This window comes from Rothia sp. SD9660Na, assembly GCF_030064065.1.
Lineage (GTDB): Bacteria > Actinomycetota > Actinomycetes > Actinomycetales > Micrococcaceae > Rothia.
The window spans coordinates 1,892,664-1,949,105 of record NZ_CP125946.1 but is presented as its reverse complement, the minus strand read 5'-3'; the positions used below and the strand labels follow the sequence as shown (position 1 = coordinate 1,949,105).

Genomic DNA, 56,442 nt, shown 5'->3' with positions numbered 1-56,442 from the left:
CCCCTCATGACCCTGATGACCGACACCCCTGAACGCTTTGAACGAGCCCTGGAATCCCTCAAGGACGCCTGGACTATCGGAGGCGATTACACCCCCACCGACCTGATTCTGGATAGAATCAACGCTTAAAGCCCCCCCTCGACCCTGCAAGAAAAGAGAAGAACCGTGGGCCTATTTAGCCGCAAGAAAACTCAGGCACCTGCCCCCGCCACCGACGCTACCCAGCGCGATGTTCTGGCAACCGGCCTCGACGCCGAGCAGGCGTCCGCCCCCGCAACCGCTGAGCCTACCCCCGTCACCCAGTCGGCGCCTACCCGGCTGGGCGCAGGCGAGGGTCTCAAAGCGGTTGTGAAGCTCATGCGTGCCAAGGCAGAGGGTCAGGTGACCCTGAACCTGACCCAGAACGCCAACGACATGAAGTACACCCTCTACCAGCGTGGCCAGGAGGTTGAATCTGGTTTGGTCACACCCGGTAGCGAGTGGTTCCAGGCTGTGGCCGACCTCTACGTTGAGGAAGAAAAGAGCGAGCGCGGCGCCTGGAACCGCGCCCTGATCGTGGTTAACCCCGCTATCGGCAGCGATGCAGCTGTGCACGCTTCTTTCATGAACACCGCCACCAGTAAGACCCACAACCTCAACTACGCCCTCGACATGGGCGCTGCCCAGGCTCAGCAGGTTGCTAAAGTTGAGAAGGGCAAGGACGCCGCCACCGCCCCGGTTGCCGCAGGGCAGGGGGAAACCGCAGCCCAGGCTGAGGACCGCATGAGCCGGATCTCAGCCCGTTTGGCCCAGGAGAAGGCAGCGCAGGAGAAGGCTGACCAGAACGAAGCGGAGAAAGTAGAAAGCCCCGTTGAGGAAGTCTCGGGCACCGCTGAGGAAGCAGCTGTAGAACCTGCGCAGGAAGAAGCCCCCGCGGTAGAAACAGGTAACGCAGAAGAAGCCCCCGCAGCCGACGAGAACGAGGCCCACCAGCTGCCCACCCACCTGGACGACAGCGAATTCGAGACCGACGACCAGCCCCAGGCATCCGCTGCACCGGCTTCGGCCCGTAGCCTGCCCGCGTCCGCCCCGACTCTGGACGCCCCCATGACCAGCACCAGCGTGGACATCGCCCCCTCTTACGCTGAGCACAGCCAGCCCAAGCCCTCTGCCACCAAGAAGGCCAGCGGCAACCTGGTGCTGACTGAAGCCGAAGTGGTCTCCCGCTTCGCTCCGGCCTACGAGGCCCTGTTCGGGGCAGAAGGTACCGCCCGCGATGTCTCCACCGTGCTGATTCGTGTGCGTACCCTGGGCTCCTACTACGATGCCCTGACCCACGTGCGCCGCAACGGCTTCTGGGAGCAGGTGCGCACCTTCGACCTAATCCCCGAAGAGACCCTGGCGATTCTGCAGCTCAAGGCCGACTCCTACAAGGAAGGCCACGGCTCACCCCTGGCCGTCAACATCCGCTTCACCCCCGGCACCCCGGTCGAGGCCTCCTTCGACTACGCCGATGAAGAAGCCTTCGTGCGCTACCCCGAGCACCTGCCCGCTCAGCAATACGTTGAAGAGCTGCGCATGTTCCCCCGCACCGGCGAGAACATCCCGGCTCACATGAGCGAGGCCCTGGCCTCCTGGACCTTCTAGGCCCACTCACCCCTCATCTGACGCACCCGCCCCGAAAGAGCCCCGACCTTTTCGGGGCGGGCCACTACGAAAGAACCTTCCCCGCATGACCGCACCCACGCCCACTCTGACCTGGCTCCAGAAACTCCCCAAAGTTTGCCTGCACGACCACCTCGATGGTGGCCTGCTGCCCGAGACCCTCATCGAGCTAGCTGACCAGGTGGGCCACACCCTGCCCACAACCGACCCGCAGGAGCTGGGGGAGTGGTTCAAGCAAGCAGCGGACTCCCGCTCCCTGGCCCGCTACCTCGAAACCTTTGAGTACACCGTGGCCGTCATGCAAACCGCAGATAACCTGCGCCGGGTCGCCCGTGAGCACGTGCTGACTCTGGCTGCCGACGGCGTCATCTACGGCGAGGTACGCTGGGCTCCCGAACTGCACCAGCGCGGCGGGCTGACCATGGCCCAGGCCGTTGAAGCGGTCGCTGACGGGCTCATGGACGGCATGGAGCAGGTAGCTCGGGCCGGCGGACGCATCCTGGTCAACCAGATCCTGTGCGCCATGCGCCACCACAACAACTCCCTGGAGGTCGTTAAAACCGCCCTGGCCTACCGGGCCCTGGGTGTGGTTGGCTTCGACCTAGCCGGACCCGAGGATGGCCACCCCACCTCGGCCCACGCCGAAGCCCTGAACCTTGCCGCCGAGCACTTCCTGCCCGTCACCCTCCACGCCGGTGAGGCCTTCGGTCTGGCCTCTATCCGCGAAGCCCTGGTCGCCGGCCGGGCCCTGCGACTGGGCCACGGCGTCCGTATCACCGAAGACATCACAGCCCGCACCCTGGCAGAGATCGATCCCGACGGCTCCCTGATGCCCGGGGCGGACCCCAGTCAGACCGTCCTGCAGCTGGGCGAGGTCGCCGAAGCCGTCAAAAACCGCCGTATCGTGCTTGAAACCTGCCCATGCTCCAACCTGCAGACCGACGCAGCCGAAAAAGCCAGCAATGTGGGGCAGAAAAAAGACTTTGAACCGGCCCTCAGTCACGAAGAGCACCCGGCGGCCCTGCTTCTACAGGCCGGGTTCGCGGTTACCATCAACCCCGATAATCGCCTAATGAGCGCCACCAGCATGACCCGGGAATTCGCCGAACTCGCCACCCACCAGGGCTTTGGACTACCCGAATTCTTTGAGGTCACCTACAACGCCATCAACGGAGCCTTCTGCTCCTTCGACGAAAAACAGGCCCTGCTCACCAGCATCCAGAGCGCCTACGGGCAGCTGACCCTCGAAGAACAGGGGCGGGCAGACACCGACCAGGATGAGCAGCGCGGCGCATGACCCGGCCCAGACAAGAGCACTCCGCCCCAGCACCAGAACCCGGTGACCTCGGGGGTAGCTTCGAGCACTTGATGGGGCTCATGCAGACCCTCCGCAGCCCCGACGGCTGTGCCTGGACGTCCGTCCAAACCCACGCGTCCATCATGCACTACCTCATCGAAGAAACTTACGAGGTTGCCGAAGCCGTTGAAGCCCCCGGCGGAGTCAACCTGCCTCTGCTGCGCGAAGAACTGGGGGATGTGCTGCTCAACGTCATCTTCCACGCCATCATGGCTGCCGAAACCCCCGCCGCGCAGAGCGGCTTCACCATGCAGGACGTCATCAATGGGCTCGCCGCCAAACTGGTGCGTCGCAACCCACATGTCTTCGCTGCCACCGGCCAAGGCAGCGAAAAGCTCAGCGCTGCCGATATCTTTGAGACCTGGGACCAGCTCAAAAAAGCCGAAAAACCCGAACGCACCGGCCCCTTCGATGGTCTCCCGCCGGCCCTGCCCGCGCTCGCCCTCGCCGCCAAGGTCGCGGAGAGAGCCGAGATCTCCGGGGCTGACCTTACAGGTGCGGGCTCCGGTGGGCAGCTCCCAGCCTTCGCTAACGAGCAGGAGCTAGGCGCCTACCTCTACGAGCTGGCAGCCTCTACCCGCACCGCCGGGCTTGATGCGGAACGGGCCCTGCGGACGTATGTGCAAGGGCTGATTCGCGACTGACGCGGTGGGGTAGCGGTGCTCTTCTGCCCGCCGACCCTCTCATTCCTCGCCTGGCGACTCGTCATGATTCACGCCCCGCCTAACGGCGGATTCCACTCGCTACATCCCGCCAGCGGCCTGCCAGAGCACCGCCACCCCACCAGCACCGCCATAAGGTAGTTGTGACCCGTTGGTCAGAATCCCACAAAACCTCAGAAGTGCTGAAGAAAACCGTTGGAAATGTTGAATTCCTGTGTGCTTATGTGGGTTTTTTGGTAGACTGGGGGTATAAACGCGCACGGGCTAAAATACCCGATCAGCAACCGGCTGTAGCGCTATATAGCCATTTTCATTTCTCATCCTTCAAGGAGCATTTTCATGGCTTTGATTACCGCAGTTCACGCTCGTCAGATTCTTGACTCACGCGGCAACCCCACCGTTGAGGTTGAGGTTCTGCTCGAAGACGGCGCTTTTGGCCGTGCAGCAGTTCCCTCAGGCGCATCCACCGGTGAGTGGGAAGCCGTAGAGCGCCGCGACGGCGACAAGGCTGTTTACCTGGGCAAGGGCGTTCTCGGCGCTGTCTCTGCAGTGATTGAAGAAATCGCTGAAGAGGTTATCGGCATCGACGCAACCGACCAGCGCGCTGTTGACGCAGCCATGATCGCCCTGGACGGCACCAACAACAAGGGCAAGCTCGGCGCAAACGCTATCCTCGGCGTTTCCATGGCCGTTGCTAAGGCAGCAGCCGAGTCTTCAGACCTGCCCCTCTACAAGTACCTGGGCGGCCCCAACGCTCACGTTCTGCCCGTTCCCATGATGAACATCCTCAACGGTGGTTCACACGCTGACTCCAACGTTGATATCCAGGAATTCATGATTGCCCCCATCGGCTTCGACACCTTCTCCGCTGCCCTGCAGGCTGGCGTTGAGGTGTACCACGCGCTCAAGGGTGTTCTGCACGACCGTGGCCTGTCCACCGGTCTGGGCGATGAGGGTGGCTTCGCTCCCAACCTCGACTCCAACGCTGCAGCTCTTGACCTGATCATCGAGGCTATCGAGAAGGCCGGCTACAAGCCCGGTGAAGAAATCGCCCTGGCTCTGGACGTCGCTTCTTCCGAGTTCTACAACGACGGTGCCTACGACTTCGAAGGCCAGAAGAAGTCCGCAGCTGAAATGTCTGCCTACTACGCTGACCTGGTTGCTAAGTACCCCCTCGTTTCCATCGAGGACCCCCTGGACGAGAACGACTGGGACGGCTACAAGACCCTCACCGCTGAAATTGGTGACAAGGTTCAGATCGTTGGCGACGACCTCTTCGTGACCAACCCCGAGCGTCTGGCTCAGGGCATCGAGGGTGGCGCTGCTAACGCCCTGCTGGTTAAGGTCAACCAGATTGGTTCACTGACCGAGACCTTCGACGCTATGAGCATGGCTCAGCGCAACGAGTACCGTTGCATGGTTTCACACCGTTCAGGTGAGACCGAGGACGTCACCATCGCTGACCTGGCTGTTGCTACCAACGCTGGCCAGATCAAGACCGGTGCTCCCGCCCGCTCCGAGCGCGTCGCTAAGTACAACCAGCTGCTGCGCATCGAAGAAGAACTCGGCGATCAGGCTGTTTACGCAGGCAAGGGTGCTTTCCCCCGCTTCGCAAAGTAGTCTGCCCCTCTCTAAAGGTAAGAGAGTAAGGACGCCCGTGCCCCGGCCAGGTTGCCCCTGGCCGGGGCACTGCCCTTTAAGGACGAGGGTGGAACCGTTCAGCGGGTGCCCAGTTCAGACGGTAAAATAGGAAAATCACGGACGAGAGGGCAGGAACAGCACATTATGGCACGCACACCGGGTAAGAAACCCAACCCCATCGCAGCCTTTTTCGGATTCGGCCTGGGCAAGCCGGCGTCCGCCCCCTCTCGGGAGAAGCAGGCCAAACCCCGCCGTGCCCGGGCAGCTAAGCCCCTGCGGACTGAGACTACCGCAGAAACCTCCGCACAGGAGCTGGCTACCCCGGTAGCCGCCCACTCCTTTAGCGGGCACTTCATCACCTTTGCCATCGTGCTGGTGATCATTGCTCTGTCGGTCTATAACCCCCTGACCTCCTTTATCCGTCAGAACAACGAAATCAACGACGCCAAAGCCAGCATCGCTGCCCTGCAAGCCGAGCAGGACTCACTAAACGCCCAGGTCAGCTGGTGGCAGGACGACAACTACGTCAAACAACAGGCTAAAAGCCGTCTCTTCTACGTACAGCCGGGGGAGACCCCCTACCTGGTCGTGGGATTGGACTCCACCAGCGAACTAGCGGATGACACCAGCGCATCGGCTAAAACCGCCCCCGAAGACTCCTGGACCACCAAACTTTGGGGCTCTCTGCAACTAGCTGCTGAAGACACCTCCGCCAGCAGCCCCGCCCCTGAGAGCTCAAGCAGCCCGAACACCAGCACCTCAGCTCCCCCGAGTGCAGAGCCCACCGCTACCGCCACCACCCGCTAGCGCCGGTAGACTAGAAAAACCAGCACCACCCTCTAAGGACACCATGACTACACCCGCAAGCACCGAGCACCAGCCCCAGGGTTTCGGCGTCACCGCCGAAACCCTCACCCCCACCGAGCTAGATCTGAAAGTGCTCTCAGCCCAGCTAGGGCGTACCGTGCGCGATGTTGTCGAAATCCCGGCTCGCTGCGTCTGTGGCAACCCCCTGGTAGCCGCCACCGCCCCGCGCCTGGCCAACGGCTCACCCTTCCCCACCACCTTCTACCTGGCCCACCCCGTCATCACCGCCGCAGCTTCCCGCCTTGAAGCAGAAGGCGCCATGTACGAGATGACCGATGAGGTCACCGACGACGAGGGCAAGGCAACCGCCTACCGGGGCGCCCACGAGAACTACCTGGCAGAGCGCGAACGCATTCGCGTCAAAGCCGGTCTAGAAGAAGTACCCGAAATTGAGGGTGTTTCAGCCGGTGGTATGCCCACCCGCGTCAAGTGCCTGCATGCCGTGCTCGGCCACACCCTAGCCGTTGGTCGCGGTATCAACCCCTACGGGGATGCAACCCTCGACCTCATCGCTGAGTGGTGGACCCCCGAAACCTGCCACTGCGACCCCACCTGGCGCGACTAGCCGCCCACCAGCCTCCGCCCCACCCTACCTAACCTGCCCCTACGAGTTACCGGGAGTAACCATGCGCGTTGGCGCTATCGACTGCGGAACCAACTCAATTCGCCTGCTCATCGCCGAGACTGAAACCACCGAAGAGGGCTTTGTGCTCACCGATCTTGAGCGTCGTATGAAAATTGTGCGCCTGGGTAAGGGCGTGGACGCCACTGGCTGGCTGGCCAAAGAATCCTTGGAACGCACCTTCGCCGCGGCCCGCGAATATGCCGACCTGCTGCGCGAATACGGGGTAGAGCAGGTGCGCTTTGCCGCCACCAGCGCCACCCGCGACGCGGGCAACCGCCAAATCTTTATCGACGGAATCCGCGAGATTCTTGGGGTAGAACCCGAGGTCATTACCGGCCGGGAAGAGGCCGAGCTGTCTTTTGCCGGGGCTGTCTCGTCAGTGGGCAATACCGAGGAGATGACTCTGGTGATTGACCTGGGCGGCGGCTCCACCGAGTTCGTGCTGGGAAACAAGGACGGCCTGGTGGCAGCTCGCTCGGTTGATATCGGCTGCGTGCGCATGACCGAACGCCATATCAGCTCTGACCCTGCTAACGTCACCCAGGTCGCCCGCGTCATTGCAGATACTGACCGGGCCATTGCAACCGCCAGCGCCTCTGTCGATCTGTCTGCTGCCCGCCGCGTCGTGGGTGTGGCCGGAACCGTCACCACCGTGGCTGCCCACGCGATGGGTCTTGACTCCTACGACCCCGAAAAAATTGACCGGGCCGAGATCGCGATCAAGGACATCTCCCGCACCGCAGCCGACATGGTAGCGATGGCCAGCGCCGACCGCGCCACCCTGCCCTACATGCACGAGGGTCGGGTGGACGTCATTCCGGCAGGCTCCGTCGTCTGGGCCCGCATCGTTGAGCGCATCAGCGCCCTGACCGGGGGAGCGGTCACCAGCGCTATCGCCTCAGAAAAAGATATTCTCGACGGCCTGGCCCTCTCGGTAGCCGAACGCGCCAGCCGCTAGGAGCCGCCCATGGCCTTTCGGCGACTCCCCACCGGCACCGCCCTGCTCACCAGCGGCCTGGCTCTAGCCACCGCTCTGGCGCTCAGTGCCCTCCCTGCCCGAGCCACCACGGCGAGCCCCTCGGCTAGCACCAGCGCCAGCCCCACAGCAAGTGCGTCAGCCAGCGCCAGCCCCAGTGCCCTGGCCTCGGTGCCCACCATCGCAGCCCCCAAGGGCGACTCTATCCGTGCCCGCCAGTACTGGCTGACTCAGTACGGATTTACCGACCTGTGGAAACAGACCACGGGTAAGGGGGTGACAGTGGCTGTGATTGATACTGGTGTGGACGGCACCCACCAGGACCTGGCTGGTAACGTAGACAGCGGCTACGACGCCTCGACCGGAACCACCAAGAACAAGGGCTGGAAGGGCCTGGGCGTTGAACCCGAACACGGCACCCTGGTCGCCTCAGTGATTGCAGGCCACGGCCACGATGATGGCACCACTCCCGCTAATTCCGGTGAACCCGGGGAGTCCGCAGGCATGATCGGGGTAGCACCCGATGCCACCATTTTGCCCATTTCCCTAGAACTCGGCACCACCAGCGCCACTATTCGCTCGGTCGACGAGCAGATTCCGGACGCCGTGCGCTACGCCGTCGATAACGGGGCCGATATCATCAACCTGTCTGTGGGCTCCGATAAAACCAGCTGGCCCGAATCCTGGGACTCAGCATTTGCCTACGCCGAAGAAAAGGGCGTCATTATCATCGCCTCTGCCGGCAACCGCGGTGCCGGGCTCACCCAGGTGGGCGCCCCCGCCACCATGCCCGGGGTGCTCACCGTTGGCGGCGTTGATAAGAACAAGCAGGACTCCTGGTCCTCATCCTCCCAAGGTATCTCTATCGCTGTCTCTGCCCCCAGTGAGTCCATGATCGGCGCTATCCCCAACAATAAGTACGCCACCTGGTCGGGCACCTCAGCGGCTGCTCCCATCGTCGCCGGTCTTGCTGCCCTCATCATGGAGGAATACCCCGATCTAACCGGCAACCAGGTGATCCAGCGCATCATCGCTTCCAGCGACGATGCAGGGGCGGACGGACGCGACGTCCTCTACGGCTACGGCATCATCAACCCCAAGGCTGCCCTCGCCGAATCGACTCCAGATGATACCGATACCAACCCCCTGGGCTCCATGAGCGACTGGATTAACGTCCACCGCAAAACCACCGCTTCAGCTTCCCCCAGCGTCAGTGAAACCCCCGTCCACCAGGCCGGTGAAACCATCACCGAGGCAGCCGCCCCTGCACCCCTCCGCCCCGTTGAAGACTCCGGCATCTTGCCCTTCATCGTGCTGGCAGCCTTCACCCTGTGGGTCGGCATCATCACCTTCGGCTCCATTCACCAGCTGACCAATATCGTGAAGCGTAGCCGTCGCCGCTAGCCTCACCGGAGGCTCATCTAGCCTTCATCAAATCTTCACCCCGGATTGAAAGACTAGTCACCAGCAGAATGAGAAACGCTCACAGCAAATACCCCGTCCAAAACTATGCTTAACCCCCGCAAAAGTGGCAATATAAGCATGGAGACTTTTTGCCGGAACACCGGCACTACACCAACAGGAAGTTAACTCGCATGGCATTCAACAAGATTGCACAGGACCGCCCCCGCGTCCTTATCGTCGGCGGCGGCTACGTCGGCTTCACCGTCGCAAAGAAGATCCAGAAGGTTATCAAGGAGTCCGGCGGCGTCGTCACCGTTGTCGACCCCAACCCCTACATGACCTACCAGCCCTTCCTCCCCGAAGTTGCAGCAGGCTCCATGGAAGGCCGTAACGCCACCGTACCCCTGCGCCAGCACCTGCGCGACTCAGAAATCATCGGCGGCCGCGTCGTAGCCATCAACCATGCTACCAAGACCGCAACCATCGAACCCATCAACGCCGGTGCAACCTTCGAACTGACCTACGACGAAATCGTCCTGGGCGCAGGCGCCGTCACCCGTGCCTTCCCCATCCCCGGCCTGGCCGAGGTTGCCATCGGTATGAAGACCGTTGAAGAAGCAGTCTCTGTTCGCAACTGGGTTCTCGAACGCATCGAAATTGCTTCCCTGACCACCGACGAGGACGAGCGCCGTCGCGCCCTCACCTTCGTCATCGTCGGCGGCGGTTTCGCGGGTGTTGAAACCATCTCCGAACTTGAAGACATGGCCCGCGAAGCCATCAACCGCAACGACCGTCTGCGCATCTCAGACCTGCGCTTCGTTATGGTCGAAGCAGCCCCCCGCATCATGCCCGAGGTCCCCGCAGACCGCGCCGAAAAGGTCGTCGCTGAACTGCGCGCCCGCGGCATCGAGGTCCTGCTCAACACCTCACTCTCCGACGCCACCGATGGTCACCTGCAGCTCATCAACATGGGCGACAAGTCACCCGCAGGTGAACTCGACACCGACACCCTGATCTGGACTGCCGGCGTAGCAGCGTCCCCCATGCTCAAGGACACCGACTTCCCCATCGACGAGCGCGGCCGCGTCCGTGTGCAGGCTGACCTGCGCGTTGCCGGCGATGATGGCATCATCGAGGACGCCTGGGCAGCAGGCGACAACGCAGCTGTACCCGACCTCTCCGGTGGCGGCGTCGGTGGCTTCTGCGTACCTAACGCCCAGCATGCCTCCCGTCAGGCCCTCAAGCTGGCAGAAAACCTGCTGGCCAAGCGCCGCGGCGAAGCTCTGACCGACTACTACCACGAGACCATCGGTGTCGTTGCCGGTCTGGGCCTGTGGAAGGGTGTAGCTAACTTTAAGGGCAAGACCATTGGTGGCCCCCTGGCCTGGCTCATGCACCGCGGCTACCACGGCACCGCTATCCCCACCACCGAGCGTACCGCACGCGTCATGGCCACCTGGGCACTCAACCAGATCTTCGGCCGCGACACCTCATCGATTCGTCACCAGCGTTCACCCCGCCGTGCCTTCCAGCAGGCTACCGGCACCGCACCCGAGAAGACCAAGGCAAAGCTCTAGGAACTTTTCTGGTATAAATGTATAAGCGATAGCGCTCGCTGGGTAAGGACCGGCGGGCGCCCGCTCAAGGCCCTATAGCCCAATTGGCAGAGGCAGAGGACTTAAAATCCTTGTGTTCCGGGTTCGAGTCCCGGTGGGGCTACACAAAAGAGAGTACGTCAAGCGCAAAGCGCAGGCGTACTCTCTCTTTTTTTGTTGCCTGGGTGAATTGGACGCCCCCTGGCTAATTGTGTTTGGACTGAAGGCTTGTGCACGATAAGCCCGGCAGTTGAAGGTGGCGTCAGTTTTGACCTTGCAGCTGGGGGTCCCTTTGCATACTTAATGATAGGTTTTGTGCTCAAGTCGGTGAGCCTACTGGTTGCTATATGGGGGATGTGGTCCATGCTGAATCGCATTAAGAATGGTCAGCTGTACACCGAAGAGACATCACAACGTGCGGTTGTCGTTGCCTATGCAGTACTCGGCTGGCTGGTTGGAAACGGCATCGAAGGCATGGGTAATAATTTCCTTGCGCACCGTCTTGGCCTGAACGACCAGTGGAGCGGTGGTCTACTCACCAATACTTCAGTCATGGTTCTTGTCTTCCTGCTGCTTGCGATGCTGTACGTCCTGCAGGGGTCGATTCGTCAGGCAATTGAGCTTCAGGAAGAGGTTGATGACCTTGTCTGAACCGGTTGAACAGAGCGGCAAATACATCCACTGTAATTTGGGTGTTTTACTTGATCAGCGTTCTATGACATTGCTTGAGTTGTCAGACCGAGTTGGGGTGACAGTTGCTAATCTTTCTAAACTCAAAAACAATCGTGCGAAAGCTATACGGTTTAGTACGCTCCTTGCCATATGCGAGGTTCTGGAATGCACACCGGGTGATCTTCTGAGTATCGGGCGGTAGTAGCTGTGGCTCCTAAGGTTTTCGATAGAGTAGAGGCTATGAAGACACCTCATCTCTACGCTGTTGACCTCGATGGTACCCTGCTGACTGACCACAAAACATATAAGCACGAGCAGCTGGACCGCGTTCTGACCCTGCTAGCTGAACAGGGCTCCTCCCTGGCGGTAGCAACGGGTAATCAGATGCCCAAAATTGAGCAGTATCTGGCCGGGCACGAGCACCACGAGAACCTCTACTACATCGCAGAGAACGGTGCCATTATTCATAACCAGGGAACCGACTTAGCCCTGTGGGGTTTTAGCCCCGAACTGGTAAACCAGGCTCTGGTGGCTCTCGAGAACTTCCCAACCCTGGGTATTATTTTGTCCTGCCGCCACCACTCGTTTGTTCCCAACGACCGCCTAGCAACCATCGCTGGGCGAGTGCACGAGCAAGTGATTAAGGCGGGTATTGATCTACCCGGGTGGGACCCGGAAAACCCAATCACCGCGATTCGTCCTTTCTACCCCAACGTAGAAGCCATCGACGACCCCACCACCATCACCGAAACTATCGTCAAGATCGCCCTGAACGCCGACCCCGATGAGGGAATCTACGAGACCATCGAAAAACTGCACGATGCTCTACCGGACGGAATCGCAGCGACCTCCAGCGGGTTCGGTGCTATCGACCTGATTATCGAGGGCAACCACAAGGGCCACGGCCTGGCCTGGCTAGCTGAGCACCTGGGGCTGGGCGCCGAACAGACCACGGCCTTTGGCGATTCGGGCAACGACCTTGAGATGTTTAGCTACGCCGGGCGCGCTATCGCCATGGAGCACTCCGACCCGGCCCTCGCCCCGGTCACAGACCTAACCATCGGCTCCAACAACGACGGGGCCGTCCTCGACTTCCTCGAAGCCGAACTCACCGCCTAGCCCCAGCCGCTCACGCCCTGAGAAAAACGGCCAGAAATACCGGCCAAGATTCGGTAGGGTAGAAGACAAGACATTTACCACGACTACTTATTACCACTAGGAGACAACAGCCGTGGCAGGTAACCCCCTGATTAACAACATGACTAAGCCCGCTGGCGACCCCCGCTTCGGGCAGTTCGGTGCTGGCGGCACCACTACCGCCAACCCCTATGGCCAGCAGGCCCAGAGCCCCTACGGCACCTACCAGCAGGGTAGCTACACCCAGCAGGCTCCCTATGGCTACGAGAACCAGCAGGTATCGGCTGGCCAGCTCAACGACATGTACAACGCCGGTACCGCTGGCCCGGTTGATACCAACCGCATCACTATCAACGACATCATCATGAAGACCGGCCTGAACCTGGGCCTGGTTGTTGTGGGTGCTGTTATTTCCTGGTACATGCCCATCCTCATGTTCGTCGGTTTCATCGGCGGCCTGGTGCTGGGCTTCGTCAACGCCCTGAAGAAGAAGGTCTCACCTGCCCTGGTCATGACCTACTCGGTCATGGAAGGCCTGCTGGTTGGCGGTATCTCTCGCATGTTTGAGGCTTCCTACCCCGGTATCGTGCTTCAGGCAGTCATGGCAACTGTCATCGTATTTGCAACCATTCTGGCGCTCTACAGCTCCGGAAAGGTGCGGGCAACCCCTAAGATGACCCGCTTCTTTATGATTGCGACGATTTCCTACGCCGTCTTCTGCCTCATCAACCTCGTAGCCTCCCTTTTCTTCGGCTTCAATGCTCGCGGTGTTGAGGTTATGGGCATCCCCCTGGGCCTGATTATCGGTCTCTTTGCCGTGTTGCTGGCTACCTACTCTCTGCTGCTCGACTTCACCCACGCTTCTGAAACGGTAAAGATGGGCGCCCCCGAGCGGGAATCCTGGCGCATTGCCTTCGGCCTGATCGTGTCACTGGTCTGGCTCTACATTGAGATCCTGCGTGTTCTCTACTACGTTCGCGCTATGGCCGACGACTAAACCTAGACTCTGTCTAGAGCGCTAGAGATAGAAACCTCGCCCGGGGCAGAAGCAGCTGTGCTTCTGCCCCGGGCGAGTTTGGTCACGCTTGTGCCCGGGATGCGGGCGGGTACGGGGCAGATAGTAAGGAAACGTGGGAAGATAGAAAGTATGAGTGTCACTATTCCTGAACCCCCTGCCCGGCAGAGTGAATCTGACCGTCAGGTGCCCTTTGCCCTGCAGATTGCAGCAGCCTGGTCTTGGCGTCTGATGATTGTGGGCATCGCGGCCGCTGCCCTCTACTGGATGCTGGCTAAGATCTCCCTCATCGTCATTTCAATCATGATTGCGGCCCTGCTGGCCGGTCTCATGTCACCGGTTGTCTACTTCCTCCGTCGCAACCGAATCCACGCTGGTATCGCTACCGCAATCACTGAACTGGGTCTTATCGCCGGCGTCATTGGTCTGCTAGCGCTGGTAGGCCAGCAGCTAACCGCCGGTTTCTCCTCCCTGTCTGACCAGGTTGTCGAAGGCTGGAACCAGATTGTTGCCATGCTTAACAACCTGCCCATCGACCTGGGGGCGGATAAGATTGACCAGTACATCAGCCAGCTGGTCACCACCTTGCAGGATAATACGTCCAGTATTCTCAACGGCGTGGCCAGTGTAGGTTCTACCGCAGCCGATATCGGCACCGGCATGGTGATTGTGCTCTTTACCCTGATTTTCTTCCTCATGGAGGGTGAGAAGATCTGGCTCTTTATCGTCAAGCTCTTCCCCCGCAACGCCCGCCGCGCTGTAAACGGTGCTGGACGCCGCGGCTGGAAGTCCCTGGTCTCCTACGTGCGCGTTCAGGTCTTTGTGGCAGCGGTTGACGCCGTCGGTATCGGCCTCTCCGCCTTCTTCCTGGGCGTCCCCCTGGCCCTACCCCTGGGCGTCCTCGTCTTCCTGGGCTCCTTCATCCCGGTGGTGGGTGCACTGCTGACCGGCGTTATCGCCGTCCTGCTGGCCCTGGTCGCCAACGGCCTGGTCAACGCACTGATCATGCTGGCTATGGTGCTGGTGGTGCAGCAGATTGAATCCAACATCCTGCAACCCCTGGTCATGGGTAAGGCCGTAGCCCTACACCCCCTGGCCGTTGTCATTGTGGTGGTTGCCGGCTCCATGCTCTACGGTATCGTCGGTGCCCTCTTCGCTGTACCCGTCCTGGCAGTGGTCAACACTGTCATCAGGTACCTATCCGGCCGCGAGTGGGAACACGACCCCGATATCCGTGAAGAAGAATTCCTCTACCCGCACGAACAACGCCGACGCGAGAAAAAGGCTATCGCTGAGAAAGTCAAGGAACGCTTAGAGCGCATCAAGGAGGCCGAAAAGGCCGATGAAGACGCCCTCGAAGCCATCAACAACGGCGCCCAGAAATAAGACAAGACGAGGTAACGATGCAAGCACCCGCCCCGGTAGAGCTCCCCGTGAGCCTAAGCCAGATTGAAGATGCAGCCCGCCTGCTCGACGGCGTCATTGAACGCACTCCCGTAGCCCACTCCCGCGCCCTAAGCGAGCAGATTGGCTCCGAGGTCTTCCTCAAGTGTGAGAACCTGCAGCGCTCTGGATCCTTCAAGGTGCGCGGCGCCTACGTACGCATGGCTAAGCTCACCGAGGCTGAAAAGGCCGTGGGCGTGGTGGCAGCATCGGCAGGTAACCATGCTCAGGGCGTGGCCCTAGCTGCCTCCCGCCTGGGTATCGCGGCCCGTATCTACATGCCCCAGGGCGCTGCCCTGCCCAAGATTGCAGCGACCCGCAGCCACGGGGCCGAGGTCGTGCTACACGGCGTCAACGTGGACGACGCCCTAGCAGAAGCCAAGCGCTACGCCGAAGAAACCGGCGCTGTCTTTGTGCACCCCTTCGACAACGAAGATATTATCGCCGGCCAGGGCACCCTGGGCCTAGAAATCCTGGAACAGGTTCCGAACGCCGACACTATCTTGGTGGGCGTCGGCGGCGGCGGCCTGCTGGCTGGGCTCTCCATCGCGGTGCGCTCGCTGGAAGAAAAGCTGGGTAAAAAGATTCGCATCATCGGTGTGCAGGCCGAGCACGCGGCAGCCTACCCGCCCTCTCTCGCGGCAGACGCCCTGGTGCCCCTGAAAAAGGTCTCCACCATCGCCGACGGTATCGCGGTGGGCCGCCCCGGCCAGCTGCCCTTCACCATCATCAAGAACCTGGTGGACGACGTGCACACCGTCTCTGAAGACGAAATTGCCCGAGCCCTCATCTTCCTGATGGAACGCAACAAGCTGGTCGTTGAACCGGCTGGCTCGGTCTCTGTAGCGGCGCTGATGAGCGGCTCCCTCAAAGAAAAGTACGGCGACCTGGGCACCACGGTCTGCTTGCTCTCGGGCGGCAACATCGACCCCATGCTCATGCTCAAGGTGATTCAGCGAGGCCTGTCTGCTGCGGGGCGCTACATGACCATCAAGCTCATGCTCAACGACCGCCCCGGCGAGCTCACCACCATCTCCCGCATCATCTCGGAGCACGACGCCAACGTCACCGGTGTGGACCACACCCGCCTGGGCGGCGCCCTCTCCATGGGCGATGTCTCCATCACCATCGACATGGAAACCAAGGGCGTAGAGCACTGCCAGGAGGTCATCGCGGCCCTAGAAGCTGAGGGCTATAAGCCGATTGTGGTCTACTAAAGAGCAGATTGCTAAAGCACAGGATATTTGCCTTTGCCTGCGACCCTCTCACCGGTTCGCTGCGCTCACAAGTGATTCACGCCAGCCCCGAGAGCCAGCAGGCTGCCGGCAAATATCCCTGCGCCTGAATCCTGCCGTTGAAGGTAAACCGAAGCCCGGGCGTCCGCCCCCCCTACAGAAGGGGAAGGACGCCCGGGCTTCGGTCTATCTGCCTGCGGTCAGGTTTAGCCCTGGAAGGGCTTAGCTGAGACGATCTTGACGGGGATCTGCTTGCCGTTGGGGGCTTCGTAGGAGAGCTCGTCGCCTACCTTGTGGCCGTTGATAGCGGCACCCATGGGGGACTTCTCAGAGAAGACCTGCAGGTCGGTGCCGCCGACCAGGGTGTCGGCTACTTCGCGGGAGCCGAGCAGGAAGGTCATGGTCTTACCGGCGATGTTGGCTTCAACGACCATGCCAGGCTCAACCACGCCGTCGTCGGCTGCGGGCTTGTCTGAGACCTGGGCGGTTTCGAGCAGGTGCTGCAGCTGCTTGATGCGCCCTTCGTTCTTGCCTTGCTCTTCGCGGGCTGCGTGGTAGCCGCCGTTTTCCTTGAGGTCGCCTTCGTCGCGGGCTGCTGAGATTCGGTCGATGATTTCCTGGCGGTAGGGGCCTGAGAGGTGCTCAAGCTCAGCCTTGAGCTTGTCGTAGGCATCCTGAGTGAGCCATGCGCCTTCGTTTTCTGCCATGTGTTTACTCCTTGTAAGCAAGGCCCCGCAGCCGGTGCGGCTGGGGACCGCGGGTGCGGACGGAGCGGAATGCCCCGTGTAAAAGGTCAGTCGTGAGCCTAGTCTACCCATAGACGGGGTAAGCTCCCTAACTTTACCCCTAGAGAGAAAGGGAATTAGTCAACCTTCCAGCAGCTATCGACGGTAGCTGTGGTTGCTTCGCCCAGTACCCTGAACTGCACGGTCTGCACCGAAATGCCGTTGCCGTTTTCATCGGCGTAGGGGCCAATCGCGACTTCCTTCCAGCCGACGGGGGCACCTGCGGTGTTGAGTGCCTTGACCGCGCAGACCGCGGTATCTTCGGCCCGTTTGCTGACCTCAAAGGTTACTGAGACTTCGTCGGCACTGGTCAGGGTAAAGCCAACGTCGCGGCCGGCGGGCTCGCCGCTGGAGTCAGCCTGCACCCAGAACACAAAGGCGCCCCCCACAAGTACCGCTACCAGGGCCAGTGCATACCAGAACCACTGAGGCAGGGTCCGTCGCTGGCGGACGGTGCCGTAACGGGCAGATAGGTCAGGGGCGGTCATCAAGCCCACACCTTTCATACGGGGTAATAGAGAAAACGAGGAGCCCCACCAGGCCAGGTAGAATTGACCAGTGTCTTTGAATGCGGGTTCCTTCCTCATTTACGATACCCGAAAGATCACTTGAGCCACCTTCGCACTAATGGAGTTTTGCATGACCAGCACTGAATCACCCGCACCCGGCTTTGACCCATCCCTGCTAGCACCGCTAAAGGACGACTACACCGGCCTGCGTATTCTGGCGGTCCACGCCCACCCCGATGATGAGTCATCAAAGGGCGCCTCGACCATGGCAGCCTACGTGGCCCGCGGGGCCCGCGTCATGGTGGCATCAATGACCGGTGGCGAGCGCGGCGATATCCTCAACGAGGCAGTCAACAACAACCCCGCTGCCCACCGCGACCTGGCGGGCGTCCGCCGCTCCGAAATGAAGCAGGCAGCTGAGGTTCTCGGTATCGAGCACCGCTGGATCGGTTTCGTCGATTCGGGCCTGCCCGAGGGCGCCCCCCTGCCCCCGCTGCCCTACGGTTCCTTTGCCAGCCTGCCGCTTGAACAGGCATCCGCCCCGCTCGTGCGCCTGGTGCGTGACTTCAAGCCCCACGTCATCCTCACCTACGACGAAATCGGCGGCTACCCCCACCCCGACCACATCATGACCCACCGGGTCTCCGTAGAAGCTTTTGAGAAGGCAGGGGACGCGGACGCCTACCCCGGCACCGGCGAGCCCTGGCAGGTCTCAAAAATCTACTACGACCGCGCCTTCAACTTTGACCGAGTCGTGGCCTTCCACAGCTACCTCGAAGGTGCCGGCCTCGAATCCCCCTTCGCCCAGTGGGTTGCTATGTCGATGGAAGAAGACATTGAGGGGTACCGTCCGCCGGTCTCCCGCCATCAGACCACCACCCGCATCTCTTCAGCAGACTACTTCGAAAAGCGCGACGCGGCCTTGCTCGCCCACCGCTCCCAGGTAGCTCCCGACTCCCTTTTCTTCGCTGTTTCCCCCGAGGTCCAGCGTAAAATCTGGCCCTTCGAAGACTATGTACTGGCCCAAAGCCGCGTTGAGAGTGAACTGCCCGAAACCTGCTTCTCCACCGGCATCGACTACCACTCCTAAAGACAGGAAAGGCCCAGCCCCGCCGCGTACAATGGGGACTACATGCCCAGCTAGGCCAGCGCCCAGATAAAGCCCTGCACCCAAGACCAGAGGAAGCCGTGACCGTGTCAGCCCTGATCCCTCCATCACTTACGATCCTTGCATCCGAAGCGACCCCCACCGTCATTACAACGGTCAACCCCGACGGGTCCTTCCGCGGCTCACCCGGCATCGTGGGCTTTATCGTCACCTTCTGCCTGGCCGTGGCTATCGTGCTGCTGGGGCTTGATCTGACCCGGCGCGCTCGCCGTCTGCGCTACCGCAGCGAATACGCTATTGCCCGTGAGGCTGAGGAGCGGGCAGCCGCTGAAGCTGCGGCCCAGGGGAAAACCGAGGAGCCCGTTCACGCCACCGTGCGCGATGAGGCTGTTGTAGCTCAGGATCATCTGCGCCGCCCCCACTAGGTTCTTGAGGAAAGAGAAAATAAGGACGCCGCACCCGGCCGGGTGCGGCGTCCTTTAGTTTAAAGGTCACGGGGTGAGCTTATACAAAGATGCAGAACATCACGGCGATGTAGTGCTGGATAAAGCCGAGCACGGTAAAGACATGGAAGAGCTCGTGGAAGCCAAAGGTTTGCGGAGCCATGGCGGGGCGTTTGGTGCCGTAGAAGATGGCTCCGATGATGTAGCTGGCTCCGCCGGTGGCGATGAGTACGGTGGCGACGGGGGAGACCTGCCAGAAGTCACCTAGGTAGAAGACCGCCATCAGGCCCATCACAACGTAGATGGGGGTGTAGAGCCAGCGGGGGGCTCCTGTCCAGAAGACCCTGAAGAGGGTGACGGAGAGGGCACAGCCCCAGATGCTCCAGAGCAGGATGGCCTGCTGGGTGCCCTCAAGGAGGGTTAGGGCTACCGGGGTATAGGTGCCCGCGATGAGTAGGGTGATATTAGCGTGGTCGAGTCGCTTGAGGAGCATGCGAGCCCTGGCTGACCAGAAGCCGCGGTGGTAGATACCGGAGATGCCAAAGAGCAGGACGCCTGTGAGAGCAAATATGGCGCATCCGACGCCCACTAGGCCCCCGCCAGAGAGGACGATGAGTACGATGCCGGCGATAAAGGCTACGGGCGCAAAGCCTGCGTGAATCCAGCCGCGGAGTAGGGGCTTGCCGTTCTCGCGGTAGAAATCGATGATTTCGCGTTGCACGTCGGTCAGCCGGTCAAGTACGCCCTGGTGGGGTGCGGTTGATGAGCCGGAGGTCTGGGAGCGGTGAACACGTGAAGCCATATATTTAGTATGGCAGTTCAAAATAAGTGCGGTCTAGGGGGTAGCTAGAAGCTGAAATGACGGGCAGGGAGTCGGGGCGGGGCGTCCGCCCACTTGCGCAGAGGAGGGCAGGGGCCTGCCCGAGCTCGCCTTGCAGGTAGAATGAGCAGGGTAAAGACAAACCTGCCACCCTACAACCAGGAGCAGCACATGAAGCTACCGCAGCCACTGTACACGGTGTATGAGCGGTCCCTGATTTCTGCGATTCCAGCGGAGAAACTGCCCCAGCACATTGGTGTGCTGGTCGATGGTAACCGCCGCTGGGCTGCCCTGCTGGGGGAGAGCACCAAGCACGGTCACGAGGCAGGTGCTGCCCGTATCATTGAGTTCCTGGGCTGGTGCACGGAATTGAAGATTCCGATGGTGACCCTCTACATGCTGTCTACCGAGAACCTGAAGCGCAGTAGCGACGAGCTGAATGACCTGGTTGAGGTCATTGAGGGGTTCGTGGGGCGTCTGACCGCCAGCGGCCTGGCTCGGGTTCGCCCGGTGGGTCAGCTGGAATCCCTGCCAGCGAGTTTGCGCTCTGCCTTTGAGGTGGCTGTTGAAGAAACGGCGGCGGTCAGCGGGCTGCAGGTGAACATCGCTGTTGGGTACGGTGGGCGTCAGGAGATTACGGACGCCGTGCGCGGCCTGCTGCGTGAGGCGGCAGCCTCCGGCCGAAGTCTCGAAGAACTCGCTTCGAGTCTGACCAGCGACGATATTTCCCACCATCTGTACACCAGCGGTATGCCCGACCCGGACCTGCTGATTCGGACCTCGGGGGAGCAGCGCCTTTCGGGCTTTATGACCTGGCAGTCGGCCTACTCCGAGTTTTATTTCTGCGAGGCCCTGTGGCCTGACTTCCGCCGGGTTGATTTCTTGCGGGCCCTACGCGATTACGCCCAGCGGCAGCGCCGGTTTGGTTCCTAAGATTAGCCGGGGCGGCTATGCTCGAACAGATATATAGCCTAGCGGAAGAAGGGCTGGGCGGACGCTGGCAGTCGGCTCTTGCCGCCTTGCTCTTGGTCTGGGTGATGGGCTATTACCTGGTGGCTGCCGCCCGGTTGTGGGTTGTTGATGTGCGCGAGCACCGTCTGCCCGACCGTATTGTTCTACCGCTCTATGCCCTGGTGGGCCTACCCCTGTTTGGAGTTATCCTGCTGGTGGCCCCCGACCCCTTTGCTCAGGCGCGACAGACTGCCTACGGAGCTGCTGTCATGTTTGGCTTCTATGCCCTTATGCGTTTGGCCTCCCGCGGGGCCCTAGGCATGGGGGATGTGAAACTGGCCGGAGTTCTAGGTCTTTTGCTCGCCTATTTCTCGCCCCTGAATCTGCTCTGGGGTAACCTGCTCATTTTTCTGACCGGTGGCCTATATTCCCTCGCGCTTATACTTACCCGTCGGGCTACGGGCCGCACCCACATAGCTTTTGGTCCCTTTATGCTTCTTGGCACCACCCTCGCCCTGCTCTTTCCCGCAACCTAGCTGGCCTCGCGTGGCTGCTGCCTTCGAGCGTCCGCACCGGGTATCTGCCCACGAAAGGAAAATATGCCTACCCCACAATTTATTACCGACCTGCGAGCCAAAATTGGCTCTGATATACTCTGGCTTTCGGGCGCTACTGCCGTGATCCAGCGGGATAACGGAGATATTCTGCTGGTGCGTCGCAGCGATACCGGGGCCTGGACGCCGGTGACCGGAATCGTCGATCCCGGTGAGAACCCCGCCCTGACCTGCCTACGTGAGGCCGAAGAAGAGGCCGGCGTGGTGATTGAAGTCGTAGGCTTCGCCCAGCTGAAAGCCGACCCGCCCATGACCTTTGATAACGGGGACCGCTGCCAGTTCCTCGACCACACCTTCTATTGCCGCTACATCTCGGGGCAGGCCCGGGTCAACGACGAAGAATCCAGCCAGGTGCTCTGGGTGCCGGTAGATCAGCTAGCTAACTATTGCAGTGAGCGCATGCTCGATAGAATCGACGCCGCCCTGCACTGGCAGAACGGCGCCCGATTCGACCTAGAAGCGCGATAGCTAGGCTTCGGCTGAGAGCTTGCGCAGAAGCTCAACCAGCATGGTGCGCTCAACGGGGGTCAGTTTCTCGGCCCACACGGTTTCAAGCTGGTTCTGCCGGGCAAAGGTAGAGCTGACGAAGTCGGTGCCGGCGGGGGTGAGCTTAACAAGGGTGCCGCGCCCGTCCTCGGGGTCCTTAGCCTTGGTAATCAAGCCCTTGGTCTCTAGGGGCTTGCTGATGTTTGAGACAGCAGCCCTGGTCATGCCGGTGATATTGGCCAGGGAACTAGCCGAGGTTGCCCCGGAGTGCCAAAGGGCAAAAAGCACCCGATAGGCCGCCCAGGAGCTGCCGGCTGGGCGGTGCACTTTCGACTCAAAATCGTGGGTAATAGCCACGGATGCGCGGTTCAGCGACATGGCAAGTAGGGTTGCGTCAACATTGACGGGTATATCGTTCTGGTCGGCAAGATTCTCGCCAACCCGGTCAATAAAAGACCAGTAGGTGTGGCTGCGGGGCGATGGTTCCATTCCTTAAGCCTACTCACTGGGCGGCTGTGAGGGAAAAATAAGCCACCTATTACACGCTTAAAGCGTGTGAGCAGCGCCTTTCACCGGTCTAGTCTTGACCGACATGGCGCCGGGGGTCAGTCTCTAAGAAATCCCTGAGATAGCCGGTGCAGCGACGCTGCTGCAGAAGGAAGAAACATGCAGACCCACAACAAGGACGCTGTCATTATCGGTGCTGCTCGCACCCCCCCAGGGCAAGATTATGGGGCCCTTTTCTCGTGCCCCTTTCTTGCTGCCGGATTTCCGCTCGGGCAGGGTCTTCGGAGCTACCGGTGTGCTCGATGCTGTTGAGCGTGATGCCCTCACCGATGCCCAGAGCGGGGAGTCGATAGGGGTGCTGGCCGAGGGGTCTAACGCCCGCTTTAAGGTGCCCCGCCAGGAGCAGGACGCCATCGCGGCCGCTTCCCACCAGCGGGCCCAGGCCGCTGCGTCCGCCGGTCTTTTTGATGCCGAAATTGCCCCGGTTCAGGTGAAAGGACGCAAGGGGCAGGTCACCGAGGTCAGCGCCGACGAGGGCGTGCGCGAGGGAACCACGGTTGAGGTGCTCGCTCAACTGCCGCCCGCTTTTGAGCAGGGCGATACGATTACCGCAGGGAATGCCTCCCCGCTGTCTGACGGGGCAGCGGCCCTGGTGCTCTCAAGCCACGAATTCACTGAAGCAAACACCGCTGGCCCAGAGGACGTACTGCACTACCAGCCCTCCCGCGCTATCGCCGCCGCTCTCGACAAGGTCGGGCTCACCGCGGCCGACCTAGACCATGTGGAAATCAACGAGGCTTTTGCTGCTGTCTCTGCGGCCTCTGCCCGTGAACTTGGTCTTGACCTGCAGAAGGTCACCCCCCCCACGGTGGTGCTATTGCCCTGGGTGGTGGCGGAGGCCAGGGCGATGCCCTGATTCTTCGCGCAGACTAATCTCTCGTACTACGAGGTTAAAACAGGTGGGGCCCGCAGAACGGGCCCCACCTCTAGTTGTATGAGAACTGGTTTAGGTGAGCTGACGCCAGGCGCTGGCGTTACGCAGGTTAGAACGAGCCATTGCTACAGCTTCACCGGCCCCGCGATTGAGGGCAATTTTGGAGAGCGAAGTCGCAAACCCAACAATCTGTGAGGCTTCCACCTCGGGCGGCATAGAGAGTGCGTTGGGGTCGGTAATGACCTCAACGAGGGACGGGCCCCGGTGGGCTAGGGCATGAGAGAGCGCCTTTTCCAGTTTCTGGGGGTCGGTAACGCGCTCCGCCTCAAAGCCCATGGCGGTGGCGATGGCAGCGTAGTTGGTGTCGGGCACATCAACTCCGTAGTCCTCGAAGCCCTGAACTAGCTGCTCGAGCTTGACCATGCCGAGGGTGGAGTTGTTGTAGACCACTACGGTCAGGGGCAGGTTATACATACGGGCGGTCAGCAAGTCGCCCAGAAGCATGGAGAGACCACCGTCGCCCGATACCGAGATAACCTGGCGATCCGGGGCGGCAACCTGAGCGCCAATGGCGTGAGGGAGGGCGTTAGCCATGGATCCGTGTAGGAAGGAACCGAGTAGCTCACGCTTGCCGTTGGGAGTGATATAGCGGGCCGTCCACACGTTACACATGCCGGTATCTGCTGTGAAGATGGCATCGTCGGCGGCGAGCTCATCCAGGATCGCCGTGGCGTATTCGGGGTGGATAGGGCCCTTTTTGATGGCTTCTTGGTATAGGCACCCACGACCTTGGTCATGATTTTTTCGTTCTTCTTGAGCAGGCGCTCAAGGAAAGAACGGTTCTTCTTGCGCTTGATAAGGGGTAGGACAGCCCGCAGGGTCGCTGCAACATCAGCCTCAACCAGCAGGCTCACGTTAGTGCGGCGGCCCAGTACCTGAGCGGAGCGGTCAATCTGGATGGTGTCGGTATCGGGTAGGAACTGGTCGTAGGGAAAATCGGTGCCGAGCAGGAGCATCAGGTCTGCTTCTTTAAGGCCCTCAGCAGCCTCGCCGTAGCCCAGAAGCCCGGTCATGCCCACGTCGAAGGGGTTATCGTACTGGACGTACATTTTCCCGCGCATGGAATGGCCCACCGGTGCGGCGGCGGCATTGGCCAGGGCAACCAGCTCATCATGGGCTCCCTTAGCTCCGATACCTGCAAAGATGGCGACCTTGTCTGCGGCATTGATGCGGTCAGCGATTTCTTGCACGGTTGCCTGGTCCGGGGTCATGGTGCCGCGGCGCATATCGCCCCAGGCAGGTACGTAGTCCACGGCGTCCTCAGCGGCGATATCGCCGGGAATCGAGACAACCGCAACACCGCGGTTGGCAACCGCGTGGCGCATGGCGGAGTTCATGATGCGCAGTGTCTGAGCGGGGCTGATAGCCATTTCTGAGTAGCTGGAGCACTCGGCGAAGAGGCGGTCGGGGTGGGTTTCTTGGAAGTAGCTGGTGCCGATTTGTGCAGAGGGGATATGGGAAGCGATAGCTAGGACGGGCGCGCCCGAGCGGTGCGCGTCGTAGAGGCCATTGATGAGGTGGGTATTGCCGGGGCCGCAGGACCCTGCGCATACGGCGAGCTTGCCGGTGACCTGTGCTTCTGCTGCTGCGGCAAAAGCCGCGACCTCTTCGTGGCGTACGTGAATCCAGTCGATGCCGCCCTTGGTAGATCCACCGCTGGCACGGACTGCATCGACGATGGGGTTAAGGGAGTCTCCTACGACACCGTAGATACGTTCTACGCCGGCGTCTATGAGTTGCTGGATGAGTTGATCAGCGAGTTTCACGGGGCAACCTTTCAATAATCTGTACCCTTACTTTTCTTAGTCTACTCCTTTTGGTCTAGCTTTTGTTTATTCTTGGACTATCTATGTGGTCACGTGCCCCTGAGCGCTAGTTCACAAGAGAGGCACACAAAGGGCGGGCTTCCCGTAGAGGGAAGCCCGCCCTTGTAGGCTCGGACGACCAGAGCGTCCTTCGCTCGGTATGTTTAGAAGTTACCCAGCATCTTGGTGACGTCCAGGGCCTCGTCGAGCTGGGCCTCAGTGACCTCGCCGCGCTCAACATAACCCAGGGCGATGACGGCCTCGCGCACGGTGGTCTTGTTAGCCACCGAGTACTTGGCGATCTTGGCCGCTGCCTCGTAGCCAATCAGCTTGTTCATGGGGGTCACGGTTGAGGGGGAGGCCTCAGCCAGGAAGCGGGCACGCTCCACGTTGGCTTCCAGGCCGTCAATCATCTTGTCGGCCATCACGCGAGAGGTGTTGGCCAGCAGGCGGATGGACTGCAGCAAGTTGGCGGCCATGACCGGGATACCCACGTTCAGCTCGAAGGCACCGTTGGTGGAGGACAGGGCGATGGTGGTGTCGTTACCGATAACCTGGGCGCAGACCATAATGGCTGCTTCACAGATGACGGGGTTGACCTTACCGGGCATGATGGAGGAACCGGGCTGCAGGTCGGGAATGTGCAGCTCACCCAGGCCGGTGTTGGGGCCTGAGCCCATCCAGCGAATATCATTGTTGATCTTCATGAAGGAGTAGGCGATATTGCGCAGCTGGCCGGAGGCCTCGATCAGGCCGTCACGGTTGGCCTGGGCCTCAAAGTGGTTGCGGGCCTCGGTCAGGGGCAGGCCGGTTTCTTCAGCCAGCAGCTCAATGACGCGGGCGGAGAAGCCGTCGGGGGTGTTGATGCCGGTGCCCACGGCGGTGCCGCCCAGGGGAACCTCGGCGACGCGCGGTAGGGAAGCGTGGATACGCTCAACACCGTAGCGCACCTGGGCTGCGTAGCCGGAGAACTCCTGGCCCAGGGTCACGGGGGTGGCGTCCATCAGGTGGGTGCGGCCGGACTTGACGACGTCCTTGAACTCCACAGCCTTGCGCTCCAGGGAATCGGCCAGGTATTCCAGGGCAGGGACCAGGTCCTTGAGCAGGGCCTCGGTGGCAGCCACATGCACGGAGGTGGGGAAGACGTCGTTGGAGGACTGGGAGGCGTTCACGTGGTCGTTGGGGTGGACCTCGACGTCCTGACCCTCCAGGGCCTTGTTGGCCAGGGTTGCCAGCACCTCGTTGGTGTTCATGTTGGAGGAGGTGCCGGAGCCGGTCTGGAAGACGTCGATGGGGAAGTGCTCATCGTAGTCACCGGCGGCAACGAGGTCTGCTGCGTCGCGGATCGCCTGGGCACGGGTTGAGTCCAGGACGCCGAGCTCTTCGTTGGCGCTGGCGGCGGCCTTCTTGATGAGGGCGAGGGCGCGGATGTGGGCAGACTCCAGTGTCTGGCCTGAGATGGGGAAGTTTTCAACGGCACGCTGGGTCTGGGCGCGGTAGAGGGCGTCTACGGGTACGCGGACCTCACCCATGGTGTCGTGTTCAATGCGGTATTCAGTGTTTTCAGCCATACTGCCTAGTCTAATACGCCGCCGTGACGGCTGTCGCACCCGTCGTAAAAATGACGCAAGAGCAGGCTCTGCGCCGAATGTGGAGTACAGCCCGGCTGAAGATTCTAGATAGTAATCAGTGGTGAGGATGAGTAGACCAGGTCGGCCTTGCCGTCGGCCAGGTGGTAGAAGACGCCAATGACGGCCAGGGAGCCGTCCTCGATACCTTCACGGATAATCCCGGACTGCTCAGCAATACGGGCCGCAGTCTGACGGGTATGCTCCACCACCATATCGTTGATAGTGGCCCCCTCGGGCAGGGCCGGGGAAATCACCGACGGCAAAATACCCTCCACCAGGTTACGGATAAACCCGCCGGGCATTTCACCCTCCACCAGGGCCTTCTGGGTAGCCGTAATCGCGCCACAGGAGTCATGGCCCAACACCATAATCAGCGGGGTCTTGAGCTCACCGCTGGCGTATTCCAGGGAGCCGAGGACTGCGTCGTCCAGCACCTGCCCCGCCGTACGTACCACAAAGGCATCGCCTAGGCCGAGGTCGAAAATAATTTCTGCTGCCAGACGGGAGTCGCCACAACCGAAAATGGCGGCGAAGGGGTGCTGGCCAGCTACGAGTTCAGCACGACGGGCGGCGTCCTGATGGGGGTGGGAGCGGTTGCCCTCCACAAAGCGGGCATTGCCTTCAACAAGGCGTTCCCATGCCTGGACGGGGGTTTCGATAGCGGTCATAGCTGACGTCCTTTCGCAGTGGCTTAGGTCTAACCTAGCAACCTGCCAGCCCCAAGACCTGTGTAAGGTGAATTACATTTTTGAAAGGACGCCGGTGGGCGGCTTACTGGATTCCGCTTGAGGGGGTGGGGGAAGCGGTGGAAGAGGGAGCTGCCATGTAGGCGACAGTAGCCTCAGCCAGGGCCTGGAACTCAGCTGCCTCGGCTTCACCCTTGAGGATGACGGTGGTGCCGTCCACCTCGCCGATGTAGAAAGTGGTGACCTTGCTCTTGTCGTCAGCGTCCACGAGAGAGCGCACGTCCCAGTCCACGCCCCCGGCCTGCACCGTAGCTTCGGGTACAGCCTGCCCTACGGTCTGGGCAACCCAGGTGGGGTTGGTGTTGGTGGCCTGAATGAGCTCGATAAATTCGTTGGAGGGGGTGACTTGGCCGGTTGACCAGTAGTTGATGCCGTCCGCCTGACCGGTGTTCCAGCGGGCGTAGTTGTAGTGCCAGCCTTCCTGTTCGGCGGCTGCAACCGGGTAGCCTGCCTGGGCGCTGGCCTCGTAGGCAATCACAGGGAGGTCAACGGTGGGTCGGTAGGGGTTTTTGTTGGGCTGCGGCATCAGCCAGATCACCGGCAGCAGCAGGAGCACCATGACGATCATCGAAATCACCATATTGCGGGCGGGCGCATTGATGCGGGCAGCCTGCTTTTCGGTAATTTGTGGGACTACCTGCTCGGTGGCGTCCGGGGCCTGGGTTCCAGGTGCGGACGCCTGGGGCAGGGGCTGGTTGCTGGGGTTAGTCGATGAAGTCACGCCTTCTATTCTGGTCTAAAGGGGGCGCCCTATGCCACTTGCGAGCGAGAATTACCGGCGTCATCTGTGTCAAGTAGGGGCGCACCGGCCCGTAACACGGCGGGGAAGCGAGTAGTCTAGAGTGTGGAGGCTGAGCGCCCCGCGCAGGGAGCCAGCTGGCACTGTTAGAAGCTACTCGAAGGTGAGTCATGTCAAACGTAAGTAACGAAGATCGTAACCTGGCGCTGGAACTGGTGCGCGCAACCGAGGCTGCTGCTATTGCCTCGGGCCCGCTGGTGGGTGCAGGCGATAAGAATATGGCCGATGGTGCTGCTGTCGATGCCATGCGCGCTCGCCTCAAGACTGTTCACTTCAATGGCACCGTGGTGATTGGCGAGGGCGAGAAGGACGAGGCCCCCATGCTTTTCAACGGGGAGCAGGTGGGCGACGGCTCAGGCGCTAAGTTTGATGTTGCTGTTGACCCGATTGACGGTACCCGCCTGACCGCCCTGGGCATGGATAACGCGCTCTCAGTTATTGCGGTAGCTGAAGGCGGCACCATGTTTGACCCCTCCGCTGTCTTCTACATGGAGAAGCTGGTTACCGGTCCTGATGCGGCCGATATGGTTGATCTGCGCCTTCCCGTTAAGCAGAACCTGCACCTGGTGGCTAAGGCAAAGGGCACTAGCATCAGTCAGCTCACCGTCTGTGTGTTAGACCGCCCCCGTCACGCCAAGCTGGTTGAAGAGATCCGTGCTACCGGCGCCCGTACCCGCATGATTCTCGATGGCGATGTGGCTGGCGCTATCGCAGCCTGCCGCGAGGGCACCGGCGTGGATCTGATGATGGGCACCGGCGGCACCCCCGAAGGTATTGTGGCTGCCTGCGCTATCAAGGCCACCGGTGGTATTATCCAGGGCCGCCTGGCCCCCATCGATGACGCTGAACGCCAGAAGGCGCTGGACGCCGGTCACGACCTCGATGCAGTACTGACCACTGACGAACTGGTCACCACCGATAACTGTTTCTTCGCCGCAACCGGCATTACCGACGGTAAGCTGCTGCGCGGTGTGCGTTATGGCCGCGACACCGTCACGACCCAGTCCCTGGTCATGCGCTCTAAGTCAGGCACCGTGCGCCTGATCGAGGCCGAGCACAAGCTCTCCCGCTACTCGGCAATGATCGCCGGAACCATGAACCGTTAGAACTCTAGAGCAGATGTAGGTTCGAATACTAGAAGATTGAGCAGGTCTTCCCGAAAGCCGACTGGCTGGGGCTGGCATGAATTGGGCGAGCGCCCAGCGCGAGCCCAAGAAGGTTAGTCAGTGCAGGGAAGACCTGCTCAATCTTTTACTTACCGATACGCGCGCGAACCTTACCGACGGCGTCCTTGGCCTTGGGAAGCAGGGTGCCGGTGGCGAACTTTTTGCCCTGGGCTAGGGCTTCGCGTCCTGCGCGGATGCCCTGGTAGGCCTTGTAGCCAGCGGTTGAGACGGGTAGGTCCCAGGTGCCGGGGTAGGCTACCGAGGTGCCGCCGAAGGACTTCTTGAACTTGGTGAAGCCAGCCCATTCGTGGTTGGGGTCGTCGTTGGGGGCGATGCCGAAGAGGTCCATGTAGGTTAGGCCCTTTTCTTTGGCGTCCAGGATGATGGTGGAGAGCAGGGGGTTGCCGACCTTGAGTTTGCGGTGCTCATAGGAGGTAGCGGTGTGGGCGTAGACGCGGGTGTCGTCTGAATCGTAGATGAGGGAGGCGCCGATGGGCTCGCCGTCTACCTTGGCGATGAAGAGGGTGGCGGCGTCGGCGGGCATGAGGACCTGGGCGACGCGGGTGAGGTAGTCGTCCTGCTGGCGGTTGAAGCCTGCTCGACCGGCGGTTTCGTCGAGGTACTTGAGCAGAATTTTAATATCTGCGGGGTCCTGGGATTTTTCGAAGGTTACGCCTTTTTTGTGGATGTTGCGGTGCAGGTTGCGGTTGCTTGAGCCGATGTTTTTGAGTAGCTCTTCTTCGGTCAGCGTTAGGTCGATGATTTGGGTGTGGCCAGGCTGTACCTGGCGCGGTGAAAGGGTAAACCCGCGGGCTGCGAGGAAGGCTTCACCGCTCTGAGGTTCCCAGATGGCGCTATTGGTGGGCTCGACACGAATAAACCAGCACTTGTTCTCTGCTGCTACACGCTTCATATCGGCGATAGCTGCATCGAAAGCGGCAGCGCTGTCGGCTTCGGGCCCGTAGGGGGCGTAGAGGTAGCGACCGGTTGAGCCGCCTTCGAGGGTGGCCATGTAGCGCCAGCCCTCACCTTGTCCACGGAAGACCCGGTGACCATTGGCTTCCTGGAGCTTTGCCCAAATATCTGACTGCAGAATTGTACTCATGAGCACCAGCTTACCGTCTCGCCGCTTATCGTGGCTCTAGGGGACGGAGCAGGTGCCGTTCTCGCTGAGCTCTGAGGTGAGTTGTGCGCGGTAGGCGGCGGTTTCGATGACGTCGAGCCCTGAGGGGGCGGACGCGGTCGAGCCGGTAGCTGCGGCAGCTTCGGTTGCGGCGGTGGGCTGGATGCCTGAGGCTGAGTCGGCAATGACCTGCTGTACCGCGGTATGGAGCTGGTCGAAGTCGGGGTAGGTGGGGAAGAGGGTGTCGAAGTAGGGGGGACCTGCTGCGAACTGAATCAGGTCGTAGTTCTTGGACTTGAGGGCGACATCACCCAGGGCTGCCAGGCCGTTTTGGGGGATGTTGGTTTCGATGACCTGTTCGCCGGCGGCGGTGATGTCTGCGAACTTGGTGAGTACGTTGGCGGGGTCGAGCTGCTTGAGCATGGCTGCCTGTACGCAGCGCTGTCGGGCCTGGCGGTCGTAGTCGGAGGCCCCTTCGCGGGAGCGGGCGTACCAGAGGGCGTGGAAGCCGTCGAGGTGCTGCAGGCCGGGTTCGATGTAGCCGTCGATGGGGTTGGGTAGGCCGGTGATTTCGTTGGTTCCACCGCCGATGGGTACGTAGCCGCCTACGTCAATGGTGATGCCGCCTAGAGCGTCGATGAGCTGCTCAAAGCCCGACATATCAATGAGGATGTAGTTCTCAACGGTGATACCGAGGACGCCGGAGACAGCGTCCATGGTGGCTTCAGCACCGGGGTCATCTGCCCCGGGGTAGAGGTCAGCGTAGTCGGCGGTGACGGTGGGGTAGAGGGCGTTGAGGATGCACTCGTCGCCGCAGTTGAAGCCCTCGGGATAAACCTCCCAGAGGGGGGAGCCGTCTTCGAAGATGGCGTTTTGTAGGTTGCGGGGTACTGAGATGGTGATGGCTTGGCCGGTGGTGGCGTCGATGGAGACCACGGTCATGGAGTCGGGGCGGCGGCCTACGCGGTCGGCGCCGGCGTCCCCGCCCATGAGCAGGATATTGTAGCGGCCGTCCTGTTCCTTGATGGGGGTGCCACCTGCGAAGATGTTGCCGAGGGCCCCGCGCCCTACCCAGGTGATGTAGGCGGCGTAGCCTAGCCCGCCGCCGGTGAGGGCGATGCAGGCGACCAGGGCCAGGGTAACCAGGGGCTTAGAGCGGCCTTCGAGCAGGCCCGGCCGAATGGCGCGCAGGGTTGCTAGGAAGAGATAGACCCAGCCAATAGCTAGGCCCAACAGAGCTGCTGCTACAAGTAGCAGCACCCAGGTATTGGTGACCAGGGAAAGCACCAGGGTGCGGCGGAGCGTCCAGAGTAGCAGCAGAGCTAGCACAAGGCCCCAGACGGTAAAGGTAACCTTCAGGGCTCGACGGCCCAGGGTTTTCTGCCCGGTGAGTAGCTGGGCAGAGCCCGGGAGGAAGAGGGTGAGCAGGAGTAGGAGCCAGGCCCGGCGGGTACGGACGGAGGCCGACGCCGCTTCGGGGTGCCGCAGAGGGTCGGTGTAGGTGGGGTCTACCAGGTGCTGGCCTCGCCCCCTGATACCCGTGATAGGGGTTGCGGAGCGTGGGCGCTTGCGCTCACCGGACATGTGTTTGCCTCCCTGGTGTGGTGGGGCCTGAAAAATAACCGAGTGTGGTTGAGTAGCTTGAAATCTACTCAACCACACTACTGAAAGAAGCTGGGTGCTCCCGGGGTGCTCTTCCTGAACTTGCCGAAGGGGGGGCAGGCCGGAGCGCCCGGTATCGGGTTAGGGAGCGTAGGGGGTCTTCTGCTGGCCGTCTTGCTCGTCGTTGTGGGCAGGGGCGGTGAGTGACTGTGCGGGTGCGCTGGGGGCGGCCCCTTCACCATCGAGTTCTGCCTTGTGGTCTTCAACCTTGGCGCGCAGAGCGGCACCCTTGTCCATGGCGGTCTGGCGCAGGGAAGCGGCGAAGTCTACGAGGTCGGCCCGTACCTGGCGGGCAAAGCCGTCACTCCCTGACCCGAGCATACGCAGGGCTAACAGGCCGGCGTTGCGGGCGCCGTTGATGGAGACAGTTGCGACGGGAACACCGGCAGGCATCTGCACAATCGACAGGAGCGAATCCATACCGTCGAGGGACTTGAGCTTGACCGGCACACCGACCACGGGCAGGGGGGTAACAGAGGCCAGCATGCCGGGCAGGTGGGCTGCACCGCCGGCACCGGCAATGATGACGCGGATACCGCGGTCTGCTGCTTCACGCCCGTAGGCAATCATGTCTTCGGGCATGCGGTGGGCTGAGACCACATCTGCCTCGTAGGGTATACCAAATTCTTCGAGCACCTCAGCTGCTGCTTCCATGACCGGCCAGTCTGAGTCTGAGCCCATCACGATGCCGACAATGGGGTTATTGGAGTCGTAGGGGGAGGTCATCTTGCTCCTTGAAGGTAGGGGTGGTGCGGACGCCCGCCCCACCTGGGTAGGGCCGGGCTGGGCCTGCGGAGTTAGGGGGTGGAGGGGCCGTTGGTGAGCAGAGAAGCTGCTGCGATAGCCTGCTGGCGGAGGGCCGCTAGCTCATTTGCGGGACCGGTCATATTGATGTGCCCAATCTTGCGGCCGGGCTTGACTGCCTTGCCGTAGTAGTGCACCTTGGCGGCCGGGTAGTCTTCCATGAGCTGCGGGTAGACGCCGAAGATATCGTCGTTGGTGCCGCCCAAGAAGTTCTTCATCAGGGCGATCTCGCCCTTGATGCCGGTGGCTCCTAGCGGGTAGTTGGCAACGGCTCGCAGGTGCTGTTCGAACTGGCTGGTAACGGAGCCGTCCTGGGTCCAGTGGCCGGAGTTGTGGGGGCGCATGGTGAATTCGTTAATCAGGAAGCCCGCCTCAGAACCGGGAACCTCAAAGAGCTCGGCGGCCATCACACCGGTAACACCCAGTTCGGTAGCAACCTTGAGGGCGGCGGCCTGGGCAGCTTCCGCTACCTCTGGGGAGATACCGGAGGCAGGGGCAATGACCTCGTCGCAGACCGAGTTCACCTGAATGGACTCAGCGACCGGCCAGGCTATCACCTGCCCTGAATCTCGGCGGGCTACCAGGGCAGAGAGCTCGCGGGTGAAAGGAACCTTTTCCTCCACCAGGAGCGCCGAAAAGTCGGTGCGGGCCGGCAGCTGCTCAAACCAGGGCGCTGACTTCTCGCGGGCGTCCTGCTCATCATCGAGCACCATCACGCCCTTACCGTCATAGCCGCCCCGCGGGGTCTTCAGAACAACAGGCCAGCCGCCCTCCTTGCCAAAGGCGAGGAGCTCGTCCAGGGTACGTACTTCGGCCCAGCGGGGATTGGGTAGACCCAGACGGTCAACGGCCTTGCGCATCTCAATCTTGTCCTGGGCGTATACCAGGGCAGTGGGGCGGGGCTGCACATTGACACCCTCATCCATCAGACGTTGCAGAAAATCGGTGGGCACATGCTCATGATCGAAGGTGAGCACGTCAACCTCACGGGCAAAAGCTGCCAGCGTATCGTAATCACGGTAGTCACCCACCGGCGCGAATGGCACCGCTCGGCGGGCACAGACGTCCTCGCTCTCAGCAAGAATACGAAGGTCGAAGCCAAGCTCGGTAGCGGCGGGCGCCATCATGCGCGCCAGCTGACCGCCACCTACAACACCAATTTTGGGTCCAGTCATAGGGTAAGTCACATTCACTAGGCTACCTGGGTGGACGGTGCTTGTAAAAGCCCCAGCTACATGCTGAACAGGCCCCCAAGGCTGGGCAAGCTCCTAGGTAATGCCCCGCTATCTGTGAGCAAAACACTACCCCGGTAAGCAGGCAGGGAACAAGGCCGCGCCTGTACTATGTGAACAGAATTAAAGACCTGCTCCCCAGTTCAGTCGGTGCGTTGAGACGCTCCTTGCCGAACTCATACCAGTTCCCGCCGGGAGGGGCCCGCACCATACGACGAGGGGAAGAAACTATGAGCGCACTCAAACAGCGTCTAGAGACCCTGTGGCACAGTCACGGCCGGGAAGTAGCCCAGTTCCTGAGCGTCGGTGGCCTGGCCTTCATCATTAACTCGGCGGTGACCTGGTCGCTCATGCACTCTATCTTTTCCGACGGGCACGCCAAGGCCAAGGTCGTGGCCGGCATCGTTGCCACTATCTTCTCCTGGGTAGCAAACCGCCTGTGGACCTTCCGCGAAAAACGCACCGGCAACAAGGTGCGCGAGGCCATCGAATTCGGCATCGTCAACGCCATCGGCATCGGTGTTGAGGCCTCCTGCGTGCTCTTTAGCGTCTACGTACTGGGCCTAACCAGCCCGCGGGCGTCCTTTATCTCGGGCACCATCATCGGTACCATCTTGGGCACTATCGTGCGCTACTTCCTGTACAAGTTCTGGGTCTTCTCTCAGAGCAGGAGCCATAACGGCGATAAGACCTCCGAAGAAAAGCGCGCCGAGCTGATTGAAGAGGCCACTAAGATTATGACCGGCTCCCTGCCTATCGTTGAGAAGGCAGAGACCGGGCCCGTTCGTCGCCCAAAACTCGACTAAGACGGCCCTGTTCCCAAGTGACCGCCGGGTCGAGAACCAGAGCAGCTCGGCCTGAGGCCATGACCGCCAGAGCCTGCTTTAGGTATGTGGCATCAAAATGCTCCCCCGGAACCTGGAGGGCGGCTACTTCGTGCTCATATTCGGTAGTCAGGGCCGTAGCCTGCTCGGTGAGCTGCTCCATCAGCTGGCTATAGCTGGTGCCAGCCCACGCTTGCCCCTCAGAGGTAGGTTTAGCTAAGCCCATATAGACATCGGGGTGGGACCTCACCTCAGCGGCATAATCAAGCACCTCAGACGGCAACTGTCCCATAAAACGAGGTGCCAGTGGCTCGGCGGCGACAGCCAACAGGTATTCTTCCTCAGCGTCCTCTAGCTCTGACATATCAAAGGCGGCGCGGACGTCCGCCCCCGCCTGCTGCCCCCAGGCCAGAGTTGCCCCGACCCGCAGACCAGCTGCCGCCAAAACTAGCGACCGCCAGTGCAGGCGCTCGGGCAGGGCCAGCAGGGAGCCGGGTTCCAGCTCGCACTCGTCCACCAAAAAATTAGCGGTCTTAGCAACCCAGTTATCAAAAACCCTGCCCGAAAGCTCGATGCGCTCACCCGGTACCGAATACCAGAGCAGGGCGGGGGACTGGCGCTGAGCCAGCTGGACCATGAAATGTGGGAAAGAAGAACCTACCTGGAGAAATGATGCTGTCATGCTCCCTACTCTAGGGCACCGCTCGCTTTGCAGCCAGAAGGGGCCGGTTGAGGTAAATGCATATACCACAGAGAAACGCAAATTATTGTGAGAGAATCTCGTATGAAGAAGACTTTTTTAATCCCAGCTTGACGAACGGGCCGTTACACGCGTGTAATTAGGTGCAGGGAAATTTTTTATTCTGTCCTCTGTTTGGGATATGAAAGGGAAGAATATGGGCCTCCACAGCCGCCTACCTCAGGGCGCTGCAGGGCGCACGCCTGATGTGGCCCAGTACCACACTATGCACTCTGCCCAGTATTTAGAAGACCAGGCTACCGCTTTGCTTAACGCCGCCGCTCCCAAAAGCCGCGGCCGTGCAAACTCACTCGCCAGCAGCTCAGCTACCGACATGTTCTCCACAGACTCCGACGCCCTCTCCCTTTGGCAGCAGGCCGCCGGTATCTACAGCACAGACGGTGACGACGGCGAACTCTCCTGGCAGGCAGATGCCCTCTGTGCCCAGACCGACCCCGAGGCATTCTTCCCCGAAAAGGGTGGATCAACCCGCGACGCTAAGCGAGTATGTAGCGAATGCCCTGTTCGCGAAGCCTGCCTAGAATACGCCATGGAAAACGACGAGCGCTTCGGTATCTGGGGCGGTTTATCAGAGCGTGAACGCCGCCGCCTCCGCAAGCAAGCTATCTAAGAAAGAAGGGCTTGATTCATGGCAATTACCCGCCAGTGCTCACGCCAGACCTGCCAGCGTGAGGCTATTTTCACGCTCACCTATGCCTACGCCCAGTCAACCGCTGTGATCGGCCCCCTCTCGGTACACCGGGAGCCCCACGCCTACGACCTGTGCGAATTCCACGCCGACCGACTCACCGCCCCCCAAGGCTGGGATGTTGTGCGCCTGGACGCCCCCACCACCAGCCCCGCGGCAGAAGAGCAGGCGGACGCATCCTACCCACCCCTACGTTCTGTTTAGAGCGAGATTCGGTATAACCCGTTGGTCTATGACCAACGGGTTTTCTTGTAGGCCCTATATCAAAAACAGCCCTTATCCGATAAACTTTGACGAGCACACAACACACTTGCGCCCACAGTACGTGACATAAGGAAGATAAGTTCGTGGTCAACCCCATCAACGCAGCCAACCGAGACACTTTTACCCGTCGGTCCTTCGTGACCGTAGGAGCTCTGGGCACAATGACTCTTGCTGCCTGCTCCACACCCGAGAGCAGTACCAGCAGCGCAAGTGCCGCTGCGACTGCAAGCTCGAGCCCCACTCCCACCGCTAAGTTCACCGGTACTGTAGAGGTCTACCCCGCCCTCGATGAGGTAGAGATTAACCCCATCGAGACCGTCACCGTCACCACCGCTGACTCGACCCTCACCAAGGTCACCGTGACCACCGCCAAGGGCGAAGAGCTTGCCGGTGAGCTAGCCGCAGACGGCAAGAGCTGGGCCTCAACCGACCGCATGCTCTTCCACAGCGACTACACCGTGGAGTGGGAAGCTGAGGACGCCGCAGGTACCTCAGGCACCGGAGAGAGTGCCTTCTCCACTGTCTCTGCTGCCTATGAGGTAGATGCCCTCATGAACTTTGACGAGGGCGCTAGCTACGGCATCGGTAAAATCATCCAGTTCAACTTCTCTGAGCCCGTCCTGAACAAGGCCGAGGTAGAAAAGCGCATCACCGTCAAGGGTGGTGGCGATCAGGCTGGTAAGTTCCGTTGGTACAGCGACTACATGGTGCGCTACCGCCCCGAGGACAAGTGGGCTACCAACTCCACTGTTACCGTCACCATCGACCTGTTCGGCCTTGACGTGGGTAACGGCATGATCGGTAACCACACCACCACCCGCAGCTTCAAGACCTGGAACAAGCGCTACGCCTTTGCGGATAACAACACTAAGACCATCAAGATGTATATCGATGACCTCATGGTGCGCGAAGCTTTCATTACCCTAGGCAACACTGAATGGCCTTCTGTGGTGGGCCAGCTGGTCATCATGGAAAAGGCTGAGAGCTACTACTTCAACCCCGGTTCTCTTAATCTAGCAGAAAACGACCCCCACTACTACGAGCCTTTCTGGGCCTCCTGGACTGCTCGACTGACCTCCGGCGGTGTCTTTGTTCACCAGGCCCTACCCTCAGCCTGGGCTTCGGTAGGTCGCGCGAACGTCTCCCACGGCTGCATCGGCATGCTGCCCGATGACGCTAAGTTCTTCTACAACACCTTCGGTGTTGGCGACGTGGTAGAGACTGTGAACACCGGTTACCCCCAGGCTGACCCCGACGACGGCTACGGTGACTGGAACATTCCTTTTGCCAACTACCACGACTCCACCTGGCAGGGTAACTGGTAAGACCAGAGCCTGACCGGCACAGACTGCAAAACTCTCGCCCCTAACACCCCCGGTGCCCGGGCGGGAGTTTTTAGTTTCTAGCGCGTAGAATACACAGGCAGACGCACCCTAGACACCCGGGAGGAAACCCACCGTGGCCCAGCAGCCCGACCAGAACCAGGAGTGGAAGAAACTCAGCCCCGCTATCACCCCGCCTAAGACCGATAGCCTACTGTCAGCCCGCAGGGCTGAGCGCGGTATTCAGATTCCGGCTCCTACCGCCCACGAGGTAGGCGACACCAGCCCATCGGCAGAGCAGACCGGGGCGGACGATCCCTCCGAGGCTACCCCCTGGACCGCGCCCCTGGCTGCGGTGGCAGCCCCCGGAGGTAACGCGTCCGCTCCCGAAGTTACCCCGGCTGCAGAACGCGCCGAAGCCCGCGAAGTTGCGGTAGACGACAAGCCCCGCCTGCTGGGGCTGCGTCGGGCCCTCATCGCCCTGGCCGTTCCCGTACTGACCATCATGCTGGCTGTGCGTGCCGTCGCCAGCCCCGCCTTCCTCTGGCTCGAATACCATCGACCCGGTTTCCCGGCAGATAGCTACGGCTTCGATACCCAGGAAAGACTGCGTCTGGGCTCCTATGGGCTGGACTATATCTTGAACTTTGCCCCCCACACCTACCTGGCCGATATCACCACCGGAGGTCAAGAGGCCTTCCTTGCCAGCGAGGTTGAGCACATGACCGACGTCAAACGGGTCATGCTGATCAGTATGACCTTTGCCCTCATCATGTTGGTCCTCGCCCTGCTCTCAGCTAGAACCCTGCGCCTGCGGGCCCCGGGCGTCCTGCGGTCCTCCCTTTTCACCGGTGCCTGGCTCACCCTAGCCCTGCTTATCGGCATGGGCGTTGCTGGTGCTATCGGCTGGGAAGCCTTATTCACCACCTTCCACGAGGTCTTCTTTCCCCAGGGCAACTGGCAGTTCCGCATGAGCGACACCCTTATCCGCCTCTACCCGCCTCAGTTCTGGGTGGACGCCGCCGCCACCGCAGGTGCCCTCACTCTCTTCATCACGGTTGCCGTCCTCGCCATGACCTGGCCTACCCGCTACCGCAAGCAGCTAGCCCTCAAACGCCGGGCAGAGCGTCAGGAGCTCAAAGAACTCCTGACCAAGTAAACCCCTAAATCCAGGCGTCAAACCACATGCGCTCGCGCCACTCGGTGTAGGGGACGGTCTGGGCCGTCCAAATAGGCCAGTAGTAGATAGAGACTAACAGCGCAAAGACCACAAAAAGCCCGACCACCAGTAGCCCGGCCCGGCGGCGGCGTACGCTGTCGCCGGGGCGTCCTAGCGCCAGCCCCAAAATACCTGCCAGCATAAGAATCAGGTAGGGCTCGAAGGAGAGGGCGTAAAAGAAGAACATGGTGCGCTCGGGGTAGGCAAACCAGGGGAAATAGCCCACCGCAAAGACCGCGAAAAGGGCCGCAAAACGCCAGTCGCGGCGCAGCAGCACAATGAGCAGGGACAGGGCCGCAACGATGATAAAGGACCACCAGATGAGCGGGTTGCCTATATTCAGTACCGCCTCAGAGCAGGACTCAACCGTACAGCCGTTCACGCCCAGGTCAGGGGACTCATAGTAGTAGCTGGTGGGGCGCCCTAAAATCAGCCACTGCCAGGCCGGGGACTCGTAGGTGTGGGGGGAATCCAGCCCTGAATGGAAGGCATAGGCAGAGCGGTGGTACTCCCAGAGGGAGCGCAGAGACTCTGGCAGCCAGAGAACGCCCTCGCCGGGGTGCTCCGTGGCCCAGTTGCGGTTGTAGGCAGAATCTGAGAGGAACCAGCCGGTCCAGGTCGCCAGATAAGTCAGCAGGCCAGTACCGATGAGGGCAAAGAAGGCGAACATGCCGTCGCTCAGGAAACCCGAGATATACCAGCGGCGGATACCGGCGATACGGCGGGCGTTGGCATCCCAAAAAACCGTCATCAGACCGAAGATAGCGATGAAGAAGAGGGCGTTCCATTTGACACCAACCGCCAGACCCGCGCAGATACCGGCGATAAACCGCCAGTAGCGGAAACCCAGCCAGGGGCCGTAGCGCATGAAGTCGTCGGTGGGAGAGCCGCCCTGGTCACTAGCATGAGCCGCTATACGGGCCGCGAGCCTACACCTACCCTGATAGCGGTCAAGCAGCAGAGCCACGAAGGTGGCCAGCAGCCAGAACATGAGGAAGATATCGAGAAGGGCAAAACGGGACTGCACAAAGTGCAGACCGTCAATAGAAATCAGCAGGCCGGCCAAGGTAGCAACCGTAACTGAGCGGAAGAGAAGCCAGCCAGCGAGCATGACCAGCCCCACCGACAGGGTGCCTGTTAGGGCTGCGGCAAATCGCCAGCCAAAGGGGTTATCGTCACCAAAAATTGCCATACCGAAGGCGATCATCCACTTACCAACCGGCGGGTGGACCACATATTCGGCGGTTTCAAGGATGCCCGATGGAGCTCCGGCAACGAAGGTCTCGTTGGCTGTATCGGACCAGTTGCGCTCGTACCCAAAGTGCAGCAGGGAGTAGGCGTCTTTAGCGTAGTAGGTCTCGTCAAAGACGATGGCGTTAGGGTTAGCCAGGTTCACAAAACGCATGAGCCCGGCCAGTACCAGTACAAGCAGGGGGGCCACCCAGCCGTAGCGGGGCATCGGTACCGCTGTTACGGCTAGCCGTGCCCGGAGGGCTGACTCGGTGAAAGCGTCTTTGAGGGTCAGGACGGCAGGGGTTGGGTTAGATGTCACCCTAGCTATGCTACCTGGGGCAGCAGAATCGCGCGCGGACGCGTGGGGACCAGCTTCCTCTGGTCCTATCTAGTAGGGACCAGATTCCTCCCAAAATACTTCATGCCATGACCTACAATTGGTATTTTTCTGGTCCTTACGAGGGGCGGGGCTCTACCTACGGGGTGGTGAAGCTACCCTGTGGATACCTGTATATGCGCTGTAATAACCTGACCGATAAAAAAATCTTTTTTGGCGCAATCCGTTGAGACTGGGAGAAACTTTATCCACAGAAAACATCAGTTCTAGAAATGTAGCTCCTACACAACAGAATGCTGTTATGGATATTCTCGATAGCCTTCAAACCGTTTATACCTACAGGGAACTGCTGCGGCTGGGCATGAGCTCTAGCGTTATCGCTCGCCGGGTTAGACAACAGGAGCTGGCCCGTCTCATTCCAGGTGTTTATACAACCCAGTCAAATTTTCGTCAGCTTCCTCATTATCAGCAGTACCCTTACTTTATTTCTGCTGTTTACAAGAGGAACCCTCAAACTGTTTTCACTCACCAAACCGCTGCCTGGTTGCACGGCTTAGCCGTGGTAGATCAGAAGCTGGTAGATGTACAGTGCCACCCTAGTTCACGGGGGCGTGCTCAAGGTATCGCAAAGCACTATTCGTCTACAGTTCCCGATATAACGTCAGTGCACGGCTTCTTCCACCTCACTACCTGCCTGCGGACTTTAGCTGATTGTTGCCGCTACCTGCATCCGTCCTCAGCACTAGTTACGGTTGAGTCAGCGCTTTATCAGGGAGCCTGCACGGTTGAAGAAATCGCGGAGTATTTGGGGCGTCAGAGGGGGCGTGGAGTTCAGAAGATGCGGACGGTTGCCGGCCTCATGAGTTCTTCAAGTGAGAGTGCTGGTGAAAGCAAACTGAAATGGGTCTTACACATGAGCCCCTTGCCTTTGCCAGCCCAGCAGGCTGATGTTTGGGTTGAAAACGAACACTTCCGGCTCGACTTTGCTTACGAAGATGAAATGATTGCCCTCGAATTTGATGGACGGGTGAAATACCTTGATTCTCAGAGCCGCGATGAGGTTTTCTTCAACGAGGTGCGACGCGAGAAGCTGCTGAAAAATGCGGGGTGGGATGTGCTGCGCTGTGACTGGTCTACCGTTGTGAACCACCCGCAGAAAATCGTTCGTGAAGTTCTTGCCACCATGCAAAGGAAAAACGGGAGTAGTAGAACTACGGCGCTCAGGTAACAATGGACCAGGAAAGTAACGATTGTATGTGTGGTGGACAAGGACGTCGGGAGGAATCTGGTCCCTACTTGTAGGGGAACAAAAGTAGTAGGGTTTAACCCTATGGAACCCTCCCCTCATACCACGCCCGCCGCGCCGGCCGAAGGCGGCGCCCTCATCCTTGGCGGAACCCCTATCGGCAACCTAGCCGATGCCTCCCCGCGCCTGCGTGAGGCGCTCGCGTCCGCCGACGTACTCGCCGTTGAAGACAGCCGTACCCTGCGTAAACTAGCCGCCGGGCTGGGTGTCACGACCCGGGGGCGGGTGTTGGTTAACCATGACTACAACGAGGCAGCCCGCGCCCGGCAAATCGTTGAAGCTGTGGCATCCGGGCAGACCGTGCTACTCATGTCGGATGCCGGTATGCCAGCGGTTTCTGACCCAGGCTATGTGGCGGCAGCAGCCGTAGCTGACGCTGGTCTGACTGTCACCGCCCTGCCCGGCCCCTCAGCCGTCGTCACTGCCATAGCCGTGTCCGGCCTACCCTCGGGCCGCTTCACCTTCGAGGGTTTCCTGGCCCGCAAGGGCTCAGACCGCTCCCGCCGTCTCAAGGCCCTTGCAGCCGAAGAGCGCACCATGGTCTTCTACGAGTCCCCCCACCGGCTGGCCGCGACCCTGCACGATTTTGCCGAAGCCTTCGGGGCAGAGCGCCGGGCTGCCGTCTGCCGGGAACTGACTAAGCTGCACGAAGAGGTTGCCCGCGGCAGCCTGCAAGAACTCATTACCTGGGCCGAATCTAAGCAGATCAAGGGCGAAGCCGCCATCGTGGTTGAGGGCGCCCCCGAACCCGAGGCAGAAGAGGCAGAGAACCTGACCGACCTCGTCCTGGAGCTTGTGGCAGATGGCGTCCGCCTGAAAGCCGCCTGTGCCCAGGTGGCTGAAGTTCACGGGGTCTCTAAACGCGACCTTTACCAGGCGACCCTGGCCGTCAAAGATTCAGAAAGCTAAACCTATGTGTACCGACCACACCCTGACCGACGCCGAACTCCGCGAACTTGCCGAGCGATTTGCCTCCTACCTGCCCAGTGAGGCCGAGCAGACCGCCACCATCTTTGAGACCCCCGAACCGATTTTTGAGGGCGAAGTACCCCCGGCCTATCGGGCTGACCGCTACAACACTGCGGGTGAGCCCAGTGGGGAGGGCACCCGCCGCCGCGGCGAGAAGGGGGAGGACGGACGCCGCCGCAACCTGGTCTTCCCGCCGGCTCCCGCGCCCCTGCCCTACGCCATTGTCGATAACCACACCCATATGGACCTGCTGGACGGTGAGGTTGCCGTGACCGCCCGCGATGCGCTCGACACCGGCGAAGCCCTGGGAATCGGCGCGATCGTGCAGGTGGGCTGTGATGTGTCCAGCTCCCTCTACGCTGTGCGAGCTGCCCAGGCCGACCCCCGCGTCCTGGCCGCTGTGGCCCTGCACCCCAATGAAGCCCCCAAGCTGGCAGAAGCCGGTCAGCTGGAGGCGGCCCTGGCCGCTATCGACACCCTGGCAGCTGACCCGCGCGTCCGTGCCCTGGGTGAGACCGGCCTGGACTACTTCCGCACCGGTGAGGAGGGGAAGGGCGCCCAGGAAGAGTCCTTCCGCGCCCATATCCGTATGGCGAAGAAACACGGTAAGGCTGTGCAGATCCACGACCGCGACGCGCACGAGGACGTTGTCCGCATCCTGCTCGATGAGGGCGCACCCGAGAGCGTGATTTTCCACTGCTACTCAGGCGGGCCCGACCTGGCTGAAATCTGTAACGAACAGGGCTGGTACATGAGCTTTGCGGGTACTGTGACCTTCAAGAACTCGCACGGTATTCAAGAGTCGCTGAAGCTAGCCCGCCGGGATCTTATCCTGGCTGAGACCGATGCGCCCTTCCTGACCCCCCACCCCTTCCGGGGCCGTCCTAATGCCAGCTACATGACCAACTACACCGTTCGCTTTATGGCCGACCACCTGGGCGCCGACCTGGAAGAGCTCTGCCGGGATATCCGAGCTAACTCCCTGGCTGCCTACGGGAGCTGGGGGATTGAGGGGTTCTAGCCCCGAGAACCAGGTAGGCGACCGCCCAGGCCACCGGCAGAGCATGGAGGAGAGCCAGGTGCTCGGGCCATTCATTGCCGCCCCAGTCGTGCCCGCCAAACCAGACCGCAAAGGGCATGGCAAAGATGAGCACACCGGTGGCGGCTAGGTAAAGGTAGCCGGTGTGCGCGGTGCGCCAGCCGTAGAGGGCCGCGAAGACGAGGAAGGTGACGAACCAGACCCAGTGGTGGGTCCAGGAGATGGGGGAGAGCAGCAGCCCCAGCACCGCCACGCAGGAGGCCGCCCCCAGGTAGGCGCCACGGACGTCCTGCCCTGCCAGTCTGCGCACAGCCAGGTAGGTGAGCACCACCGACCCCAGGGCGGTGATGGCAAAGAAGACGCCGGTGAGCCAGGTGGGGAAGAGCATAGCCCAGGTGCCCAGCAGGTTATAGTTCAAGGCCCCGGTAATTGACCCCACACGGGAGGATTCAAAGATTTTCTCGGTGAAGTATTCGCGGGCCACCTCAAAATCGACGGCAAAGCTCAGCGCGATAGAGGCCAGACCGGTGCCCACGAACCGGGCCAGGGACTTCCAATCGCGGGTGGTAAGAAAGAGCAGGCCGAAGATAGCCGGGGTGAGTTTGATGCAGGCGGTCAGAGCAATGAGTACCCCGTGCCAGCGGGTGTTCTTGAGATAGATGACGTCGGTGAGAATGAGCAGTACCAAAAAGAGGTTGATCTGCCCCAGTTCCATATTGAAGCTGATGGGGAAGAACTTGAGCAGCAGGGGAGTGAGCCAGAGCCCGGCAGCTAAGGCGGGGTGCTTGCCCACCCCCATACCTCGGCAGGAGAGATAGACCAGGGCCACCAGCGCGGCAATGTTGAGTAGCAGGAATATAGGCCCTGCGGTATCTGCACTGGTGAGCAGCACAAAGGGGGTGAAAACTAGGGCAGCAAAGGGCGGGTAGGTAAAGCCGTAGATTTCTTCAGGCGGTAGGGCCCAGTTGTAGAGCTGGCCGGTTTCTAGCCAGTGGGCCACCCCTCCGTAATAGACCTGCAGGTCGAAGAATTCCCGGGCCACCATTTTTTCGTCCCAGAGGAAGGGGTAGGCGCTGATGAGGGTCAGCGCCAGGGCGGTGACCAAGGCCGGTGTGCTGGTGAGTGCTCGGGCAAGGGCGGCGATGGGCGGACGCTGGTGGGCGGTAGGTGCTACAGGCATGGGGTTCCCGGGGTTGGGTGGCTTGGTACGAGCAGTAATTCTACCGGGGGTGTTCTGGGAGTATGGAAACCTATATGTATATATGTGTATATACAGACCCGGTAGACTAGGAAGCGTGACTGAACAGCAATCTCCCGCGCCCGATGCCCTGTTGGGCCCCCAAGAAATTCGTGACCTGGCAGCCCAGCTTGGCATCCGCCCCACTAAGACCCTGGGGCAGAACTTCGTGATTGATCCCAATACGATTCGCCGTATTATCACTGCTGCCGGTATTAGCCCCGATGAGACGGTGGTTGAGGTTGGCCCGGGCCTGGGCTCTCTCACCCTGGGTATCTTGGACGTTGCACGCGACATGGTTGCTGTTGAGATTGACCCGCCCCTGGCCAAGCAGCTACCTGCAACGATTGCCCGCTTCCGCCCCGGCTCAGAAGACCGCATCGACGTGGTGCTCTCCGACGCTATGAAGGTCACCGAGCTGCCGCGCACCCCGTCCGCCCTGGTGGCTAATCTGCCCTACAACGTGGCAGTGCCGGTGCTCCTGCACATGTTCGCGACCTTCCCCTCCATAGAGCACGCCCTGGTGATGGTTCAGGACGAGGTTGCCGACCGCCTCTCAGCCAAGCCCGGTTCAAAGATTTACGGGGTGCCCTCGGTCAAGGCTAACTGGTTCGCTGAGGTGTCGAAGGCCGGAGTTATCGGTACTAACGTTTTCTGGCCTGCCCCCAAGATTAAGTCGGGTCTGGTGGCTTTTAAGCGCCGCCCCGAGCTGCTATCTGACCTGCCTCGTGAAGAGGTCTTTGCTATTGTCGATGCTGCCTTTGCCCAGCGCCGTAAGACCCTACGGGCGGCCCTGGCCGGTTGGGCCGGTTCTGCTGCCCGTGCCGGTGAGATTCTTGAAGCCGCCGGTATTGACCCGCAGCTGCGCGGTGAGAAGCTCGATATTTTTGATTTCATCAAGATTGCCGAAGCCGCCCGGCAGGTACCTGCCCCTACCGACCAGAGCGGGGAGGGGGCGTCCGCATGACTCTGAGCGTTTCTGCTACCGCCCCCGGCAAGGTCAACCTATATTTTGCGGTGGGGCCCCTGCGGGAGGACGGCTACCATGAGGTTGCCTCGCTCTACGCCGCTACCGATGTGCTGGAGCGCGTGACGATTTCTTCGGCTCAAGAGCCGGGTATCGCCCAGTCGATGAGCGTTGCTGAGGGCTCCCCGGTTGCGGAGCAGGTTGATGCCGGGGCTTTTGACCCGGCTGTGGTTCCGCTCGACGAATCTAACCTGGCCTACCGCGGTGCGGCAGCGGTGCTGGCGGAGAGCGGCCTGGAGCCCGCGGACGTCGCTGTCCAGCTTCATATTGATAAGGCTGTGCCGGTTGCCGGTGGTATGGGCGGTGGTTCAGCTGACGCTGCTGCTGCCATGAAGGCTATGAACGACTACCTGGTACAGGCAGGTCTGGCAACTGAGCCTCTTGCGCTTGAGCGCCTGTTGGAGCTGGCCGCTCCGCTGGGCGCCGATGTGCCTTTCGCCCTGCTGGGCGGCCTGGCCGTGGGTACCGGGGTGGGGGATAAGCTCACTCCGATTGAGGTGCCCGAGGGTGTGGAGCCGCTGAGGTTCGGGTTTATGCCTTCAACGGCTGGGCTATCAACTCCCGCGGTGTTCAGGGAGCTGGACGCTGGCCGGGCTGAGGGGCGCTACCCTGCTCCGGACGCCACCCTGCAAGTTCCGCAGGAGCTGTTAGACCTGCTGACCTCGGCCGAGCCGCTGCAGAGGCGCCTGCCGGCTATCGCCGGGCTGTTGCGCAATGACCTGGCTGCTCCTGCTGTTGCCTTGTTGCCCGAACTGGTAGAAACACTGGAACAGGCCGAATCCCAGTTCGGTGTAGCGGCAGGCTTTGTGTCGGGGTCAGGGCCTACCATAGTGCGTATGTACAACACATAAGTGGTACGAAGACGGGGCAGATATAGTTTCTATCTACCCCGTCTTTTTACGCAATTACTTCGCTGAGTTCCATCCAGCGTATTTCCAGCTCATCAACTTCCGCCTGGATGCCCTGCTGTTCAGCAGAGAGAGCAGCCAAACCTTCATAATCTGAAGGGTCATGGCTGGCCATTTTCTCTTCCAGCTTGGCTTTTTGATCTGCCAGCTTAGCCAGCTTGCGGTCGATCTGATTAATTTCCTTCTGGGCAGCCCGAACCTCAGCCCCACTAGCCTTAGCAGCCGAGCTGCTAGCGGCGTCCTGCTTACCTAGCGGTGAGGAATCAACTGCCTTGGTTGAGGGGGAAGCCGTAGCAGAAGCTGAAAGTTGCAGGTACTCATCAACCCCACCGGGCAGGTGCCTAAAAGTGCCATTGATCAGGGCGTACTGCTGGTCGGTGACACGTTCCATCAGGTAGCGGTCGTGGGAAACCACCAGCAGGGTGCCCGGCCAGGTGTCTAGAAGGTCCTCCATAGCCGCCAGCATGTCGGTGTCCAGGTCGTTTGAAGGCTCGTCCAGAATGAGCACATTGGGTTCGTCCAAGAGAATCAGCAGCAACTGAAGGCGGCGCTTCTGACCGCCAGAAAGATCCTTAACCGGGGTGGAAAGCTGGGCTGAGGTAAAACCCAGACGCTCTAACAGTTGGCCGGGAGTCATCTCCTTACCACCAGCCACATACGAGGTGCGCTTGCGCCCAATAACATCTGAAACTCGGTCATTCTCGACTTCTCGCAGTTCATCGAGCTGCTGGGTCAGCGTAGCGACCTTTACGGTCTTACCGTGCTTAACCCGCCCTCGGGTAGGCTCTACCGAACCAGTCACAAGGCCTAGCAGGGTTGATTTGCCAGCACCGTTGACCCCCATGATGCCGGTGCGCTCACCCGGGGCGATGCGCCAGGTAACCTTCTTGAGCACGTCCTTGGTTGCACCGGGTGTGCTGGCATCGGGGTAGCTGACATCGACGTCCTCAATATCCACGACGTCCTTACCCAGGCGAGACACTGCCATCTGCGATAGCTCAACCTTGTTGCGCACCGGCGGTACGTCGGCAATGAGGGCGTTAGCAGCGTCAATGCGGAACTTGGGCTTGGACGTGCGTGCGGGGGCCCCACGACGCAGCCAGGCGAGCTCTTTGCGCATGAGGTTTTGGCGTTTTGCCTCGGTGGCAGCAGCCTGACGGTCACGCTCAACACGCTGCAGAATGTAGGCAGCGTACCCGCCCTCGAAGGGCTCTACGATGCCATCGTGAACTTCCCAGGTGTCGGTACAAATTTCGTCAAGGAACCAGCGGTCGTGGGTGACGGTCAGTAGGCCACCTGCGTTCTTGGACCAACGGGTTTTGAGATGGTTAGCAAGCCAGGTAATAGCCTCAACGTCGAGATGGTTGGTGGGTTCGTCGAGCATGAGGACATCCCAGTCACCTGCCAGCAGAGCGGCAAGGGCAACGCGGCGGCGCTGGCCGCCTGAGAGAGAAGAGACGGACGCATTCCAGTCGAGGTCCGGCACCAGCCCCGAAATAACATCGCGAATCTTAGAGTCTGAAGCCCACTCGTATTCGGGGGTATCACCAACGATAGCCTGGCCTACAGTGAGCGAATCATCGAGCACGTCAGCCTGATCAAGGAAGCCGATACGGGTGCCGGATCGCACCGTGACCTTGCCTGAATCGGGGGTAAGCCGCCCGCCGAGAAGGGAGAGAAGGGTCGACTTACCGTCACCGTTACGGCCCACGATACCGATGCGATCGCCTTCGTTCAGGCCAACCGTGATGCCCTCAAAAATGGTACGGGTAGGGAATTCAATATGCAGGTCTTCGCCGCCAAGTAGATGTGCCATCTCTTTAGGCTACAAGGTGCATAGTAGGTCTGTCAGTTGCAAACCTCGTTTTGCCGTTTCGAGCGATTCTTGTTTGGCAGCACCAGCGCTTAGTCATTACAAGTTCTGCACAGAGGTAATATAAACGGCATGACACAATTCAACGTAGGAGCTCTCCTTAAAAAAAGAAGAAGAGTAGAGGAAGAAGAGCTCAGGTATCCCCCGATGTCCAAGAAGATTCTCTTTGTTTGCACAGGTAATATTGCCCGAAGCGCCTCGGCACAGTACATCGCTGAGCAACTTTCAGGCTCCGATTCAGAGTGGACTTTCGATAGCGCGGGGACTGGGGCTATCGTAGGCTCAGGAGTAGCTCCTTTCATCGACTCGGAGCTGGAATCGCGAGGTGTAAACTTTCACAGCCATCAGGCTAAACAGATTACTGCCCAGTTGTTGGAAGAATCTGCACTAGTCTTAGTGATGGAGAAAGAACACCTAAACTGGATTGTGCGTGAGTGGCCCCAATACCGCTCAAAAATACATCTTTTAAAACAAATGGCGCGAGTTCAGGAACAAGCTGGTCGCCGTGTTAATCCAGTATCCTTTATGCATGCGCTAGACCAGCCTCCAGCTAAAGAAGACAGAATCGCTGACCCTTACCGCAAGGGAGCAGAAGCCGCGCGAGTCGCAGTAGAAGAAATTGAGCTTGCCCTAACGAAAATTATCCCCTGGTTAGGGGCTTAGGCCACTTCCTAATGAATTTTTACCAAGAGTCACACTCCACGCGTTTCATTCTGGGCATGAGACTTGGTAATATCTAGATTCGTCCGTGCTACTTCACTGAAGTAGGTGGGACGACAATCCGCCATGGTGTAATTGGCAACACAGCGGCCTTTGGAGCCGTTATTCAAGGTTCGAGTCCTTGTGGCGGAGCTCAACACCCCATACATCTCACAACATTATTCGGGGTTTCACTCGCTCAAGGAGTACTAACTAGTGACTGCTACTGCTTCAGTTCCGTCCGCTGTTATTGTTCTAGCCGCCGGAGCTGGAACCCGTATGAAGTCCTCCACCCCCAAGGTTATGCACTCTATCGGTGGGCGCTCCATGGTAGAACATGCAGTAGCTGTGGCTCGTGAACTTAACCCCAAGAACCTGGCTGTTGTTGTGCGCCACCAGCGCGATAAGGTAGCTGCTCACGTCATTGAGTTCGACGCCGATGTCACGATTGTGGACCAGGACGAGATTCCCGGTACCGGTCGCGCCGTTGAGGTTGGACTGCTGGGGCTGGACGCAGAGGCCGGGGAAGTTGAAGGTACCGTTGTGGTGACCTACGGTGACGTTCCCCTGCTGAAGACCGAGACCCTGCGCAAGCTCATTGCCTTCCATGAAGAAGGTAAGAACGCTGTTACTGTCCTGACAACCCACATTGACGAGCCGGGTTCTTACGGCCGTATCGTCCGTAACGAGGCCGGCGAAGTAACCGCCATTGTCGAAGCCAAGGACGCTAGCCCTGAGCAGCTCGCCATCACTGAAATCAACTCCGGTATTTATGCCTTTGACGCAAAGGTGCTGCGTGACTCGCTCACCCGCGTCACCACCGACAATGCCCAGGGCGAAAAGTACATCACTGACGTTCTCTCCATCGCCCGTGAGGACGGCTACCGCACCAGTGCACTCGATATTGAAGATCGCTGGGAAGTTGAAGGCGCAAATGACCGCGTGCAGCTGGCCCAGCTGGGGCGCAAGCTCAACGACCGTGTGACCCACGCTCACATGGTTGCTGGTGTCACCATTGTTGACCCCGAATCCACCTGGATTGACGTTACTGTAACTATCGAAAACGATGTAACCATTCTGCCCGGTACCCATCTGCGCGGCACCACCCATATCGCAACTGGCTCCGTCATCGGCTCTGACACCACTCTGACCAACGTCAAGGTAGGGGAGAACGTGACTATCTCCCGCACCGAGGGCTCTGATTCAGAAATCGCTGACGGTGCTACCGTTGGCCCCTTCGCTTACCTGCGCCCCGGTACTAAGCTTGGCCCCAAGGGCAAGATTGGCACCTTTGTTGAAACCAAGAACGCCGAAATTGGCGCCGGTTCAAAGCTGCCTCACCTCTCTTATGCCGGGGATGTAACCATTGGCGAAAATTCTAATATCGGTGCAGCCTCAATCTTTGTGAACTACGACGGTGTGAACAAGCACCGCTCCACCGTAGGTAACAATGTCCGAATGGGGTCCGACAACATGTATGTCGCACCCGTACATATCGGAGATGGCGCGTATTCTGGAGCTGGAACCGTCATCCGCAAGGACGTCCCCGCAGGCGCCCTAGCAATTAACGAAGCCCCTCAGCGTAACATCGAACGCTGGGTCATTGAAAAGCGAGCCGGTACTGAAGCCGCAGAGGCAGCCCAGGCTGCACTCGGTGCGGAGTCAACCGACTCAGTTAAGGAAAGCGAATAGCAGTAATGACTGAGATTACGAATCCAGGTGAAAAGAAGATGGCGCTGGTCTCAGGCCGTGCCCACCCCGAACTCGCTGAACAAATCGCAGCGGAACTGGGGAACGAAGTTCTTCCTTCATCCGCCTACACCTTCGCCAACGGTGAGACCTACGTACGTTTCAACGAATCGGTACGAGGGAAGGACGCATTCGTTATCCAGTCACACCCGGCACCGATTAACGATGCCATCATGGAACAGCTCATTATGGTTGACTCGCTCAAGCGTGCATCGGCTCGTTCCATCACTGTAGTTTCCCCCTTCTACCCCTACGCCCGTCAGGACAAGAAGCACAAGGGCCGTGAGCCTATCTCAGCTCGTCTGATTGCTGATCTCTACAAGACCGCTGGTGCCCACCGCCTGATGAGCGTTGATCTGCATACCGCTCAGATTCAGGGCTTCTTTGACGGCCCCGTTGACCACCTGATGGCTATCCCCCTGCTCGCCGAGTACGTAGCAAGCAAGGTCGATACCGATAACGTTACAGTGGTTTCACCCGACACCGGCCGTGTACGCGTTGCTGAGCAGTGGGCTGAACTTCTTGGCGGGGCCCCGCTGGCTTTCGTCCATAAGACTCGCGATGTCAACGTGCCTAATCAGGCTGTATCTAAGACCGTGGTGGGCGATATCGAGGGCTGCACCTGCGTGCTGATTGACGACATGATTGATACCGGTGGTACTATTGCCGGTGCTGTGCGTGTGCTCAAGGAAAACGGCGCTAAGGACGTCATCATCGCAGCCACCCACGCTGTCTTCTCAGACCCTGCTGCTGAGCGTCTGGCTAACTGCGGGGCTAGCGAAGTCGTTGTTACCAACACTCTGCCACTCAAGCCCGAGCAGACGTTCGACAACCTGACTGTATTGTCAATTGCTCCCTTGCTAGCTCGTGCTATCAAGGAAGTCTTTGATGAGGGCTCTGTCACTAGTTTGTTTGATGGTAGAGCAAACTAGCATTCAGAAATACAACTGACGCTGGGGTCATGCACTTAGTGCATGACCCCTCACCGTACCTATAGGAGGGGGAGAATGGCTGAAAGAACTTTAGCTCAGAGAGGTGCGCGTGGAGGGGTTAACGCTGTTGGCGGTCAGCTGGCAAAAATTGTCATTAACCTTGTTTCACTCGCAATTTTGGCAAGACTTATCAGTCCTGAAGAGTATGGGCTGGTTGCTATGGTTATGGCTGTAATGGCAATAGCTGATGTATTTAGAGATTTCGGTCTAACATCAGCTACCATCCAAGCAAAAACGATTTCGCCTCAGGAACGAAGCAATTTATGGTGGCTAAATACCACAATGGGAGTAGTAGTTGCTGCTGCTATAGCACTTCTTGCCCCTGTTGTTGCAGCAATATATAGCGACGATAGGCTGATTTTAATAACTCTTGTAATGTCACTAAATTTTGTTATTTCTGGGATGTCAACTCAGTATTTTGCAAACCTTCAGCGAGAGATCCAGTTTGGCAAAATTGCAGTGAATAATATTATTTCCAATATAATTGGATTGATTGCTGCAGTGATCATGGCTTTAAACGGATTTGGGGTCTGGTCTCTAGTATTTCAAGGGTTAGTAATAGCTATCGCCAGTTTGTTGATCTTTATTATTCAGACCAGATGGATTCCTAGAGGCTACGATAGGTCAGTATCTATGCGTAGATTCTTGAATTTTGGGATGCCTCTCATGTTTTCTAATCTGCTAAACTATTTCTCAGGTTTAGTTGATGTTTATATGATTGGTCATGTTTCGGGGCCTGAGGTGCTCGGGTATTTCAACAGATCTTCTCAGGCTGTTCGCACGCCACTGAATAGTTTGAGGTCACCACTAAATAATGTTGCCTTTTCTACTTTGTCGAAAAAACAATCATCTAATGCAGAAATCGCTACTTCAATAGAAAAAGGTCAGATTCTTCTGGCCTACCCTCTAGCCTTAATCGCAGGTGGCTTGGCTGCCGCATCTTCATCACTGGTTGTCTTTTTTCTGGGTGAAAGTTGGCAAGCAGCTGCGCCATTTTTTGCTTGGATTGCGATTACCGAGGGGCTTAACTGCCTTGCGATGACAGCGGGATGGATTTTTCTTATTCGAGGCAAGTCTAAAGGACTTATGAATCTAACGATCTTCAGCTCGATTAATAGAACTATTTTTGTTATTATAGGTGCTTTGGTGCTGGGCCCCCTAGGGGCCGTGGTGGGGCAAGCCGTGGCTGTGATGATTCAATGGCCGTTGTCTTTGCTTTGGGTCCAACGTTCAACAGGAGTTTCTACTAAAGGTTTGCTAGTTAACTCCTATCGAATATTTGCGGTTGTGCTATTCTCTAGCGCATTGAATTATTACATCCTCCAGGGGCTAGCAGTGGACTTGATTGCGTCAATCCTTCTTGGTGTTGTATTACAGTTGGCGCTAGCCGCTATCTGTGCTGTTATTCCAGCAGTAAGGAGAGATTACATGCAGATTCTAGAATTCGCAAAATCTTTAAACAAATAGTAACCATGTTTATAAGAAAAATCTATTGGAATTGTGGTAGAATACTTTTAAATTTCATTTTTTCTGTAGTTTAGTAATTTGGGGGAGAGAAGAGTGCGATGGGTGAAAATATGACGGACTTGTCGGTTGTTATCCCTTTTTATGGGGATCCAGCAGATACTTTGAATCTTGTGAATCAGATTCAGGCGCAAGAAGCGTTGGCTTCGGTGCAGATTGTTGTTTCTGACGATGCTTCTCCGCAACCTTTTCCCGAAGTTGGTGGGGTGACTACTGTGCGTCGAGCCACCAATGGTGGGTTTGGTGCTAACGTCAACACAGGAGTCGCTGCAGCTGAAGGTAAATGGATACTTATTCTTAACAGTGATTTGACTCTGTCGAGTGGTTTTATCGACGACATGTACAAGGCAGCAGAAGCAGAGTATGCTCTTGCAGGTGGAAAGGGGGTAGTGCTTGCTCCGCATATTGTAGGGCATGAGGGGGATTCACAATGGGTCGGTCGTGCCTTTCCCCGTGTTCGTCATCATGCTTGGGAATGGTTTACCCCAGCTGCACGTTTGCGTCCGACTCGTTTTTGGCATCACATGGTTGGCCATAATCTAGCTTGCATAGCTGATAACCGGGCAGAACCTGACTGGCTTATGGGTGCCTGCCTCATGATGCCCCGTTCTCTTTACAATGAGGTTGGAGGTATGGACGAATCCTTCTTCATGAATAGTGAAGAAGTAGATATACAGTATCGTTTGATGCTGCAAGGCGTACCACGTGTGTTCCGAGGTGATATTACAGTTGCGCATGAGGGTGGCGGCTCATCAGGAGATACTGCTCGCAGGCGTCAATGGGTAACTAACTCACGATTCTTATACGAAAAAAAGTGGGGGCATCCACAAAAGCTTAGAGTGGCTCTAACCGCAGTGACTCACGTAAACTATCTCTTTAATCAAGTTAGAAGAGTCCGCAACTCAGCAGTCAAGCCTCGAGAGGTTCGCCAAACTGAACTTTCCACGATTCAGACTGCTTTTCAGCAACTAAGTTAGAGAAGATGAATTTCGCACGTAAGATAACTGAAGTACCTCCGTCTATTCGATGGCATGTTGGCTCAGCACTTTCAAAATACCTGTACTCTCGGGCCCTAGGTGCTTCTGGTAAATCTCTCAAGATTATTTCTCCGCTCAAGCTTGTCGGTACTGAGAACATGTATTTTGATGATGATGTGCTTATCCGGGAGGGCGTATGGCTACAGACCGAGTCTGGCGGGGTATTGCGGATAGGCAGACACTTTCACCTTGGCCATCATGGACACATCCATGCTGTAGCTGACGTGACTATCGGTAACGATTGCTTGTTCGGAGACAATGTAATGGTTAACACAGGTGTCCATGTCCCCGGGAAGCTGGATGAAGTGACTCACCGTGGGCCAATTACTATTGGCGACAAAGTCTTCCTAGGCAGGAACGCTATCGTTCTTGGCGGTGTAACTATCGGCGATGGGGCAATTATTGGTGCCGGAGCTGTTGTTACCAAGGACGTAGAAAGTGGGGCCGTTGTTGTAGGTGTCCCCGCTCAACCAATTAATCGCACTCAAATAAATTAGGGAAAACTATGAAAATTCTTATCACTGGTGGTGTTGGATTTATCGGCCTCAAACTTGCTCGTAAGCTGGTTGACCAGAGTCATTCTGTTTATGCACTTGACAGTTTGCTTGAACAGGTACATCAAAATATTGAGGCTGAAAAGGCACAGTTCCCCGGCGAGATTATCGTTGGAGATGTATCTGACCCAGATATTTGGAGCAACTTACCTCAGGCTGAAGCCATTATCCATCTTGCAGCAGAAACTGGTACTGCTCAGTCTATGTATGAAACTGACCGCTACCGACGAGTTAATATCGACGGTACTCGCTACGCCGCTGAGAAAGCTGTCGAATGGGGAGTCCCTCTGATTGCACTGAGCTCTCGTGCTGTGTACGGTGAAGGCTTTGAGGATCGTGGAACTACTGAGCAAGATATCCATGCTCCACTTTCTGTATACGGCGAGACTAAGTCAGTTGGTGAGGACGTTGTAGCGGAAGTAA

At 59.4% G+C, this 56,442-nt stretch carries 55 protein-coding genes, 2 tRNA genes and 1 pseudogene (2 of these 58 running past the window's edge); 42 read left to right on the top strand and 16 right to left on the bottom strand.

Features of this window, described 5'->3' with window-relative positions; genetic code table 11:
* The 17 genes from QM007_RS09170 to ilvA all read left to right on the top strand — a co-directional run.
* Positions 1-129 carry the 3' end of a thymidine phosphorylase gene (locus QM007_RS09170; RefSeq protein WP_283489682.1) on the top strand. The gene continues 1,170 nt to the left of window position 1, outside the view, so 129 of the gene's 1,299 nt are visible here — the last part of the coding sequence; the start codon falls outside the window, past its left edge; it ends in the stop codon at positions 127-129.
* Between the two features lie 36 nt (positions 130-165).
* On the top strand, positions 166-1,626 hold the full coding sequence (locus QM007_RS09165) for a hypothetical protein (protein WP_283489681.1): 1,461 nt from the start codon (positions 166-168) through the stop codon (positions 1,624-1,626).
* A gap of 85 nt (positions 1,627-1,711) precedes the next feature.
* Positions 1,712-2,941, top strand: a complete 1,230-nt coding sequence (locus QM007_RS09160) for an adenosine deaminase (protein ID WP_283489679.1) — start codon at positions 1,712-1,714, stop codon at positions 2,939-2,941.
* Positions 2,942-3,021: 80 nt separating this feature from the next.
* Positions 3,022-3,645, top strand: coding sequence for a MazG nucleotide pyrophosphohydrolase domain-containing protein (locus QM007_RS09155; RefSeq protein WP_283489678.1), 624 nt, complete (start codon positions 3,022-3,024; stop codon positions 3,643-3,645).
* Between the two features lie 357 nt (positions 3,646-4,002).
* Complete coding sequence (gene eno, locus QM007_RS09150) at positions 4,003-5,283, top strand: phosphopyruvate hydratase (RefSeq protein ID WP_283489677.1); 1,281 nt, start codon at positions 4,003-4,005, stop codon at positions 5,281-5,283.
* Positions 5,284-5,448: 165 nt separating this feature from the next.
* A complete protein-coding gene (locus QM007_RS09145; protein ID WP_283489676.1) occupies positions 5,449-6,111 on the top strand; it encodes an FtsB family cell division protein in 663 nt (220 codons plus the stop codon).
* A 43-nt stretch (positions 6,112-6,154) separates the two neighbouring features.
* Entirely contained in the window at positions 6,155-6,736 is a 582-nt protein-coding gene (locus QM007_RS09140) for a DUF501 domain-containing protein (protein ID WP_283489675.1), read from the top strand.
* Positions 6,737-6,797: 61 nt separating this feature from the next.
* Positions 6,798-7,754, top strand: a complete 957-nt coding sequence (locus QM007_RS09135; protein ID WP_283489674.1) for a Ppx/GppA phosphatase family protein — start codon at positions 6,798-6,800, stop codon at positions 7,752-7,754.
* Between the two features lie 9 nt (positions 7,755-7,763).
* On the top strand, positions 7,764-9,176 hold the full coding sequence (locus QM007_RS09130; RefSeq protein ID WP_283489673.1) for a S8 family peptidase: 1,413 nt from the start codon (positions 7,764-7,766) through the stop codon (positions 9,174-9,176).
* Between the two features lie 191 nt (positions 9,177-9,367).
* Positions 9,368-10,753 (top strand): NAD(P)/FAD-dependent oxidoreductase, encoded by a 1,386-nt coding sequence (locus QM007_RS09125; RefSeq protein ID WP_283489672.1) that lies wholly within the window; start codon positions 9,368-9,370, stop codon positions 10,751-10,753.
* A gap of 68 nt (positions 10,754-10,821) precedes the next feature.
* Positions 10,822-10,895 (top strand) — tRNA-Leu (locus QM007_RS09120).
* 179 nt (positions 10,896-11,074) lie between these two features.
* Positions 11,075-11,422 carry a DUF2975 domain-containing protein gene (locus QM007_RS09115; protein ID WP_349361506.1) on the top strand — a complete coding sequence of 116 codons (348 nt, stop codon included), beginning with the start codon at positions 11,075-11,077 and terminating at the stop codon, positions 11,420-11,422.
* The gene (locus tag QM007_RS09110; RefSeq protein ID WP_283489671.1) at positions 11,409-11,645 is read left to right on the top strand and encodes a helix-turn-helix domain-containing protein; all 237 of its coding nucleotides are present in this window, start codon (positions 11,409-11,411) and stop codon (positions 11,643-11,645) included. Before QM007_RS09115 ends, QM007_RS09110 begins: the two co-directional genes overlap by 14 nt.
* A gap of 38 nt (positions 11,646-11,683) precedes the next feature.
* Positions 11,684-12,562: an HAD hydrolase family protein gene (locus tag QM007_RS09105; protein ID WP_283489670.1), complete on the top strand. Its 879-nt coding sequence runs from the start codon at positions 11,684-11,686 to the stop codon at positions 12,560-12,562.
* Between the two features lie 112 nt (positions 12,563-12,674).
* A complete protein-coding gene (locus tag QM007_RS09100) occupies positions 12,675-13,577 on the top strand; it encodes a Bax inhibitor-1/YccA family protein (RefSeq protein ID WP_283489669.1) in 903 nt (300 codons plus the stop codon).
* Positions 13,578-13,727: 150 nt separating this feature from the next.
* Entirely contained in the window at positions 13,728-14,981 is a 1,254-nt protein-coding gene (locus QM007_RS09095; RefSeq protein ID WP_283489668.1) for an AI-2E family transporter, read from the top strand.
* Positions 14,982-14,998: 17 nt separating this feature from the next.
* Positions 14,999-16,255: a threonine ammonia-lyase gene (gene ilvA, locus QM007_RS09090; RefSeq protein ID WP_283489667.1), complete on the top strand. Its 1,257-nt coding sequence runs from the start codon at positions 14,999-15,001 to the stop codon at positions 16,253-16,255.
* Positions 16,256-16,479: 224 nt separating this feature from the next.
* Here ilvA and greA read toward each other — a convergent pair whose 3' ends face one another.
* Both greA and QM007_RS09080 read right to left on the bottom strand, forming a co-directional pair.
* A complete protein-coding gene (gene greA, locus QM007_RS09085; RefSeq protein ID WP_283489666.1) occupies positions 16,480-16,980 on the bottom strand; it encodes a transcription elongation factor GreA in 501 nt (166 codons plus the stop codon).
* Positions 16,981-17,135: 155 nt separating this feature from the next.
* On the bottom strand, positions 17,136-17,546 hold the full coding sequence (locus QM007_RS09080; RefSeq protein ID WP_283489665.1) for a DUF4307 domain-containing protein: 411 nt from the start codon (positions 17,544-17,546) through the stop codon (positions 17,136-17,138).
* A 151-nt stretch (positions 17,547-17,697) separates the two neighbouring features.
* Here QM007_RS09080 and mca point away from each other — a divergent pair, with 151 nt between their 5' ends.
* Both mca and QM007_RS09070 read left to right on the top strand, forming a co-directional pair.
* Complete coding sequence (mca, locus tag QM007_RS09075) at positions 17,698-18,657, top strand: mycothiol conjugate amidase Mca (RefSeq protein ID WP_283489664.1); 960 nt, start codon at positions 17,698-17,700, stop codon at positions 18,655-18,657.
* A 104-nt stretch (positions 18,658-18,761) separates the two neighbouring features.
* Complete coding sequence (locus QM007_RS09070) at positions 18,762-19,100, top strand: hypothetical protein (protein ID WP_283489663.1); 339 nt, start codon at positions 18,762-18,764, stop codon at positions 19,098-19,100.
* Positions 19,101-19,179: 79 nt separating this feature from the next.
* Here QM007_RS09070 and trhA read toward each other — a convergent pair whose 3' ends face one another.
* The gene (gene trhA / locus QM007_RS09065) at positions 19,180-19,920 is read right to left on the bottom strand and encodes a PAQR family membrane homeostasis protein TrhA (protein ID WP_283489662.1); all 741 of its coding nucleotides are present in this window, start codon (positions 19,918-19,920) and stop codon (positions 19,180-19,182) included.
* A 189-nt stretch (positions 19,921-20,109) separates the two neighbouring features.
* Here trhA and QM007_RS09060 point away from each other — a divergent pair, with 189 nt between their 5' ends.
* The 3 genes from QM007_RS09060 (at position 20,110) to QM007_RS09050 (ending at position 21,971) form a co-directional block, all read left to right on the top strand.
* Complete coding sequence (locus QM007_RS09060; RefSeq protein WP_283489661.1) at positions 20,110-20,871, top strand: isoprenyl transferase; 762 nt, start codon at positions 20,110-20,112, stop codon at positions 20,869-20,871.
* 17 nt (positions 20,872-20,888) lie between these two features.
* Positions 20,889-21,425, top strand: coding sequence for a prepilin peptidase (locus tag QM007_RS09055; RefSeq protein WP_283489660.1), 537 nt, complete (start codon positions 20,889-20,891; stop codon positions 21,423-21,425).
* 63 nt (positions 21,426-21,488) lie between these two features.
* On the top strand, positions 21,489-21,971 hold the full coding sequence (locus QM007_RS09050) for an NUDIX hydrolase (RefSeq protein ID WP_283489659.1): 483 nt from the start codon (positions 21,489-21,491) through the stop codon (positions 21,969-21,971).
* Here QM007_RS09050 and QM007_RS09045 read toward each other — a convergent pair whose 3' ends face one another.
* Positions 21,972-22,478, bottom strand: a complete 507-nt coding sequence (locus tag QM007_RS09045; RefSeq protein WP_283489658.1) for a MarR family winged helix-turn-helix transcriptional regulator — start codon at positions 22,476-22,478, stop codon at positions 21,972-21,974. It abuts the gene before it with no gap.
* Between the two features lie 211 nt (positions 22,479-22,689).
* Here QM007_RS09045 and QM007_RS09040 point away from each other — a divergent pair, with 211 nt between their 5' ends.
* Positions 22,690-23,412 carry a thiolase family protein gene (locus tag QM007_RS09040; RefSeq protein WP_283489657.1) on the top strand — a complete coding sequence of 241 codons (723 nt, stop codon included), beginning with the start codon at positions 22,690-22,692 and terminating at the stop codon, positions 23,410-23,412.
* 90 nt (positions 23,413-23,502) lie between these two features.
* Here the strand turns inward: QM007_RS09040 and QM007_RS09035 are convergent.
* The 4 genes and pseudogenes from QM007_RS09035 to QM007_RS09020 form a co-directional block, all read right to left on the bottom strand.
* Positions 23,503-25,256, bottom strand: a pseudogene (locus QM007_RS09035) (pyruvate dehydrogenase).
* A 203-nt stretch (positions 25,257-25,459) separates the two neighbouring features.
* Complete coding sequence (locus QM007_RS09030) at positions 25,460-26,866, bottom strand: class II fumarate hydratase (protein ID WP_283489656.1); 1,407 nt, start codon at positions 26,864-26,866, stop codon at positions 25,460-25,462.
* A gap of 104 nt (positions 26,867-26,970) precedes the next feature.
* Positions 26,971-27,594 carry a carbonic anhydrase gene (locus QM007_RS09025; protein WP_283489655.1) on the bottom strand — a complete coding sequence of 208 codons (624 nt, stop codon included), beginning with the start codon at positions 27,592-27,594 and terminating at the stop codon, positions 26,971-26,973.
* Between the two features lie 103 nt (positions 27,595-27,697).
* On the bottom strand, positions 27,698-28,393 hold the full coding sequence (locus tag QM007_RS09020) for a DUF4245 domain-containing protein (protein ID WP_283489654.1): 696 nt from the start codon (positions 28,391-28,393) through the stop codon (positions 27,698-27,700).
* Positions 28,394-28,581: 188 nt separating this feature from the next.
* Here QM007_RS09020 and glpX point away from each other — a divergent pair, with 188 nt between their 5' ends.
* Positions 28,582-29,577 carry a class II fructose-bisphosphatase gene (gene glpX / locus QM007_RS09015; protein ID WP_283489653.1) on the top strand — a complete coding sequence of 332 codons (996 nt, stop codon included), beginning with the start codon at positions 28,582-28,584 and terminating at the stop codon, positions 29,575-29,577.
* A 145-nt stretch (positions 29,578-29,722) separates the two neighbouring features.
* On the opposite strand, the gene QM007_RS09010 is transcribed toward glpX, so the two are convergent.
* From QM007_RS09010 to QM007_RS08995, 4 genes are all read right to left on the bottom strand, one after another.
* Positions 29,723-30,742, bottom strand: coding sequence for a lipid II:glycine glycyltransferase FemX (locus QM007_RS09010; protein ID WP_283489652.1), 1,020 nt, complete (start codon positions 30,740-30,742; stop codon positions 29,723-29,725).
* A gap of 36 nt (positions 30,743-30,778) precedes the next feature.
* Complete coding sequence (locus QM007_RS09005; RefSeq protein WP_283489651.1) at positions 30,779-32,344, bottom strand: LCP family protein; 1,566 nt, start codon at positions 32,342-32,344, stop codon at positions 30,779-30,781.
* A 159-nt stretch (positions 32,345-32,503) separates the two neighbouring features.
* Positions 32,504-33,148 carry a 5-(carboxyamino)imidazole ribonucleotide mutase gene (gene purE / locus QM007_RS09000; RefSeq protein ID WP_283489650.1) on the bottom strand — a complete coding sequence of 215 codons (645 nt, stop codon included), beginning with the start codon at positions 33,146-33,148 and terminating at the stop codon, positions 32,504-32,506.
* Between the two features lie 71 nt (positions 33,149-33,219).
* Positions 33,220-34,401, bottom strand: a complete 1,182-nt coding sequence (locus QM007_RS08995) for a 5-(carboxyamino)imidazole ribonucleotide synthase (protein WP_283489649.1) — start codon at positions 34,399-34,401, stop codon at positions 33,220-33,222.
* A 287-nt stretch (positions 34,402-34,688) separates the two neighbouring features.
* Between QM007_RS08995 and QM007_RS08990 the strand changes: the two genes are divergently transcribed.
* Positions 34,689-35,264 (top strand): GtrA family protein, encoded by a 576-nt coding sequence (locus QM007_RS08990; protein ID WP_283489648.1) that lies wholly within the window; start codon positions 34,689-34,691, stop codon positions 35,262-35,264.
* On the opposite strand, the gene QM007_RS08985 is transcribed toward QM007_RS08990, so the two are convergent.
* Complete coding sequence (locus tag QM007_RS08985) at positions 35,212-35,964, bottom strand: TIGR03089 family protein (protein WP_283489647.1); 753 nt, start codon at positions 35,962-35,964, stop codon at positions 35,212-35,214. The genes QM007_RS08990 and QM007_RS08985 overlap by 53 nt on opposite strands.
* 214 nt (positions 35,965-36,178) lie before the next feature.
* On the opposite strand from QM007_RS08985, the gene QM007_RS08980 reads away from it, so the two are divergent.
* From QM007_RS08980 to QM007_RS08965, 4 genes are all read left to right on the top strand, one after another.
* A complete protein-coding gene (locus QM007_RS08980) occupies positions 36,179-36,652 on the top strand; it encodes a WhiB family transcriptional regulator (protein WP_283489646.1) in 474 nt (157 codons plus the stop codon).
* 18 nt (positions 36,653-36,670) lie between these two features.
* Positions 36,671-36,934: a DUF3499 domain-containing protein gene (locus QM007_RS08975; protein ID WP_283489645.1), complete on the top strand. Its 264-nt coding sequence runs from the start codon at positions 36,671-36,673 to the stop codon at positions 36,932-36,934.
* Positions 36,935-37,077: 143 nt separating this feature from the next.
* Positions 37,078-38,319 (top strand): L,D-transpeptidase, encoded by a 1,242-nt coding sequence (locus QM007_RS08970; RefSeq protein ID WP_283489644.1) that lies wholly within the window; start codon positions 37,078-37,080, stop codon positions 38,317-38,319.
* A gap of 133 nt (positions 38,320-38,452) precedes the next feature.
* Positions 38,453-39,475, top strand: coding sequence for a TIGR01906 family membrane protein (locus tag QM007_RS08965; RefSeq protein ID WP_283489643.1), 1,023 nt, complete (start codon positions 38,453-38,455; stop codon positions 39,473-39,475).
* Positions 39,476-39,479: 4 nt separating this feature from the next.
* Here the strand turns inward: QM007_RS08965 and QM007_RS08960 are convergent, their stop codons facing one another.
* Positions 39,480-41,096 carry a dolichyl-phosphate-mannose--protein mannosyltransferase gene (locus QM007_RS08960; RefSeq protein WP_502949105.1) on the bottom strand — a complete coding sequence of 539 codons (1,617 nt, stop codon included), beginning with the start codon at positions 41,094-41,096 and terminating at the stop codon, positions 39,480-39,482.
* A gap of 310 nt (positions 41,097-41,406) precedes the next feature.
* Between QM007_RS08960 and QM007_RS08955 the strand changes: the two genes are divergently transcribed.
* The 3 genes from QM007_RS08955 to QM007_RS08945 all read left to right on the top strand — a co-directional run bounded on the left by QM007_RS08955 (position 41,407) and on the right by QM007_RS08945 (position 44,401).
* The gene (locus QM007_RS08955; protein ID WP_283489641.1) at positions 41,407-42,333 is read left to right on the top strand and encodes a type IV toxin-antitoxin system AbiEi family antitoxin domain-containing protein; all 927 of its coding nucleotides are present in this window, start codon (positions 41,407-41,409) and stop codon (positions 42,331-42,333) included.
* 102 nt (positions 42,334-42,435) lie between these two features.
* Complete coding sequence (gene rsmI, locus QM007_RS08950) at positions 42,436-43,320, top strand: 16S rRNA (cytidine(1402)-2'-O)-methyltransferase (RefSeq protein WP_283489640.1); 885 nt, start codon at positions 42,436-42,438, stop codon at positions 43,318-43,320.
* Between the two features lie 4 nt (positions 43,321-43,324).
* Positions 43,325-44,401: a TatD family hydrolase gene (locus tag QM007_RS08945; protein WP_283489639.1), complete on the top strand. Its 1,077-nt coding sequence runs from the start codon at positions 43,325-43,327 to the stop codon at positions 44,399-44,401.
* On the opposite strand, the gene QM007_RS08940 is transcribed toward QM007_RS08945, so the two are convergent.
* Positions 44,355-45,599, bottom strand: coding sequence for a glycosyltransferase 87 family protein (locus QM007_RS08940; RefSeq protein ID WP_283489638.1), 1,245 nt, complete (start codon positions 45,597-45,599; stop codon positions 44,355-44,357). The two genes, QM007_RS08945 and QM007_RS08940, sit on opposite strands and share 47 nt — an antisense overlap.
* Positions 45,600-45,714: 115 nt before the next feature.
* Between QM007_RS08940 and rsmA the strand changes: the two genes are divergently transcribed.
* Both rsmA and QM007_RS08930 read left to right on the top strand, forming a co-directional pair.
* Positions 45,715-46,623, top strand: coding sequence for a 16S rRNA (adenine(1518)-N(6)/adenine(1519)-N(6))-dimethyltransferase RsmA (rsmA, locus tag QM007_RS08935; RefSeq protein WP_283489637.1), 909 nt, complete (start codon positions 45,715-45,717; stop codon positions 46,621-46,623).
* Positions 46,620-47,534, top strand: coding sequence for a GHMP family kinase ATP-binding protein (locus QM007_RS08930; RefSeq protein WP_283489636.1), 915 nt, complete (start codon positions 46,620-46,622; stop codon positions 47,532-47,534). Before rsmA ends, QM007_RS08930 begins: the two co-directional genes overlap by 4 nt.
* A 46-nt stretch (positions 47,535-47,580) precedes the next feature.
* On the opposite strand, the gene QM007_RS08925 is transcribed toward QM007_RS08930, so the two are convergent.
* Entirely contained in the window at positions 47,581-49,407 is a 1,827-nt protein-coding gene (locus QM007_RS08925) for an ABC-F family ATP-binding cassette domain-containing protein (RefSeq protein ID WP_283489635.1), read from the bottom strand.
* A 129-nt stretch (positions 49,408-49,536) separates the two neighbouring features.
* On the opposite strand from QM007_RS08925, the gene QM007_RS08920 reads away from it, so the two are divergent.
* The 8 genes from QM007_RS08920 to QM007_RS08885 form a co-directional block, all read left to right on the top strand.
* Positions 49,537-50,127, top strand: a complete 591-nt coding sequence (locus QM007_RS08920) for an arsenate reductase/protein-tyrosine-phosphatase family protein (protein WP_283489634.1) — start codon at positions 49,537-49,539, stop codon at positions 50,125-50,127.
* A 117-nt stretch (positions 50,128-50,244) separates the two neighbouring features.
* Positions 50,245-50,316, top strand: a tRNA-Gln gene (locus tag QM007_RS08915).
* A 63-nt stretch (positions 50,317-50,379) separates the two neighbouring features.
* Positions 50,380-51,855: a bifunctional UDP-N-acetylglucosamine diphosphorylase/glucosamine-1-phosphate N-acetyltransferase GlmU gene (glmU, locus tag QM007_RS08910; RefSeq protein WP_283489633.1), complete on the top strand. Its 1,476-nt coding sequence runs from the start codon at positions 50,380-50,382 to the stop codon at positions 51,853-51,855.
* A gap of 5 nt (positions 51,856-51,860) precedes the next feature.
* Positions 51,861-52,844 (top strand): ribose-phosphate diphosphokinase, encoded by a 984-nt coding sequence (locus QM007_RS08905; protein WP_283489632.1) that lies wholly within the window; start codon positions 51,861-51,863, stop codon positions 52,842-52,844.
* 75 nt (positions 52,845-52,919) lie between these two features.
* Positions 52,920-54,371 carry a lipopolysaccharide biosynthesis protein gene (locus QM007_RS08900; protein WP_283489631.1) on the top strand — a complete coding sequence of 484 codons (1,452 nt, stop codon included), beginning with the start codon at positions 52,920-52,922 and terminating at the stop codon, positions 54,369-54,371.
* Positions 54,372-54,469: 98 nt separating this feature from the next.
* Complete coding sequence (locus QM007_RS08895) at positions 54,470-55,405, top strand: glycosyltransferase family 2 protein (protein WP_283489630.1); 936 nt, start codon at positions 54,470-54,472, stop codon at positions 55,403-55,405.
* 5 nt (positions 55,406-55,410) lie between these two features.
* A complete protein-coding gene (locus tag QM007_RS08890; RefSeq protein WP_283489629.1) occupies positions 55,411-55,962 on the top strand; it encodes an acyltransferase in 552 nt (183 codons plus the stop codon).
* A gap of 8 nt (positions 55,963-55,970) precedes the next feature.
* Positions 55,971-56,442, top strand: the 5' end (the start) of a protein-coding gene (locus QM007_RS08885) for an NAD-dependent epimerase/dehydratase family protein (protein WP_283489628.1). 542 nt of this gene lie beyond the right edge of the window; 472 of the gene's 1,014 nt are visible here — the first part of the coding sequence; the start codon lies at positions 55,971-55,973; its stop codon lies off the right edge, out of view.

Excerpts from the sequence above, each read along its gene's own strand:
- QM007_RS09160 (WP_283489679.1), top strand. The coding sequence starts at position 1,712 with ATGACCGCACCCACGCCCACTCTGACCTGGCTCCAGAAACTCCCCAAA.
- QM007_RS09155 (WP_283489678.1), top strand. The coding sequence starts at position 3,022 with ATGCAGACCCTCCGCAGCCCCGACGGCTGTGCCTGGACGTCCGTCCAA.
- eno (WP_283489677.1), top strand. The coding sequence starts at position 4,003 with ATGGCTTTGATTACCGCAGTTCACGCTCGTCAGATTCTTGACTCACGC.
- QM007_RS09145 (WP_283489676.1), top strand. The coding sequence starts at position 5,449 with ATGGCACGCACACCGGGTAAGAAACCCAACCCCATCGCAGCCTTTTTC.
- QM007_RS09140 (WP_283489675.1), top strand. The coding sequence starts at position 6,155 with ATGACTACACCCGCAAGCACCGAGCACCAGCCCCAGGGTTTCGGCGTC.
- QM007_RS09135 (WP_283489674.1), top strand. The coding sequence starts at position 6,798 with ATGCGCGTTGGCGCTATCGACTGCGGAACCAACTCAATTCGCCTGCTC.
- QM007_RS09130 (WP_283489673.1), top strand. The coding sequence starts at position 7,764 with ATGGCCTTTCGGCGACTCCCCACCGGCACCGCCCTGCTCACCAGCGGC.
- QM007_RS09125 (WP_283489672.1), top strand. The coding sequence starts at position 9,368 with ATGGCATTCAACAAGATTGCACAGGACCGCCCCCGCGTCCTTATCGTC.
- QM007_RS09115 (WP_349361506.1), top strand. The coding sequence starts at position 11,075 with ATGATAGGTTTTGTGCTCAAGTCGGTGAGCCTACTGGTTGCTATATGG.
- QM007_RS09110 (WP_283489671.1), top strand. The coding sequence starts at position 11,409 with ATGACCTTGTCTGAACCGGTTGAACAGAGCGGCAAATACATCCACTGT.
- QM007_RS09105 (WP_283489670.1), top strand. The coding sequence starts at position 11,684 with ATGAAGACACCTCATCTCTACGCTGTTGACCTCGATGGTACCCTGCTG.
- QM007_RS09095 (WP_283489668.1), top strand. The coding sequence starts at position 13,728 with ATGAGTGTCACTATTCCTGAACCCCCTGCCCGGCAGAGTGAATCTGAC.
- ilvA (WP_283489667.1), top strand. The coding sequence starts at position 14,999 with ATGCAAGCACCCGCCCCGGTAGAGCTCCCCGTGAGCCTAAGCCAGATT.
- greA (WP_283489666.1), bottom strand. The coding sequence starts at position 16,980 with ATGGCAGAAAACGAAGGCGCATGGCTCACTCAGGATGCCTACGACAAG.
- QM007_RS09080 (WP_283489665.1), bottom strand. The coding sequence starts at position 17,546 with ATGACCGCCCCTGACCTATCTGCCCGTTACGGCACCGTCCGCCAGCGA.
- mca (WP_283489664.1), top strand. The coding sequence starts at position 17,698 with ATGACCAGCACTGAATCACCCGCACCCGGCTTTGACCCATCCCTGCTA.
- trhA (WP_283489662.1), bottom strand. The coding sequence starts at position 19,920 with ATGGCTTCACGTGTTCACCGCTCCCAGACCTCCGGCTCATCAACCGCA.
- QM007_RS09060 (WP_283489661.1), top strand. The coding sequence starts at position 20,110 with ATGAAGCTACCGCAGCCACTGTACACGGTGTATGAGCGGTCCCTGATT.
- QM007_RS09055 (WP_283489660.1), top strand. The coding sequence starts at position 20,889 with ATGCTCGAACAGATATATAGCCTAGCGGAAGAAGGGCTGGGCGGACGC.
- QM007_RS09050 (WP_283489659.1), top strand. The coding sequence starts at position 21,489 with ATGCCTACCCCACAATTTATTACCGACCTGCGAGCCAAAATTGGCTCT.
- QM007_RS09045 (WP_283489658.1), bottom strand. The coding sequence starts at position 22,478 with ATGGAACCATCGCCCCGCAGCCACACCTACTGGTCTTTTATTGACCGG.
- QM007_RS09030 (WP_283489656.1), bottom strand. The coding sequence starts at position 26,866 with ATGGCTGAAAACACTGAATACCGCATTGAACACGACACCATGGGTGAG.
- QM007_RS09025 (WP_283489655.1), bottom strand. The coding sequence starts at position 27,594 with ATGACCGCTATCGAAACCCCCGTCCAGGCATGGGAACGCCTTGTTGAA.
- glpX (WP_283489653.1), top strand. The coding sequence starts at position 28,582 with ATGTCAAACGTAAGTAACGAAGATCGTAACCTGGCGCTGGAACTGGTG.
- QM007_RS09010 (WP_283489652.1), bottom strand. The coding sequence starts at position 30,742 with ATGAGTACAATTCTGCAGTCAGATATTTGGGCAAAGCTCCAGGAAGCC.
- QM007_RS09005 (WP_283489651.1), bottom strand. The coding sequence starts at position 32,344 with ATGTCCGGTGAGCGCAAGCGCCCACGCTCCGCAACCCCTATCACGGGT.
- purE (WP_283489650.1), bottom strand. The coding sequence starts at position 33,148 with ATGACCTCCCCCTACGACTCCAATAACCCCATTGTCGGCATCGTGATG.
- QM007_RS08995 (WP_283489649.1), bottom strand. The coding sequence starts at position 34,401 with ATGACTGGACCCAAAATTGGTGTTGTAGGTGGCGGTCAGCTGGCGCGC.
- QM007_RS08990 (WP_283489648.1), top strand. The coding sequence starts at position 34,689 with ATGAGCGCACTCAAACAGCGTCTAGAGACCCTGTGGCACAGTCACGGC.
- QM007_RS08985 (WP_283489647.1), bottom strand. The coding sequence starts at position 35,964 with ATGACAGCATCATTTCTCCAGGTAGGTTCTTCTTTCCCACATTTCATG.
- QM007_RS08980 (WP_283489646.1), top strand. The coding sequence starts at position 36,179 with ATGGGCCTCCACAGCCGCCTACCTCAGGGCGCTGCAGGGCGCACGCCT.
- QM007_RS08975 (WP_283489645.1), top strand. The coding sequence starts at position 36,671 with ATGGCAATTACCCGCCAGTGCTCACGCCAGACCTGCCAGCGTGAGGCT.
- QM007_RS08955 (WP_283489641.1), top strand. The coding sequence starts at position 41,407 with ATGGATATTCTCGATAGCCTTCAAACCGTTTATACCTACAGGGAACTG.
- rsmI (WP_283489640.1), top strand. The coding sequence starts at position 42,436 with ATGGAACCCTCCCCTCATACCACGCCCGCCGCGCCGGCCGAAGGCGGC.
- QM007_RS08945 (WP_283489639.1), top strand. The coding sequence starts at position 43,325 with ATGTGTACCGACCACACCCTGACCGACGCCGAACTCCGCGAACTTGCC.
- QM007_RS08940 (WP_283489638.1), bottom strand. The coding sequence starts at position 45,599 with ATGCCTGTAGCACCTACCGCCCACCAGCGTCCGCCCATCGCCGCCCTT.
- QM007_RS08930 (WP_283489636.1), top strand. The coding sequence starts at position 46,620 with ATGACTCTGAGCGTTTCTGCTACCGCCCCCGGCAAGGTCAACCTATAT.
- QM007_RS08925 (WP_283489635.1), bottom strand. The coding sequence starts at position 49,407 with ATGGCACATCTACTTGGCGGCGAAGACCTGCATATTGAATTCCCTACC.
- QM007_RS08920 (WP_283489634.1), top strand. The coding sequence starts at position 49,537 with ATGACACAATTCAACGTAGGAGCTCTCCTTAAAAAAAGAAGAAGAGTA.
- QM007_RS08905 (WP_283489632.1), top strand. The coding sequence starts at position 51,861 with ATGACTGAGATTACGAATCCAGGTGAAAAGAAGATGGCGCTGGTCTCA.
- QM007_RS08900 (WP_283489631.1), top strand. The coding sequence starts at position 52,920 with ATGGCTGAAAGAACTTTAGCTCAGAGAGGTGCGCGTGGAGGGGTTAAC.
- QM007_RS08895 (WP_283489630.1), top strand. The coding sequence starts at position 54,470 with ATGGGTGAAAATATGACGGACTTGTCGGTTGTTATCCCTTTTTATGGG.
- QM007_RS08890 (WP_283489629.1), top strand. The coding sequence starts at position 55,411 with ATGAATTTCGCACGTAAGATAACTGAAGTACCTCCGTCTATTCGATGG.